This is a genomic window from Sciscionella sediminilitoris (assembly GCF_000737195.2).
Taxonomy (GTDB): Bacteria; Actinomycetota; Actinomycetes; order Mycobacteriales; family Pseudonocardiaceae; genus Sciscionella; species Sciscionella sediminilitoris.
Map to the genome: position 1 here is coordinate 171064 of NZ_JALM01000020.1, position 54609 is coordinate 225672.

The 54609-nt window shown below is 68.3% G+C and carries 59 protein-coding genes, 1 tRNA gene and 1 pseudogene (2 of these 61 cut by a window edge); 27 read left to right on the forward strand and 34 right to left on the reverse strand.

The window, feature by feature from the left end; all coding sequences use genetic code 11:
- The 3 genes in view from otnK to AD72_RS10765 are tightly spaced (each overlapping or abutting the next) and all read right to left on the reverse strand, a layout consistent with a single transcriptional unit that may run on beyond the window.
- Positions 1-253: the start of a 3-oxo-tetronate kinase gene (otnK, locus tag AD72_RS10755; protein WP_031466317.1), read on the reverse strand. The gene continues 980 nt to the left of window position 1, outside the view; the window shows 253 of its 1233 coding nt (coding positions 1-253); its start codon is at positions 251-253; the stop codon falls past the left edge of the window.
- A complete protein-coding gene (locus AD72_RS10760) occupies positions 250-912 on the reverse strand; it encodes an aspartate/glutamate racemase family protein (protein ID WP_031466318.1) in 663 nt (220 codons plus the stop codon). Before AD72_RS10760 ends, otnK begins: the two co-directional genes overlap by 4 nt.
- The gene (locus AD72_RS10765; protein ID WP_031466319.1) at positions 909-1703 is read right to left on the reverse strand and encodes a hydroxypyruvate isomerase family protein; all 795 of its coding nucleotides are present in this window, start codon (positions 1701-1703) and stop codon (positions 909-911) included. Before AD72_RS10765 ends, AD72_RS10760 begins: the two co-directional genes overlap by 4 nt.
- Before the next feature lie 77 nt (positions 1704-1780).
- On the opposite strand from AD72_RS10765, the gene AD72_RS10770 reads away from it, so the two are divergent.
- Positions 1781-2533, forward strand: a complete 753-nt coding sequence (locus tag AD72_RS10770) for a GntR family transcriptional regulator (protein ID WP_082468862.1) — start codon at positions 1781-1783, stop codon at positions 2531-2533.
- A gap of 2 nt (positions 2534-2535) precedes the next feature.
- On the opposite strand, the gene AD72_RS10775 is transcribed toward AD72_RS10770, so the two are convergent.
- Together AD72_RS10775 and AD72_RS10780 are read right to left on the reverse strand one after the other, a co-directional pair.
- Positions 2536-2970: a RidA family protein gene (locus AD72_RS10775; RefSeq protein ID WP_031466321.1), complete on the reverse strand. Its 435-nt coding sequence runs from the start codon at positions 2968-2970 to the stop codon at positions 2536-2538.
- The gene (locus tag AD72_RS10780) at positions 2967-4313 is read right to left on the reverse strand and encodes an MFS transporter (protein ID WP_051898480.1); all 1347 of its coding nucleotides are present in this window, start codon (positions 4311-4313) and stop codon (positions 2967-2969) included. Before AD72_RS10780 ends, AD72_RS10775 begins: the two co-directional genes overlap by 4 nt.
- Between AD72_RS10780 and AD72_RS10785 the strand changes: the two genes are divergently transcribed.
- Complete coding sequence (locus AD72_RS10785) at positions 4314-5318, forward strand: glutamate cyclase domain-containing protein (RefSeq protein WP_197284926.1); 1005 nt, start codon at positions 4314-4316, stop codon at positions 5316-5318.
- Positions 5319-5460: 142 nt separating this feature from the next.
- Here AD72_RS10785 and AD72_RS10790 read toward each other — a convergent pair whose 3' ends face one another.
- From AD72_RS10790 to AD72_RS10800, 3 genes are read right to left on the reverse strand one after another with little or no spacing between them, the layout of a single operon-like run.
- Positions 5461-6129: a molybdate ABC transporter substrate-binding protein gene (locus AD72_RS10790; RefSeq protein ID WP_037345338.1), complete on the reverse strand. Its 669-nt coding sequence runs from the start codon at positions 6127-6129 to the stop codon at positions 5461-5463.
- Positions 6126-6758, reverse strand: coding sequence for a class II aldolase/adducin family protein (locus AD72_RS10795; protein ID WP_031466325.1), 633 nt, complete (start codon positions 6756-6758; stop codon positions 6126-6128). The genes AD72_RS10790 and AD72_RS10795 overlap by 4 nt, the downstream gene beginning before the upstream one ends.
- Entirely contained in the window at positions 6755-7666 is a 912-nt protein-coding gene (locus AD72_RS10800) for an alpha/beta fold hydrolase (RefSeq protein ID WP_082468864.1), read from the reverse strand. The genes AD72_RS10795 and AD72_RS10800 overlap by 4 nt, the downstream gene beginning before the upstream one ends.
- 437 nt (positions 7667-8103) lie before the next feature.
- Here AD72_RS10800 and AD72_RS37555 point away from each other — a divergent pair.
- Positions 8104-8281, forward strand: a pseudogene (locus AD72_RS37555) (IS3-like element ISAar45 family transposase); the annotation flags it as partial.
- 655 nt (positions 8282-8936) lie between these two features.
- Here AD72_RS37555 and AD72_RS10805 read toward each other — a convergent pair.
- Both AD72_RS10805 and AD72_RS10810 read right to left on the reverse strand, forming a co-directional pair.
- Positions 8937-9009 (reverse strand) — tRNA-Lys (locus AD72_RS10805).
- Between the two features lie 62 nt (positions 9010-9071).
- The gene (locus tag AD72_RS10810) at positions 9072-9728 is read right to left on the reverse strand and encodes a TetR/AcrR family transcriptional regulator (protein ID WP_231644783.1); all 657 of its coding nucleotides are present in this window, start codon (positions 9726-9728) and stop codon (positions 9072-9074) included.
- Between the two features lie 61 nt (positions 9729-9789).
- Here AD72_RS10810 and AD72_RS10815 point away from each other — a divergent pair, with 61 nt between their 5' ends.
- Genes AD72_RS10815 through AD72_RS10825 form a run of 3 tightly spaced genes read left to right on the forward strand, consistent with a single transcriptional unit; the run spans position 9790 to position 11168 of the window.
- Positions 9790-10155, forward strand: coding sequence for a cupin domain-containing protein (locus AD72_RS10815; protein WP_031466328.1), 366 nt, complete (start codon positions 9790-9792; stop codon positions 10153-10155).
- Between the two features lie 32 nt (positions 10156-10187).
- Positions 10188-10739 carry a DUF6578 domain-containing protein gene (locus AD72_RS10820; protein ID WP_031466329.1) on the forward strand — a complete coding sequence of 184 codons (552 nt, stop codon included), beginning with the start codon at positions 10188-10190 and terminating at the stop codon, positions 10737-10739.
- A 27-nt stretch (positions 10740-10766) separates the two neighbouring features.
- The gene (locus tag AD72_RS10825; RefSeq protein ID WP_051898483.1) at positions 10767-11168 is read left to right on the forward strand and encodes a YbjQ family protein; all 402 of its coding nucleotides are present in this window, start codon (positions 10767-10769) and stop codon (positions 11166-11168) included.
- Between the two features lie 68 nt (positions 11169-11236).
- On the opposite strand, the gene AD72_RS10830 is transcribed toward AD72_RS10825, so the two are convergent.
- Both AD72_RS10830 and AD72_RS10835 read right to left on the reverse strand, forming a co-directional pair.
- Positions 11237-12739 (reverse strand): FAD-dependent oxidoreductase, encoded by a 1503-nt coding sequence (locus AD72_RS10830; protein WP_031466331.1) that lies wholly within the window; start codon positions 12737-12739, stop codon positions 11237-11239.
- A gap of 4 nt (positions 12740-12743) precedes the next feature.
- Complete coding sequence (locus AD72_RS10835) at positions 12744-13652, reverse strand: AurF N-oxygenase family protein (RefSeq protein ID WP_031466332.1); 909 nt, start codon at positions 13650-13652, stop codon at positions 12744-12746.
- Positions 13653-13797: 145 nt separating this feature from the next.
- On the opposite strand from AD72_RS10835, the gene AD72_RS10840 reads away from it, so the two are divergent.
- The 3 genes from AD72_RS10840 to AD72_RS10850 all read left to right on the forward strand — a co-directional run bounded on the left by AD72_RS10840 (position 13798) and on the right by AD72_RS10850 (position 15527).
- Positions 13798-14235 (forward strand): winged helix-turn-helix transcriptional regulator, encoded by a 438-nt coding sequence (locus AD72_RS10840; RefSeq protein ID WP_031466333.1) that lies wholly within the window; start codon positions 13798-13800, stop codon positions 14233-14235.
- Positions 14236-14413: 178 nt separating this feature from the next.
- The gene (locus AD72_RS10845; RefSeq protein ID WP_197284927.1) at positions 14414-15139 is read left to right on the forward strand and encodes an alpha/beta fold hydrolase; all 726 of its coding nucleotides are present in this window, start codon (positions 14414-14416) and stop codon (positions 15137-15139) included.
- A 103-nt stretch (positions 15140-15242) separates the two neighbouring features.
- Complete coding sequence (locus AD72_RS10850) at positions 15243-15527, forward strand: nuclear transport factor 2-like protein (RefSeq protein ID WP_197284928.1); 285 nt, start codon at positions 15243-15245, stop codon at positions 15525-15527.
- Here AD72_RS10850 and AD72_RS10855 read toward each other — a convergent pair.
- Positions 15524-15814, reverse strand: a complete 291-nt coding sequence (locus AD72_RS10855; RefSeq protein WP_031466334.1) for a YrhK family protein — start codon at positions 15812-15814, stop codon at positions 15524-15526. The genes AD72_RS10850 and AD72_RS10855 overlap by 4 nt on opposite strands.
- Before the next feature lie 25 nt (positions 15815-15839).
- Positions 15840-16730: a formylglycine-generating enzyme family protein gene (locus AD72_RS10860; protein WP_031466335.1), complete on the reverse strand. Its 891-nt coding sequence runs from the start codon at positions 16728-16730 to the stop codon at positions 15840-15842.
- A gap of 126 nt (positions 16731-16856) precedes the next feature.
- On the opposite strand from AD72_RS10860, the gene AD72_RS10865 reads away from it, so the two are divergent.
- Both AD72_RS10865 and glmS read left to right on the forward strand, forming a co-directional pair.
- A complete protein-coding gene (locus AD72_RS10865; RefSeq protein WP_031466336.1) occupies positions 16857-17126 on the forward strand; it encodes a hypothetical protein in 270 nt (89 codons plus the stop codon).
- Positions 17127-17151: 25 nt separating this feature from the next.
- Entirely contained in the window at positions 17152-18981 is a 1830-nt protein-coding gene (gene glmS, locus AD72_RS10870) for a glutamine--fructose-6-phosphate transaminase (isomerizing) (protein WP_031466337.1), read from the forward strand.
- Here the strand turns inward: glmS and AD72_RS10875 are convergent.
- From AD72_RS10875 to AD72_RS10885, 3 genes are read right to left on the reverse strand one after another with little or no spacing between them, the layout of a single operon-like run.
- Positions 18968-19915, reverse strand: a complete 948-nt coding sequence (locus tag AD72_RS10875) for an SDR family NAD(P)-dependent oxidoreductase (RefSeq protein WP_031466338.1) — start codon at positions 19913-19915, stop codon at positions 18968-18970. The two genes, glmS and AD72_RS10875, sit on opposite strands and share 14 nt — an antisense overlap.
- On the reverse strand, positions 19912-21141 hold the full coding sequence (locus AD72_RS10880; protein ID WP_051898484.1) for an MFS transporter: 1230 nt from the start codon (positions 21139-21141) through the stop codon (positions 19912-19914). Before AD72_RS10880 ends, AD72_RS10875 begins: the two co-directional genes overlap by 4 nt.
- A gap of 25 nt (positions 21142-21166) precedes the next feature.
- On the reverse strand, positions 21167-22591 hold the full coding sequence (locus AD72_RS10885) for a DNA-3-methyladenine glycosylase 2 family protein (protein WP_156365132.1): 1425 nt from the start codon (positions 22589-22591) through the stop codon (positions 21167-21169).
- Positions 22592-22696: 105 nt separating this feature from the next.
- On the opposite strand from AD72_RS10885, the gene AD72_RS10890 reads away from it, so the two are divergent.
- Together AD72_RS10890 and AD72_RS10895 are read left to right on the forward strand one after the other, a co-directional pair.
- Positions 22697-23737: an NAD(P)/FAD-dependent oxidoreductase gene (locus AD72_RS10890; protein ID WP_031466341.1), complete on the forward strand. Its 1041-nt coding sequence runs from the start codon at positions 22697-22699 to the stop codon at positions 23735-23737.
- A gap of 81 nt (positions 23738-23818) precedes the next feature.
- Entirely contained in the window at positions 23819-24760 is a 942-nt protein-coding gene (locus AD72_RS10895; RefSeq protein WP_031466342.1) for an NAD-dependent epimerase/dehydratase family protein, read from the forward strand.
- A gap of 16 nt (positions 24761-24776) precedes the next feature.
- Here AD72_RS10895 and AD72_RS10900 read toward each other — a convergent pair whose 3' ends face one another.
- Positions 24777-26738, reverse strand: coding sequence for an ArnT family glycosyltransferase (locus AD72_RS10900; RefSeq protein WP_231644784.1), 1962 nt, complete (start codon positions 26736-26738; stop codon positions 24777-24779).
- A gap of 102 nt (positions 26739-26840) precedes the next feature.
- Between AD72_RS10900 and AD72_RS10905 the strand changes: the two genes are divergently transcribed.
- Positions 26841-27521 carry a response regulator transcription factor gene (locus AD72_RS10905; protein WP_031466344.1) on the forward strand — a complete coding sequence of 227 codons (681 nt, stop codon included), beginning with the start codon at positions 26841-26843 and terminating at the stop codon, positions 27519-27521.
- Complete coding sequence (locus tag AD72_RS10910; RefSeq protein ID WP_031466345.1) at positions 27521-28909, forward strand: sensor histidine kinase; 1389 nt, start codon at positions 27521-27523, stop codon at positions 28907-28909. The genes AD72_RS10905 and AD72_RS10910 overlap by 1 nt, the downstream gene beginning before the upstream one ends.
- Here the strand turns inward: AD72_RS10910 and AD72_RS10915 are convergent.
- Both AD72_RS10915 and AD72_RS10920 read right to left on the reverse strand, forming a co-directional pair.
- A complete protein-coding gene (locus AD72_RS10915; RefSeq protein ID WP_231644785.1) occupies positions 28896-30191 on the reverse strand; it encodes an MFS transporter in 1296 nt (431 codons plus the stop codon). The genes AD72_RS10910 and AD72_RS10915 overlap by 14 nt on opposite strands.
- Before the next feature lie 4 nt (positions 30192-30195).
- Positions 30196-31059: a MurR/RpiR family transcriptional regulator gene (locus AD72_RS10920; RefSeq protein ID WP_031466347.1), complete on the reverse strand. Its 864-nt coding sequence runs from the start codon at positions 31057-31059 to the stop codon at positions 30196-30198.
- A 71-nt stretch (positions 31060-31130) separates the two neighbouring features.
- On the opposite strand from AD72_RS10920, the gene AD72_RS10925 reads away from it, so the two are divergent.
- The 3 genes from AD72_RS10925 (at position 31131) to AD72_RS10935 (ending at position 35758) form a co-directional block, all read left to right on the forward strand.
- The gene (locus tag AD72_RS10925; RefSeq protein WP_231644786.1) at positions 31131-32633 is read left to right on the forward strand and encodes an aromatic amino acid ammonia-lyase; all 1503 of its coding nucleotides are present in this window, start codon (positions 31131-31133) and stop codon (positions 32631-32633) included.
- A gap of 10 nt (positions 32634-32643) precedes the next feature.
- Positions 32644-34182 carry an HAL/PAL/TAL family ammonia-lyase gene (locus tag AD72_RS10930; RefSeq protein ID WP_031466349.1) on the forward strand — a complete coding sequence of 513 codons (1539 nt, stop codon included), beginning with the start codon at positions 32644-32646 and terminating at the stop codon, positions 34180-34182.
- Positions 34183-34429: 247 nt separating this feature from the next.
- Entirely contained in the window at positions 34430-35758 is a 1329-nt protein-coding gene (locus AD72_RS10935) for an HNH endonuclease signature motif containing protein (protein WP_082468867.1), read from the forward strand.
- Here the strand turns inward: AD72_RS10935 and AD72_RS10940 are convergent.
- Complete coding sequence (locus tag AD72_RS10940; protein ID WP_031466351.1) at positions 35649-36608, reverse strand: NAD(P)-dependent alcohol dehydrogenase; 960 nt, start codon at positions 36606-36608, stop codon at positions 35649-35651. The two genes, AD72_RS10935 and AD72_RS10940, sit on opposite strands and share 110 nt — an antisense overlap.
- An 85-nt stretch (positions 36609-36693) precedes the next feature.
- Here AD72_RS10940 and AD72_RS10945 point away from each other — a divergent pair, with 85 nt between their 5' ends.
- A complete protein-coding gene (locus tag AD72_RS10945; protein ID WP_082468868.1) occupies positions 36694-37374 on the forward strand; it encodes a TetR/AcrR family transcriptional regulator in 681 nt (226 codons plus the stop codon).
- Here the strand turns inward: AD72_RS10945 and AD72_RS10950 are convergent.
- Genes AD72_RS10950 through AD72_RS10960 form a run of 3 tightly spaced genes read right to left on the reverse strand, consistent with a single transcriptional unit; the run spans position 37371 to position 39638 of the window.
- On the reverse strand, positions 37371-38192 hold the full coding sequence (locus tag AD72_RS10950; protein ID WP_031466353.1) for an alpha/beta fold hydrolase: 822 nt from the start codon (positions 38190-38192) through the stop codon (positions 37371-37373). The two genes, AD72_RS10945 and AD72_RS10950, sit on opposite strands and share 4 nt — an antisense overlap.
- A 2-nt stretch (positions 38193-38194) precedes the next feature.
- Positions 38195-39340, reverse strand: a complete 1146-nt coding sequence (locus AD72_RS10955; RefSeq protein ID WP_031466354.1) for a glycosyltransferase — start codon at positions 39338-39340, stop codon at positions 38195-38197.
- A gap of 37 nt (positions 39341-39377) precedes the next feature.
- Positions 39378-39638: a hypothetical protein gene (locus AD72_RS10960; RefSeq protein WP_031466355.1), complete on the reverse strand. Its 261-nt coding sequence runs from the start codon at positions 39636-39638 to the stop codon at positions 39378-39380.
- A gap of 71 nt (positions 39639-39709) precedes the next feature.
- Here AD72_RS10960 and AD72_RS10965 point away from each other — a divergent pair, with 71 nt between their 5' ends.
- The gene (locus tag AD72_RS10965; protein ID WP_031466356.1) at positions 39710-40084 is read left to right on the forward strand and encodes a pyridoxamine 5'-phosphate oxidase family protein; all 375 of its coding nucleotides are present in this window, start codon (positions 39710-39712) and stop codon (positions 40082-40084) included.
- Here the strand turns inward: AD72_RS10965 and AD72_RS10970 are convergent.
- Positions 40035-40412: a hypothetical protein gene (locus AD72_RS10970; RefSeq protein WP_031466357.1), complete on the reverse strand. Its 378-nt coding sequence runs from the start codon at positions 40410-40412 to the stop codon at positions 40035-40037. The genes AD72_RS10965 and AD72_RS10970 overlap by 50 nt on opposite strands.
- Positions 40413-40538: 126 nt before the next feature.
- Between AD72_RS10970 and AD72_RS10975 the strand changes: the two genes are divergently transcribed.
- Positions 40539-41375, forward strand: coding sequence for a LysR family transcriptional regulator (locus AD72_RS10975; RefSeq protein ID WP_031466358.1), 837 nt, complete (start codon positions 40539-40541; stop codon positions 41373-41375).
- Here the strand turns inward: AD72_RS10975 and AD72_RS10980 are convergent.
- From AD72_RS10980 to AD72_RS11000, 5 genes are read right to left on the reverse strand one after another with little or no spacing between them, the layout of a single operon-like run.
- Entirely contained in the window at positions 41364-42275 is a 912-nt protein-coding gene (locus AD72_RS10980; protein ID WP_031466359.1) for an ROK family protein, read from the reverse strand. The two genes, AD72_RS10975 and AD72_RS10980, sit on opposite strands and share 12 nt — an antisense overlap.
- Complete coding sequence (locus AD72_RS10985; protein WP_031466360.1) at positions 42272-43894, reverse strand: dipeptide ABC transporter ATP-binding protein; 1623 nt, start codon at positions 43892-43894, stop codon at positions 42272-42274. Before AD72_RS10985 ends, AD72_RS10980 begins: the two co-directional genes overlap by 4 nt.
- Positions 43891-44760, reverse strand: coding sequence for an ABC transporter permease (locus AD72_RS10990; protein ID WP_031466361.1), 870 nt, complete (start codon positions 44758-44760; stop codon positions 43891-43893). Before AD72_RS10990 ends, AD72_RS10985 begins: the two co-directional genes overlap by 4 nt.
- On the reverse strand, positions 44757-45710 hold the full coding sequence (locus AD72_RS10995; protein WP_031466362.1) for an ABC transporter permease: 954 nt from the start codon (positions 45708-45710) through the stop codon (positions 44757-44759). The genes AD72_RS10990 and AD72_RS10995 overlap by 4 nt, the downstream gene beginning before the upstream one ends.
- 5 nt (positions 45711-45715) lie before the next feature.
- The gene (locus AD72_RS11000; protein ID WP_082468869.1) at positions 45716-47410 is read right to left on the reverse strand and encodes a peptide ABC transporter substrate-binding protein; all 1695 of its coding nucleotides are present in this window, start codon (positions 47408-47410) and stop codon (positions 45716-45718) included.
- 238 nt (positions 47411-47648) lie between these two features.
- On the opposite strand from AD72_RS11000, the gene AD72_RS11005 reads away from it, so the two are divergent.
- From AD72_RS11005 to AD72_RS11015, 3 genes are read left to right on the forward strand one after another with little or no spacing between them, the layout of a single operon-like run.
- The gene (locus AD72_RS11005) at positions 47649-48833 is read left to right on the forward strand and encodes an ROK family transcriptional regulator (protein ID WP_037345342.1); all 1185 of its coding nucleotides are present in this window, start codon (positions 47649-47651) and stop codon (positions 48831-48833) included.
- Positions 48830-50293 carry a M81 family metallopeptidase gene (locus AD72_RS11010; RefSeq protein ID WP_031466365.1) on the forward strand — a complete coding sequence of 488 codons (1464 nt, stop codon included), beginning with the start codon at positions 48830-48832 and terminating at the stop codon, positions 50291-50293. Before AD72_RS11005 ends, AD72_RS11010 begins: the two co-directional genes overlap by 4 nt.
- A complete protein-coding gene (locus AD72_RS11015; protein ID WP_031466366.1) occupies positions 50290-51021 on the forward strand; it encodes a copper homeostasis protein CutC in 732 nt (243 codons plus the stop codon). The genes AD72_RS11010 and AD72_RS11015 overlap by 4 nt, the downstream gene beginning before the upstream one ends.
- 6 nt (positions 51022-51027) lie before the next feature.
- Here the strand turns inward: AD72_RS11015 and AD72_RS11020 are convergent, their stop codons facing one another.
- On the reverse strand, positions 51028-51378 hold the full coding sequence (locus AD72_RS11020; RefSeq protein WP_031466367.1) for a hypothetical protein: 351 nt from the start codon (positions 51376-51378) through the stop codon (positions 51028-51030).
- A gap of 15 nt (positions 51379-51393) precedes the next feature.
- On the reverse strand, positions 51394-52152 hold the full coding sequence (locus AD72_RS11025; RefSeq protein ID WP_031466368.1) for an esterase/lipase family protein: 759 nt from the start codon (positions 52150-52152) through the stop codon (positions 51394-51396).
- Between the two features lie 243 nt (positions 52153-52395).
- Here AD72_RS11025 and AD72_RS11030 point away from each other — a divergent pair, with 243 nt between their 5' ends.
- On the forward strand, positions 52396-52767 hold the full coding sequence (locus AD72_RS11030) for an ArsC/Spx/MgsR family protein (protein WP_031466369.1): 372 nt from the start codon (positions 52396-52398) through the stop codon (positions 52765-52767).
- 8 nt (positions 52768-52775) lie between these two features.
- Here AD72_RS11030 and AD72_RS11035 read toward each other — a convergent pair whose 3' ends face one another.
- Both AD72_RS11035 and AD72_RS11040 read right to left on the reverse strand, forming a co-directional pair.
- Positions 52776-53318 carry a TetR/AcrR family transcriptional regulator gene (locus AD72_RS11035; protein ID WP_031466370.1) on the reverse strand — a complete coding sequence of 181 codons (543 nt, stop codon included), beginning with the start codon at positions 53316-53318 and terminating at the stop codon, positions 52776-52778.
- 48 nt (positions 53319-53366) lie between these two features.
- A complete protein-coding gene (locus tag AD72_RS11040; protein WP_037345344.1) occupies positions 53367-53657 on the reverse strand; it encodes a chorismate mutase in 291 nt (96 codons plus the stop codon).
- Positions 53658-53743: 86 nt separating this feature from the next.
- On the opposite strand from AD72_RS11040, the gene AD72_RS11045 reads away from it, so the two are divergent.
- Entirely contained in the window at positions 53744-54343 is a 600-nt protein-coding gene (locus AD72_RS11045) for a TetR/AcrR family transcriptional regulator (protein WP_031466372.1), read from the forward strand.
- A protein-coding gene (locus AD72_RS11050) for a cytochrome P450 (RefSeq protein ID WP_031466373.1) crosses the window boundary here: on the forward strand, positions 54340-54609 show its beginning. The gene runs 948 nt beyond the window's last position; only the first 270 of its 1218 coding nucleotides appear in the window; its start codon is at positions 54340-54342; its stop codon lies beyond the right edge, outside the window. Before AD72_RS11045 ends, AD72_RS11050 begins: the two co-directional genes overlap by 4 nt.

The following is a 54609-nucleotide window of genomic DNA, read 5'->3' on the forward strand; positions in this document are numbered from 1 at the left end:
AGTATTTGTAGTACAGCATCGACGCGCCGAGTTCGAGGAGCCACTTGCCGGCCTGAGTGGATCGCTTCACTGCTTCCGCTGACGGCGCCGTTCGTGTCTTGAGGCCGATGACAACAGCATCCGGTTGCGCACTGACTACGGTCTCAGGGGTGGGCGGACCGAAGTGGATGTCCACAGTGAGACCCGATTGGAACAGCGCCAGAGCGACATCGGTCGCCCCGGTGTGATCGTCGGCCACGACTCCGATCTTCATGACGCCCGTCCCAGAGCGGCCGCGAGCTGTTCCGCGGCACTGTGCGGACCACTGAGCACGGGTTTACCCAATGCCGCTGCGACGGCCTGCGCCGCCGGGGACAGCGAGTACTGCGCCAACATGACGGCGTCGAAATCGGGACCGTCCTGCACTGTGGCGGCAATGGAAGCAGCCAGTTCCTGCACTGTCCCGGATTCCGCGAGGCGCATTGCGTCCCGATCGGTCGCCGTCAGCACCCTCTGCTGAGTTCCGGCGGATCGGAGGCTGGCGCGGAGGCGGTCGGCCGAGTCCCGTGCGGCGGACTCCAGCGACCCGACCACCAGGACCCGGGGCGCAGCCAGCGCTGCGACGGCCTTGAAGACGGCGTCATCGGGAGCAAGCACGGGAATCTCCGCAGATGAGTATTCGGCGGTGATGAAGCCGTACAACGAGCAGGTGAGCAGAATCGCGTCGGCGCTACCTCCGAGTGCATGCTCGATGAGCCGCCGCATCCGCTGCTGCAATGGCGCGTCGACATCACCCTTTTCTTTCGCATCAGCGAGCAGGCGGTCATCGAGAATATTCCAGATTCTGGCGGCCGGGAGGATCTGGGTGATGGCGTCGGTGGCTGGCGGGACGGCGAGGGGCGTGGCGCTGATGATGGCGACCGTGAGCGTCATCGGATACCTCCGATCAGATCTACGTTGTTCCGCCAGCCGAGTCCTGCGACAGTTCCGGCAGCGGGCTGGTACTCGCAGCCGATCCACCGGTCGTAGCCGATTCGGTCGAGGCGTTCGAAGACAGCCTTCCAGCTGATCTCACCGGTACCGGGTTCGTGCCGGAGCGGACTGTCGGCCACCTGCACGTGCTTGATCTGCGGCGCGGCAGCGTGCAGCCGCTCGAGCAGGTTTCCCCCACTGCGCTGCGCATGGTAAACGTCGAACAGGATGCCGAGTCGATCGTCTTCGAAGAGTTCGACCGTTTCGATGGCGTGTTCGAGGTCATCCCAGGCCATCCGCGGCTGGTCCACACGGTTGATCGCCTCGACGGCCAGGGTGATCGACGGATCCGAGTGCGAGAGCGCCCATTCGATGTTGCGGGCGAGCGTGGCCGCGGCGGCACGGCGCGTTCGATCCACAGGGACGAGACCGGCCATCACGTGGATGAGGGAGGCTCCGAGCGTCACCGCATACTCGTGCGCCCGGCGGAAGCCGTCCCGGAAAGCTGCCTCTTCCCCAGGCACACCGGCGGCCCCGTTCGCGGTGGGACTGCCCGGCGCACCGGCCGGGGTGTTCACCAGCACCAGCACCAGCCGAGCCGAGGACAATGCCTTCCGGATGGTTTGCGGCTCGTAACCGTAGGGGTCGGCTATCTCGACGCCTCGGAAGCCATCCGCCGCGGCGGCGGCGAATCGGTCGAGGAACGGCAGCTCGGTATAGAGCCACTTGAGGTTCGCATCGAACTCGATCATGACACTCCTTCAATATACGTTAAGTATATGCATCGTGAGATCCTTGGGTGGCCAAGGGGTGAGATACTGGCGCGACCATGACGACTGACGCCCTCTCGCAAACCGATCAGGCTCTGGAGTTGATCCGGTCCAGCATCATCGACTTACGGCTCGCTCCATCCAGTCGCATCGATGAACCGTTGTTGCTGTCGCAGTTCGGTCTCGGACGTACGCCGGCCCGTGAAGCTTTGAACCGGTTGACCGCAGAAGGGTTCGTCCGTATCGCTCCGAATCGCGGAGGGGCATTCGTTCGCGGGCTCGACCTGCACGAGATGTTGGAAGTGATCACTGCGCAGCAGGTCGTCGAGCAGCTGCTCGGCCAGCTGATCAACCTCGACGATGAGTCACTGGTGGAGGACCTCGAAGCCCTCCAACGCGAGTACGCGGACGTCGTCACCAAGCGCGACTATCTCGCGATCACGGCGGTCAACGAAGCGTTCCACTTGCGCATGCACCGCTGTGTGGAGAACTCCTTCCTGTTCGATTTCGCACAATCGACTCATCGTCACGTCCGCCGTCTGAACGTCTACATCTACCGGCTGGAAGCGGCGAATCCCAGCGAACACAGGGATCTTCTGGCATCGAACTCGTCGGAGCACGACGAAATCATCGAGCACATCCGGGCTCGCGACCGCGACGCGCTGGCCGATCTGCTGCGGCGCCACAGTCAGACCTCCCACAAACGTCTGCTGAACGTGATGGATCAGATCCCGGCCCCGATCGGTGAGATCATGGTGACCACGGACGGCGAAACATCGCACCAGCCGCAGCAAGGATCTGACCTGTCCTGAGGTCACGCGTCGATGGTGGCGATCATCTCCACCTCGACCGAGGCTTCGTGCGGTAACTGAGCGACTCCGACAGCGGAACGCGCATGCCGGCCTCGCTCTGGCCCCAGACGATCGAGGATCGCCTCGGACGCGCCGTCGACGACCAGGCCAAGCGGGACCGGGTCGCCGGGCCGGGCAACGACGAAGCCAGTGATCTTCGCGACCGAGAACCGGCGCCCGGCGAGGTGCCGCTCGAGAACATCGAGACAGGCCGCCGCGCTGATACCGGCGGCCGCCCGGGCTTGGTCGACATCGACGGCGACACCAACGGCGCCGTGCGCGACGATGGTTCCGTCTCGCCGGGGAAGCTGCCCACTGACGAACAGAAAACCGTTGCGTTCCACCACTGGGGTCACCCAAGGGCTCGGCACACTGCTTGCTTGCGGGGTTGTACTCATCGAAGGGATCCTTTCAGCGTGAGGTTGGTGGCAAACGGGGCCCAGCGTGTCTCCGGCGAGCGCATCAGCAAGACGATGCCCAGTGCGTAGAGCACGAGAAGCAGCACGATCACACTCCACGGCGTACCGGTGAGCGCGAGCAGCCCCGCGGCGACGAACGGCGTGGGACCACCGGTGACGAGGTTGTTCAGCGTGTAGACGGCCGCATGACCCGAGTACCGCACGGATGCCGGGAAAAGCTCACCGAAGAACGAGGCGAGTACACCGACGGCGAGTAGTTGCGCGCCTTGGGTCAGCACCATCGAAAGCAGGATCGCCGGCCACGCCCGGGTATCCAGCAGCGGGAAAAACACACAGAACCCGAGAGCCGATGTCGACAGCGCGAGCATGATCACCCGCTTGCGCCCGAACCGGTCCGACAGCCATCCGCCGAGCGGAACAATCCCCAGCCCCGCCACGTTGAGCGTCAGCAGCAGACTGAACGTGGTCGTCGTACTCAGGCCGAGCGTGCCGGTCATGTACGACAGGGCATAAGTGGTAACGACGACGCCGCATGCCGTGTTCGGCGCCCAGATCGTTGCCGTGCGGACAATGTCACGCCACTGCGATCGGAACACGGCCACGAGCGGCGTGCGCTGCTCGCCACCGACCGCCTGTGCGGCCTGGAAAGCCGGCGACTCTTCGAGACTGCGCCGGATAATGTAGCCGAGAATCGCCATCAGGCCGCCGAAGAAAAAGGGGATCCGCCACCCCCACTGCTGCAGTTCCTGATCACCGAGCAGGGCGCCGGCAATAATGAGGAAGACCGACACGATGACCTGGCCTCCCGGGTTCCCCATGTTGATTGCCGCTCCCGCAAGGCCACGCCGGCGATCCGAGGCGTACTCCAAGGCGAGGATCATCGCGGCACTCCCCTCCCCGCCCAGCGCGAAGCCTTGAACGAAGCGAAGAGTCACCAGAGCGACAGGGGCCCAGACCCCGATCGTGGCGTACCCGGGTATGAGACCGATCGCGACCGACGCGATTCCCATGGTGGTCAGGGTGATCACCATGGTCGGCTTGCGCCCGACGCGATCGCTGATCCGCGCGAACCACGCGGCACCGAGTGGGCGTGCGATGAATCCCACGCCGTAAGTGGCGAACGATTGCAGCAGGGCCGCTGTCGGTGAAGCCGCCGGGAAGAACACGGCCGGGAACACGGTGCCCGCGAGCGCGCCGTAGAGAAGGAAATCGAACCACTCCATCGTGTTGCCCAGCGCGCCACCGAGAAGTACACGCCCGATGCCACTCGCACGGCGATGCGGGACGTGCGTCGCGACGTCCTGGTTGGGTGACTGACTCACGTGCCGCTCCTTTGCTCTTCACGTTCGAACGAGTCTAATATATGTAACGTATATTCGTCACCTCAATGTGGGAGAGGCACCGTGGGAACGGACATCGCAGTTCTGGAGAAGATCGTGGGCCGCACGATCCGCCGGGACATCAGTAACTTGGTCGCTTTCGCCGAGGGCGACCTGGAGAAGGCGGCTCGGTCGATCGCCGAGCACGAACAGCCACACATCGGCATCATCTGCGGCTTCTTCGTCCGGCACGCCGAACCGCCGTCACCGGAGACGGACGGCCTCAACGGCATGGCTCAGCTCGCTGCCGGATTCCTCGCGGCCGGCGCGAAGGTCACCGTCATCACCGACGCACCGAGCGCCAAAGCGGTGTGGGCCGCAACGAAGGTCGTTCCAGGGAAGGTCACGCTGGAGATCGTGGACGTCGACGCGGCCGCGGTCCGCGAGCTCCGCGGGCGGTTGGAGTCGCGAGCGGCACCGTTGACGCATCTGGTGGCGATCGAACGGTGTTCGCTGGCCGCGGACGGGATCCCGCACCGGGAGCACGGCTGGGATATTTCCGGAGACACCGCCCCGCTGGACTATCTGTTCGAAGACCAGGGCTGGACGGCTCCGTGGAAAACGATCGGAATCGGTGACGGTGGCAACGAGATCGGCATGGGCAATCTGCCGGTCGAGATCGTCGAACGCGATATCCCCAACGGTTCGAAGATCGCGGCGGCCACCGGCGCCGACTGGCTGCTCGTCGCCGGGGTCGCGAATTGGGGCGCCTATGCGCTTCTGGCCGCTGTCGCTGCGATACAGCCGGAGCACCGCGAGGCATTGTTGTCACATTTCGACGGCGAGTTCGAGGAAACCGTCCTCCGGGCCGCGGTCGAGGTCGGCCAGGCGATCGATGACTCCCGCGTCGACCGCGCCGGTCAGCTGCAGATGACGATCGACCGCCTGCCGCTGAAGGACCACATCGACATCATCAACGAACTCCGCGACGCCGTCCTGGCACCGTGAACGACGGTCGGGGGTGCGAGACATCGGCTCGCACCCCTCACCTTGTCGGCCCCCTTGGCCGACCGCACCCTGCCGAGATATCCACGGTGAATGCGGAAGCTGTGCACCTGTACCCCCGGGTCCGGGATCTGCCATACCGGAGTCAGAACAGGCCAGTGCTCCGATAACCGGCTCGGGCATCGGTGTTCGTGAGCCGATCGAGCGCGTCCATCGTCTGCCCGGTCGCGAGTTGTGCTCCGACGGCGAACGAGGTCGTGGACTGCAACTCTGCCGGCAGCGCACCGAGAACCTGGATGCCTGGAACATAATGCAGTTCGCTGACTTGCTGCACGGCGACATCGGCACGGCCGTCAAGGATCGCTTCCGCGGTGAAGCCCTTCTCCAGGATTGTCGCCTTCGACTCAACCTCTGCCCGAACGCCGAGTTCATCGAGAACGCGCAGGAAAGCCTTCCCGCTCGCCCCGGAACGCGACCACGCCACCGATCGGGCGCTGGTAACGAGCGCCCGGACGGCATCCGGGGAACCGACCGGTGCCACCGGCGCGTCGGGCGCGACGGCCACCCCGATCCCGACCGAGCCCACATGCCGAACGGTTTCCGGATCGAGCCGGCCATGCGCGGCCAGTTCCCGCACCCAGTCCTCGATCGCGAATACCAGATCGAACGGCTCACCGTCGGCGACTCGCTGCCGGAGCACGGCCGTCGGGTCGAACGTCACGTCGATCTCCCGGCCCTCGCGCGCCAACCGCGGCAACACATCCCGTTCCAGGGCAGCCGCCACCGCGAGCGTGCTGAACATCCGGAGCGTCATGACCGTCCCCGCAATGCATCGCGCTGCACAGGGTCGATGGTGCGGAAGGCCGATCCAGCCAACAGCAGCTGAATCGCGGCGGCTTCCTCGATCTCCTCGGCGAGATCGACCGCGGCGGTGACGGTGGGAGCCGAAACAACCGGCCCGTGGTTACGCAGCCAAACAGCATGATGCGTTTCGGCAGCACTCGCGATGACCGCGCCCAGTGATTCATCGCCCGGAACCGCGAAGGGGAGAATGGGCATCGAGCCGATCCGCATCGCGAAATACGCCGTCAGCGGCAACATCGGCTCGGCACCGTCCGGGACATCCAGGCAGGAGACCGCCGCCGCGTGACGGGAATGCGTGTGCACGACCGCAGCGTCCGAGGGCCGAGCACGAAGCATCGCCACGTGCAGGAAGGCCTCCTTGGACGGCTTCGGTCCCGCCAGATGCCGGCCAGCAAGGGACAGCACGGAGAGATCCATGACGTCGACGGTGCGCAACCGCCCGCGGGTCGGGGTGACGAGCACCGTGTCACCGGACCGGACCGATATATTTCCCGTTGAACCATGCGTCAGACCGCGCCGATCGATCTCCCGGGCTGCCTCCACCAACGCAACACCAGCTGGCGAGTGCTCGACATTCACCGGCGCACCTCGTCGATGAATCGCCGGATCGCTGCGATGAGAGCTTCGGGCTGCTCCTCGGGAATGTAATGCCCCGATTCGCTGATGATCTCGCCGCGCAGGTCGGGAATGAGCGGGCGCAGCTTCTCCGGCAGATCCGGAGCCGATCCACGGTCGCCCGCGACGGCGAGGACCGGCACCTTCGTCGGTTCTCGCACGAGCTCGGCATGCAATTCAGCGTCCCGGACGACGGCCCGGTAGTACCCGAGCATGCCGCGAAGCACTCCCGGAGTCTGGTACGTGCGCACGTATTCGTCGATGTCCGCCTCAGTGAACGTGTCCTTCCAGTGCTCGGCCTTGCCGGCGAAGAACCACTCGATCAGCACTCGCTCCCGGCCGGCCAACAGGGCCTCGGGAAGATCCGGCACCGCGTTGAACAGAAAGTGCCAACTGCGCCAGCTTTCCTGCCCGAGCGGGATCGAGGACGGCAGCGTCACACCGGCGATATTGGCGTCGATCAGCACGACACCTTCGAGGTCAGCGGTCTGCTGATGGGCGTATGCGAAGCCGACCCACGCGCCGACGTCATGCCCGACGTAGACGTGTTTGCCGACACCGAGATGCGTCAACAGCCCCCGCACCCGCGCTGCGCTGGTCCCGGTATCGAAACCATCTGCCGGCGCCGCCGAATACCCCTGCCCCGGCAGATCGATGGCGATCGTCCGGAACCGCTCCCCCAGGACCGGAAGGACATGGCGCCATGCATAGGCGCTCTGTGGATACCCGGCGATCAGCACCACCGTCAGATCGCTCTCGAGGTCTCCAGCCTCAACGTAGTGCCATCGCTGGCCATCCACGGTACGCGCGGTCCGGCGCCGTCCACCGTGGCTCCCACCGATCCCCGCGGATCGCCCGTTCGCTGCTGTCATGACTTCCGCCTCCGTCGTCGCGGTCGAGCACAGACAGGACCATCACTTGCGGGTCCAGACAGTAAATATACTACACGTATATTTACTGTTGGCCGGGATGGGTCTTGTCGAGATCACTACGACTGGTAACACCGATGAGGTCTCGCCGAAGGTTCTGCGTCAACGACGACAGCACACGAGCGCCGACCTGGGAGGTCGTGCAGCGTCGGTCGACAGCCGGTGGCTGTCTCCTCAACCCAAGATGGCCAATCAGATCCATAGTTAATCGGACAGGGCATTTTTGTTGAAGATATCTTTGAGAAACGGATCGGCTACTGCGCAGGCGCCAGTGACGTTCGTGGTGAGGTTGGCGAATTCACCAGTAGTGAGGCCGGCTCGTACCTCATCAGCGTCCGTTGCCTTGGCGGGATTCGACCCGTTTTCGAGTGCGAGCCGGTTTCGAAACAGTTTCGGCGCGTCACGACATGGTCGGATCCATGGGCCGTGTCGGCGCGGCCGAGGATAACGCCGCCATCGGGAGTTTCTTCAGCCTGCTCCAGAAAACGTCCTCAACGGTCGCATCTGGGCCATCCGCGAACGCCTCGGGCCGCCATCGTGCCCTGGATCGAAGGACGGTGCTGACGGTGCGGCGTTCTATGCCGAATTGTTCGCCGAGTTCGTAGACGGTGGCCCCGGTTTGGTAGCGGTGATGAGCTCCTGGGTCTGCTAGTCGGTGAGTTGGCGTGCCCGTTTCGGAGGCCGCTGCCGGGCGGGGTCTGGGGCGGGTGTATCGAGCGGGGCAGTTTCTTCCGAAGGTTTTCGAGGGCTATGAACTGGTCCTTCGGGCTGTAATGAGCTCCCCCCAAAGGTCCAGGTTGGCGACAGTCGCCTCAGCACGACACCCAGTGCCCTGTCGCGAGACCCCAGGCTCGCAGCAGCAACGTCATGACGAGCTCAATAGCAGCAACGCAACTTTGCTTTCCTGATCGCCACATCAACAGTCCCGCACACGAACTCGACAGGCCCACAATCCGAGGCCGCAAGCGTGACTCGCGAGGATACGAAAGTTCATACCGTCCGTAGCTTGCCCGACCAGACACCCCATATCGCGGGATCACTATCTGCAGCCAGGCCAGGCAGGCCGATCAACACCGCCGACCACTGTCCACTCCGGACCAGCACCAGCACAGCAGTGAAAATCGAGCACCCACGGAGCACCACGCGGCCGTTCCCACCAGCAAAGATGATCACGAAACCAGAGAAATACCAGGTCAAACCCGGTGCTAGCGAGTGGGCCGCCTGGGGCTCGAACCCAGAACCTACGGATTAAAAGTCCGCAGCTCTACCAATTGAGCTAACGGCCCGCAGCCGGGAGTCTATCGGGTGACGGTGAACCGTTCGGGGGCGGGTGCGTGCGGCGCGCGGGTCACTTGGTGAGCAGGCCTTCGACGAGGGCACGCAGCCCGTACGCGTAGGTGTCCTCGGCGCACAACGCGGGCCAGCGCCCGGCGATCGCGGACAGTCGCGGCAGCTCGGGCTTGTCGAGTCGCCGGAACACGGTGTCGCGATAGGCGGGCCGGTCGAGCTCGGCGCGCTTGCGGTCGGCGCTGGCGCGCACGAGGATTTCCCCGACGGTGTAGTACCAGACGCTGCGGTAGAGGTGCACCGCTTCGTCCGCCGGGCAGCCGTGTTCCATGGCGGCATCGACGATGGCCTCGACCATCCACAGTGCGGCGTCCCCGATGAGGTCGTCGGCGGTGAGTACTTCGACGAGCCATGGCCAGCCGGCGAGGGCGTCGTGCATCACGGTGGCGGCGGCGAGGATCCGCTCCACGGGTTCGCGCGGCAGTTCGCGGCGCGGGATCCGGTCGGCGTAGTCGTCGAGCAGTGCGGCGAGTAGTTCTTCGCGGTCCCGGACATGGTGGTAGAGCGTGGTCGGGGCGACTCCGGCGCGCGCGGCGAGCTTGCGCATGGTCAGCCGTTCCCAGCCCTCGTCGTCAATGAGCTCGCGCGCGGCGCTCAGGATCTGGGCGCGGGAGGTGCGCGGTGGACGGCCGGTACGGCCCCGTTCCGGTGCTGCCATGCCCTCCATCATCGCAGCAGCCCGCTCGACAATGGGGCACCCGCGATGCTAGTTTTCGAACATGTTCGAAAAGTCGATCGATCTCTTCGAGTCGGTGATCCAGCTGCACGGGGACGGGCTGCTCGCCGCGACCGACCGCCGCGCGGATCCGGGGATGTGGACGGTGGGCGCCTTTCACGCCGCGGACGACAAGGCAGTGCATGCCGACGTCTGGGAGCGGCATCCGGGCGCGTACGAACTGCTCTATGTCACCAAGGGCGCGGTCCGGGTGCACCTGCGCGAGGGCGGCGAACCGGTGACGGTCGGCGCGGGGAACTGTTATGTGGTACCGAAAAACACCTGGCACCGGCTCACCGTGGTGGAGCCGACCGACCTGCTCACCATCAGCCCGCGGGCCGAGACGCAGCACGAGCGCAGGACGGACTGACGGCGGCGCCCACGCGGGCGTACGGTCGGGCGATGACGATCTGGCCGATCATGGTGGAGGGCTGGCAGATCGAGTGCTGCCTGACGCCGCCCGCCGTCGGGGATGCGGTCGAGTGGCAGCTGTGCTGGCTGACCCCGGAAGCGCACGGTGAGCTCGCGGTCCAGGAGTGCGTGTACCCGGAGGAGACTCCGCTGACACCGGCCGATTCCGCGGAGCACGAACCGGGGATCCTGCTCCGTTCGGGAGGGCTCTCGGCCTGGTCACTGACACCGACCTTGCCGGTGCATCCGCGCGGATACCTGTCCGAAGATCACCATGGCTGGATTCCACCCGAAATGCCCGCCACCCAGGGCATCGTCCGGGAGATCAGTGTCGTGACCATCGAGTACGGACGGTCGGAACAAGGGCGGCTCACGGGAGCTGTCGCGGGAACCTCCAAGAGGCGCCCGGTCACCAGCAGCCCCAAGCAGTTCGACGCGGCGGAGCTGATGGACGCGAACATCGCGCACCCGCGCAACGAGATCGGCATTCTGGTCGATTTGGATGTCCGCGATCGGCCCGGTTCGCCCGTCGACGCGCGGTGACCGGCCCTACTCGGCTAGAGTCCCCGCATGGGTCAGCCGATGCAGTATCAGCAGCAGCAACAACAGCAGCAGTACCAGCAGCCGCAGTTCCCGATCCCTATCTCGACGATGAACGATATGCCCGGGTTCCGGGTGGTCCGGGTGTTCGGCGAGGTGTTCGGGCTGACGGTGCGCAGCCGGAACATGTTCTCCAACATGGGGTCGGGCTTCAAAGCAATGGCCGGTGGTGAGCTCAAGGGGCTTTCGAAGCTGCTCTCCGATTCGCGCTATGAGGCGCTGGGCCGGATGTGCCAGGAAGCGATGACCTACGGCGCGAACGCGGTGCTCGCGATGCGGTTCGACTGCAACGAGATCGGCGGGGCGGCCAGCGAGATCGCCGCCTACGGAACGGCGGTCTACCTGGTCGCGGACGGCTCCCAGCAGCAGTAGTCCAGCAGTAGCAGCAGCCCGGCGGCACGCGCGGAGACCGGAACCCGGTCTCCGCGCGGCGATCAGCGCTATCGGCGGCCGAGGCGCAGTTTCGGCAGCCACCGCCGGGTCTTGGGCAGCGCACCCGCCACGGCGTCCTCGAGCAGTGCGCCGACGGTTTCGTTCGCGCAGGCCCGGTTGGTGCCGATGCCGCCGGAAGGGCCGCGTTTGATCCAGCCGACGACGTAGCTGCCGGGCACCCCGTCGACGCGTCCTCGGGTGTTCGGCACGATGCCGCGGTTCTCCTCGAACGGCAGGCCGGGCAGCGCGGTCCCCCGGTAGCCGACGGCGCGGACGACCCGCCCGGCCGCGATCTCGGTTTCCGCATCCGCACCGGTGACCCGCAGCGCCCGAACCTGGGTGTCACCGAGGAATTCGACGGGCGCGGAGTGGAAGCGCAGCACGATGCGGCGCTTCTCGTACGGCGGCGGCGCGGACCAGTCGACGGTCTCCCGCCGCACTCCCTTGAGCAGTCCGGCTTTGTCGGTCTCCCCCGACTGCTCGATGATCCGGGACACCTCCGGGTCGTGTTCGTCCACGATCAGCTCGACGGCGTCCTGCTGGGCGAGCGCGCGCAGTTCGGGCATGGTGTACGCGGCGTCCTCGGGTCCGCGCCTGCCGAGCAGCACGACCTCGCGGACCTTGCTGGAGCGCAGCTGGGCAAGGGCGTGCGGCGCGATCGTCGTGTCCACAAGGGTTTCCGGATCGGCGGTGAGGATCCGGGCCACGTCGAGGGCGACGTTTCCGTTGCCGATCACCACGATCCGCTCGGCGGAGAGGTCGACGGCATCGGCGCGGACATCGGGATGGCCGTTGTACCAGGCGACCGCGGTGGTCGCGGCGAGGCTGCCGGGCAGTTCCTCACCGGGAAGGCCGGTGCTGCGCGCGGCCGAGGCCCCGACCGCGTAGATCACCGCGTCGTGGCGCGCGGACAGTTCCTCCGCGCTCACATCCACGCCCACCTCGCAGCCGAGCCGCAGGCGCAGGCGCGGATGGTTGTGGAACCGCGCGAAGGTGTGCTGGATCTTCTTGGTGGACGGATGATCGGGCGCGACGCCGTAGCGCACGAGCCCGCCGGTGTCCCGCAGCCGGTCCACGAGGGTGACCCGGGAATTGGTGTGCAGCAACAGATCCTCGACCGCGTACATTCCGGCCGGACCCGCGCCGACCACCACGACATCCAGCGCGGCGAAGTCGCTCGGCAGCACCCGGTCGAAGGTGGGCGGCCCCCACTCGTGGAAGTTCGGCTTCGGATCGGCCTTGGCGGCGACCGGTTCCCGCTCGGCGTAGTAGGCGGCGTTCACCTCGGCGTAGGGCCGCAGCGTCTCGCTGAGCTGGTCCACCGGGAAGATCGCGTCGACCGGGCAGGCATCGGCGCAGGCCCCGCAGTCGATGCAGGCCTGCGGATCCACGTACAGCATGTCCGTGCTGCCGAAGTCCGGCTCGTCCGGCGTGGGATGGATGCAGTTGACCGGGCAGACCGACACGCAGGAGGCGTCGTTGCAGCAGGTCTGGGTGATCGCGAACGGCATGGGCTCAGATGAGGTTGGCGCGCTTGTAGAACCAGGTCGAGGCCTTGGTGAGCAGCCCTGCGGAGTCCAGGAACTCCATCAGTCCCGCGCAGCTCGAGCGCAGCATCGACTTGTGCTGCTCGTTGGCCTTCGCCTCGCGGAGCGCCCGCTTGGTATCCAGTCCGGCGTTGGCGTACACCTTCTTGTTCACCATGCTGCCGACGATGCAGTAGGAGGCGATGGCCACCACGACAGCGTTGATCTGACGGCGCACCCAGCCCGCGCCCTCGAGGCGTTCCTTGGTTTCCTCGCGGGCGAACTTCATGTGCCGGGATTCCTCCACGACGTGGATGTTGTTGACCGTGCGCACGAACGGCACCACCCGCTCATCGCGCATCCAGTCCCGCTGCATGACGTCGAGGACTTCCTCGGCGACGAGGATCGCGGCGTAGGCGGCCTCCCCGAAGGCCACCGTCTTGAACGCCCTGCCGAGTTCGACCACGATCCGGCTCGGCCGGTAGGCGGGCGCGCGCAGTTTCGCCGCTCCCCTGGCGAACATGATCGAGTGCCGGCATTCGTCGGCGATCTCGGTGAGCGCCCACTGAAAGGCAGGATCGGTCGGGTCCTTGGCGTAGAAGTCACGCAGGATCATCTGCTGCAGGATCATCTCGAACCAGATGCCGGTGCTGGCCACCGAGGCCGCTTCCTGGCGGGTGAGCTCGCGCTTCTGGTCCTCGGTCATCTCGTTCCAGTACGCGGTGCCGTACAGGGTGCTCCATTCCGGACTCGCACCGTGGTAGTCGGTGTCCAGCGGCGTCTCCCAGTCGACCTCGGTGTTCGGGTCGAAGGAGAGCGCCTCGGAAGAGTCGAGCAAGCGGCGCGCGATCTCCTCCCGCTCGGCCGGCTCGGTCGCGGAGCTGGTGCTGCTGGTCATGAGCCCTCCTAGGAGAGGCGCTGGTAGGTCATGGTGTTACCAACGGTAACACATACCTCCGCAAGCACCGGAACGTGACGCCCGACACGCCGGAATTGTCAGTACTAACCTGGAACTAGTTGCGAATCACCACAGGGAGGCGCCGATGGCCGAACACGTCACGTTCCAGCACGGACAGGCATTTCTCGCCGCGATCGCGGAGCGCTGGAACTACCAGATCCTGCGCGAGGTGTTCTTCGGCGTGCACCGCTTCGGCGAACTCAAGCGCGCGCTCGGGATCTCGGCGAACATCCTCACCGCGCGGCTTTCCGACCTCACCGAGCTGGGCATGTTGGACAAACGCGCCTACCGGGAGGACAAGCCCTGGTACGAGTACCGGCTCACCGAGGCCGCCCGTGAGCTGGTGATCCCCGCCGTCGTCGCGGTGACCCGCTGGGCGGAGACCAGGGCGAACGGTCAGGATCCGAACAATCGGGCACTGCTGCACACCGGCTGCGGTAACCGCACCGAGCCCTACCTCGCCTGCGACAGCTGCCACGAACCCATCGAGGCGGCCACTCTCGTTCCACTAGTAGCAAATTGACACTAGTTGTGAGACGCTACCAGTAGGACGACGGAGGAGTACCGATGACCGACTGGTGTGCGGACATGACGACGGAACTGATCCCGACCTCGCTCGGGCTGATCAATGTGCGGCACGGCGGCCACGCGGACGGCCCGGCCATGGTGTGCTGGCCGAGCCTGATGATGGACGGGACGATGTGGCGCTATCAGTACGAGCACTTCGCCCCGACGCATCGCATGGTGCTCATCGACAGCCCGGGCCACGGCGAGTCCGAGGCGCTGCGCAAGCTCATCGACCTTTCATCGACCTCAAGGACTGTGCGGATGTGCTGGTGACCGTCCTGGACGCGCTGGGTATCGGAAAGTGCGTGCTGGTGGGCAACAGCTGGGGCGGCATGCTCGCGGGCGTGTTCCCCGCCTACTACCCGGAGCGGACCACGGCGGCGATCGGGATCAACTGCACCGCCTCGCTGCCGACGATGTTCGAGAGCGTGTGGGCGAGCGTGCTCGCCGGTTATCTCGCGCTGCACGCGCGAATGCCCCGGATCGCCGCGCGCGCCGCACGTGCCGCGTTCGGCGGCCCCACCGCGGAGGCGAGCAATCCGGAATTCCTGAGATTCACCCGGTTCGTGCTCCGCGATGATCCGAAATCCGTTTCCTGGGCGCTGCGCAGTGTCCTGATCGGGCGCAAGGACGAACACCGCAGGCTGGCGAGCATCCCCGCGGACATCCCGGTGCTCATCATCGCGGGCGAGGAGGACAGCCAGTTCCCGGTTCCCGCGGTCCGGAAAATGGCCGATGCCATTCCGAACGGCACCTTCCGCTTGCTCCCGCACACCGCGCACCTGGCCGCACGGGAGAACCCGCGCGCGGTGAACGCGGAGATCGACACCTTCCTGGCCGCTGTCGAAAAGGAGCACTGAGCATGCACGCCGCGGAGACCCCGGACTGGGTCCGGCAGTTCATGCACGAGACGACACCCTGGAATTCGGCGAAGGATTCGCGAACCTGACCGAGGAGACCGAGATGTTCTTCGGCACCGCGCACCTCGTGGGTGCCGAGGCCATCAAGGCATTCTTCGTGCAGATCGACGAACCACTCGATATCACCCACGAGGTGCTCGAATTCTGGACCACCGGGGAGGGCAGCTGCTTCCTGCGCGGCGAGGCCCGGATGGCCAAGAAGACCGAACCGGACACCATCGTGCGGGCCCCGTTCATGCACCTGTTCACCTTCACCGAAGGCGAATCCCGGCGCATCCGGACATTGCGGATCACCGCGGGCCCGCTGCGCACCGATGCCGTGCTCTAGAAATCGTGCGCGGCGGCGTGCTCCCGGTCCGGGGCGATGCGGCGCAGGTGCACCCTGCGGGTCAGCCGGATCAGCGGCCGGACGAGCATCTCGATGCTGCCGAGCACGAACAGCCAGGTGCCCGCATAGGTGGTGGTTCCGGAGAGGAACAGGAAACTGCCCACCAGGAACCAGATCCCGATCAGGATGTCGTTGACGATGCTCGCGACCTCGTAGCGCTGCCGGATCACCAGTTCGTCATGTCCGAAATGCACCACGATCGGCCGCTCGCCTGCGGATGAAGCCATGCCCCGGAAGTTATCGCGCGCCGGATCAGGCCACCGGATCGGCCGCACAGCGGAAACCGAGGTTGCCACTGGAACTGTCCGGGGTGTTCGCGGTGCGCGCCGCGACCCGGTATCGGTTGCAGTAGGACTCGTGGCACAGATAGGAACCACCGCGCATCGCGCGGGCGCCCTGGCTGCCGTCGAACCAGTCGGCGCACCATTCCCAGACGTTGCCGGAGGTGTTGTAGAGACCGAAACCGTTGGGGGAGAACGCATCCACTGGTGCGGTTCCGCGGTACCCGTCCTCGCCGGTGTCCCGGACCGGGAACTTGCCCTGCCAGATATTGCACCGGTGTTCCCCGCCCGGGGTCAGTTCCTCGCCCCAGGGATACCGGGCCTGGCTCAGCCCGCCGCGCGCCGCGTACTCCCATTCGGCCTCGGTGGGCAGCCGCCGGCCAGCCCAGGCGCAGTAGGCCTGCGCGTCCTGCCAGGAGATGTGCACCACCGGGTGGTCCCAGCGGCCGTCGAGTTCGCTGCCCGGGCCCTCCGGGTACCGCCAGTACGCCCCGGCGACCCCGCACCACCACGGTGTCTGCTCCGGCCGCGGGGATTCCTTGCGCAGCGCCCCTGGCAGGAACCGGGCGAACACATAGCTCCAGCCGAACCGTTCCGCCTCCGTCCGGTACCCGCTCGCGTCCACGAACTCGGCGAACCGCGCATTGGTCACGCAGTAGGGCTCGATCGCGAATGCCGCCACCGATACCTCGCGCACCGGTCCCTCGGCATCGTCGGGAAAGCCGTCGGTGTCCTCGGTGCCCATCAGGAAGGTGCCACCGGGCAGCGAGACCAGCTCTCCCCCGGAACCGCCGCCCGGGAACGCGGGGGTCTCCGCTTCCGCCGCTCCCGAGGCACGGGACGGCGGACAGCACTCCGACATGGCTTCGGCACCTCCTACGGCGATGGACCGGTTCCATCCTGCCATCCGGGCTCAGGTAACCAATCCTGCCCGATATCGGGCAGGAAACTTGTCCCGGCACCCGCATCGGTGTCAGGCTTCGCCGATGTGAGCAGCTGGACGTCCCCGGAGCTGGTTCGCCATCTCGTCGCCTCGACCGGGCTACCCGCATCCGTCGCGGAACGTGTCCTCGCGGATGTGATCGGTTACTTCGGTGAGACGGCCGAGGAGTACGTGCGGCGCAGGCATGCCGAACTCAAACGCCGCGGCAGGCGCAATCCGGAGATCTGGCGCAGCCTCGCGGCCGAGATGTCGGGACGCCCGTTCACCGCGCCCACGCTGAGCGAGCGCCAGCTGCGCCGGATCGTCTACGGCTGAACCTACTGATGGGAGCACCGGAACCATGTGCGGAATCGTCGGTTACATCGGGTTTCGCGAGGCCACTCCACTGCTGCTGGAGGGCCTGCGGCGGCTGGAATACCGCGGCTACGACTCGGCGGGCCTCGCGGTCTCCGGGCGCCGGGGCAAACCGCGGATCGCGAAGGTGGCCGGGCGGGTCGCGGATCTGCGCGATGCCGTGGACCCGGCCAGGACCGGCGGCACCGGGATCGCGCACACCCGGTGGGCGACCCACGGCGAGGCCACCGATGCGAACGCGCACCCGCACACCGATCCCGGCGGCCGGATCGCGGTGGTGCACAACGGCATCTTCGAGAACGCGGAATCCCTGCGCGCCCAGCTCACCGCCGAGGGCGCGGTGTTCGCCTCGGAGACCGACACCGAGGTGCTGACCCATCTGATCGCCGCGGCACTCGAGGCCGGGGCGAGCTCGCTCGAGGATGCGGTCCGCACGGCGCTGCGCCCGGTCGAGGGTGCCTACGGCATCGCGGTGCTCGACGGACAGCGCCCGGACGAGCTCGTGGTGGCCCGCCAGGGCAGCCCGCTGGTGCTCGGGGTCGGCGAGAAGGAGATGTTCATCGCCTCCGATGTGGCCGCGCTCGTCCGGCACACCCAGCGCGCGGTCTTCCTCGACGACGGGGAACTGGCCACCGTGAACGCCGAGGGCTACCGCACCTCGACCCTGGACGCGCGGCCCACGGACAAGCAACCGGTCACCGTCGGCGTCGTGGAGGAGGACTATCAGCTCGGCGAGTTCCCGGACTTCATGCGCAAGGAGATCGCCGAGCAGCCGGACGCGGTCACCCGGGCGCTGCGCGGTCGCCTCGACGAACGCTTCGCCACGGTGCGCCTGGACGGGACCGGCCTGGACGCGCGCGACCTGCGCTCGATCCGCCGGGTGAAGTTCCTCGGCTGCGGATCCGCCTACTACGCGGGCGAGCTCGGCGCCAACCTGGTCGAGGAACTGGCCAGGATTCCCGCGGACGCCGAACCCGCATCGGAATTCCGGTACCGCAATCCGGTCGTGGAGTCCGACACCCTCTACATCGCGGTGAGCCAGTCCGGGGAGACCCTGGACACGCTCGCCGCCGTGGAAGAGCTCAACCGCAAGGGCGGGCGGGTCATCGGCGCGGTCAACGGAGTCGGCAGCGCGATCGCACGGGCCTGCGGGGCGGGGCTGCTGCTGCACGCCGGTCCGGAGATCTCCGTCGCCTCCACCAAGGCGGTCACGAACATGTCGGTCTCGTTCGCCATGCTCGCGCTGCTACTCGGCAGGGTTCGTGATCTCTCCACCGCGAACGGCCAGCGCATCGTCACCGCGCTGCGCTCGCTTCCCGGGCAGATCGAGGAGATCCTGCGCGCCGAAGAACAGATCGCCGAGGCCGCACGGCGTTACGCGGACGCGCGGAACATGTTCTTCATCGGGCGCACCCGCTGCTGGCCGACCGCGCGCGAGGGAGCCCAGAAACTCAAGGAGATCTCCTATGTGCACGCCGAGGCCTACCACGCGGCCGAGCTCAAACACGGGCCGCTTGCGCTGATCGACGAGTCCATGCCCAGTGTCGTACTGGCCCCGGACGACGAACTTTTCGCCAAGAACATCAGCGCGATGGAACAGATCAAGGCCCGCGGCGGCCCGATCATCGCGGTCACCAACACCACGCTGCCGCACGGTCTCACCGATACCGTCATCCGGGTGCCGCACAACTCACCGGAACTCGACCCGATCCTGCTCAGTGTTCCGCTGCAGCTGTTCGCCTACCACTTCGCGTCCACTTTGGACCGGGATATCGACAAACCGAGAAATCTCGCGAAAAGCGTCACGGTCGAATGAGCCCGGCCGAGTACTCCTCCAGACGCTGCGCGGCGGCGGGATCGAGCGCATAGGAACGCACCCCGCGCAGCGTGCCGTCCTGCGGGGCGGGTTCGGCGATCTCGCAGTCCTCGCAGTACACCCCGCCGATTTCGCGCAGTCGCGGCGCGGTGGCCGCCCACACCTGCGTCGCCGCGCCCTGTTCCGGCGTCTTGAAATCCGGGTCCACCACGGTTCCCTCGGCGTCCACCCAGCCGCGCTCGATCATCTCGGCGCGGCTGAGATGGCGCTGCAGACCGGTCAGGATGGGGCCGGGATGTACGGCGAAGGCACGGATCCCGTGCTCGGCACCGATCGCGTCGAACCGCACCGCGCACAGGACGTTCGCGGTCTTGGCCTGTCCGTAGGCAAGCGTGCGGTCATAGCCGGTGGTGAACTGCGGATCCGCCCACCGGATGTCCGAGAAATGGTGTGCCAGCGAGGAAACCAGCACCACCCGCGCTCCCCCGCCCCTGGCCAGCGCGGGCCAGAGCAGGCCGAACAAAGCGAAATGACCGAGGTGGTTGACCGCGAACTGGGCCTCCCATCCCGGACCCACGCGGGTTTCCGGGCATTCCATCAGTCCCGCGCTGCCGATGGCGATGTCGATCCCGCGCCCCTGTGCCAGGAAACCTTCGGCGAACGCGCGGATATCGCGCTGCTCCGCCAGATCCAGCGCGGCGATCTCGACCCGGTCGAGCCCGGCCAGTGCCCGCCGCGCCTGTTCCGGGCGGCGCGCGGGAACCAGCACCGTGGCACCGGCCTCGTGCAGCGCGCGGCTCGTAGCGAGCCCGATACCCGAATAGCCGCCCGTGACGAGGGCGAGCCGACCGGAAAGATCCAGCCCGCGCAACACTTCCGCCGCGGTGCTCCGATAACCGAATCCCGAACCGATCGGCCGCTGTCTTTTCGTCATACCCGCACGCTAGGGGCTGGAGCACCCTCCAGGTCAACTGTCCGTGCGGCGCGCAGGATCCCGAGCACACCGAGCAGCGCGAGGCAGCCGATCACCACCGCGAACACCAGCACCGCGATGAACAGCGAGCTGAGGTCCGCCACGATCCCCACCCCGAGCACCGGCAGCGCGACCCCGAGATACAGGCAGATGTTGAACGCGGCGGCGAGCTCCGCGCGGTTGTTCCCCGCCGCGAGCCGGTTCAACCGCGCCTGAGCGCCGAGGAAACCGAGCCCGAGACCGGTCCCGTCCAAGACCGCGCTGGCGGACAACCACAGCACCGAGCGTTCCGGAAACGCGAGCACGAGCGCGGCCAGCCCGCACCCGAGCAGCAGCAACCCGCCCAGCTGGGCACGGTTCTCGTCGAGGGTGCGGCACAGATACTGGGTGAGCGCGGCGATCGCGAGCATCGCGAAGGGCACCGAACCGAGTACCGCGAGATCGGCCGTGCCCAGCAGCGCGGCGGCATAGCTCGGCACCACGGAGGTGTAGAGCGCGCCGACCGACCACACCGTGAAGACCACGAGCCCGGTTCGCGCGAAGGCCCGGCGCGCACCGACCGGGACGGCGGGGATCCGGATCCGGTAGCGCTGTGTCCCGCGCGGTGGCTCCGGCCAGTTCCGCACCAGCAGCAGCCCGGCGGCGATCCCGAGGAGTGCCACGGTTTCCACCGCATAGCTGAGCCAGTACGGTCCGGGAGCGTACTGCGCGAGCACCCCGGCGAGCAGTGGACCGCCCGCCCCGCCGCCCGCGACCGCGATCGTCGCCCATGCCGCGGCCCGGTGCGGTTTCCCGTGCGGTTCCGTTTCCACGAGCGCCGCGGTCGCCGCTCCGGTCGCGGTACCGACCGCGAGGCCCTGTACCGCGCGGCCCGCCAGCAGCCAGCCGAAATCCGGGGCCACCGCGAGCAGCAGCGATCCGGCCGCGGCCGCGAGGAGGCCGAGCATCAGGGTCCGCCTGCGCCCGAAGAGATCGGCGAACCGGCCGAACACGATCAGCGCGGGAATCAGGGCGACGGCGTAGGTGGCGAAGACCAGGGTGAGCAGCGTGGCGCTCAGCGCGAACCGGGAATGGTAGAGAACATACAGCGGGGTGGGTATCTCGGTGCCCGCGATGAGGGCGAACAAGGCCGCCGCGGTCAGCCGGAAACCGGCGCCGGACACACGTTTCCTCGAAAGGGTATACATTCGCTTTCCTCGAAAAGGAGTTGTTTCAGGCGATACAAGCGGACGGATCGCTGTCGGCGAGCGACCACAGGGACAACTGCGCATACGAGCGCCAGGGCCGCAGTCCTTCGGTGGATATCCGGTTCTTACCCAGCGCAGCCCTGGTAAACGGGTGCTCCGGCAGGAACACGTCGGGGTCCTTGGTTCCGGTCAACAGCACATAATCGGTATCCGCGGCAGCAAGATAGCGACCGGATCGCAATTCCTCGGCCCAGCGGTGCGGATTCACCGACGGATCCAGGGCACCGGAACGAATTCCCGCGCAGATCCGCCGGACGCGGTCCCGGAATTCCTCGGCGCCGGGCCAGGATCGCTCGCAGGCGCGCAGGATCGCGGCGGCTCCGGGGAAGGCGTGCGTGACCGTTCCGGGCGGCGCGCCGAGCACCGGCCCGGACTCGGCCAGCAAGCGCGCCGCCATCCGGGCGCTGCGCTCGGGATCGGTGGCCTCGCCGAGGGCCGCGCGCACCAGCAGCTCGGCCGGGTCGACGTGACACGGCACCCGGACTCCGGGGCGGGCGAGCGCGGCGATGAGCGGATTCCCGCGCAGCACCTCCCAGACGGCCACGGGATCGGCGTCCAGATCGAACAGTCGTCGGCACCGGCTGATCGCGGCGGTGAGGTCGCGCGGATCGTCCAGATACAGCCGCGCCGTGACCTGGTCCGCCGCGACGTCCAGCTCGGCGAGCGCGTACCCGTTCGGTAGGGTCAGCGCCCTGCGATACCGGTTCCCGGTGACCTCCTCGAGCCCCGGGATCGCCCGCGCGGCAAGGAAAGCGAGTACCCCGGCCCCGTCGAAGGGTGCGCGGGCCGCGAGTTTCACCGTGAGACAGCCCGCGTTGTCGCCCACGCGACCGGGCGCTTGCGAGCGGATCGCGGTCGGGGTGCGCGCGTAGACGTCCCTGATCGTCTCGTTGAACTGGCGCAGGGTGGAGAATCCCGCGGCCTCGGCGACCCCGGTGACCGGGATATCCGTGGTCTCGAGCAGGATCCGGGCGGTGTGCGCGCGTTGCGCCCTGGCCACCGCACGCGGCCCGACCCCGAGCTCGGCCACCATCTGCCGGTGCAGATGCCGCGCCGAATAGCCGAGACCGGCCGCGAGCCCGCCGACCCCGATCCGGTCCACCACGCCGTCGGCGATCAGCCGCATTGCCCGCCCGACCACATCGGTGCGGATGTCCCACTCCGGCGAGCCGGGGCTCGCGTCCGGACGGCAGCGTTTGCAGGCGCGGAACCCGGCCGCCTGGGCGGCAGCCGCACTGCGGTAGAAGGTCACGTTCTCCCGCCGTGGCGCACCGGGACAACTGGGACGGCAGTAGATGCCGGTGGTGCGCACCGCGGAGTAGAAGAGCCCGTCGAAGCGGGTATCGCGGCTCACCACCGCGCGCCAGCAACGTTCGAAGTCCAGGGGCACGCGTTCAGCCTGGCACCGCGGACCGCACCGTGACTAGCGGCTATCGGACGCGCACAACTTTGCGTTTTCAGCAACAGAACTTGCTCGTTCTCCACTCGCGTCCGCATGCTGGCCGTGGAGGTGGTCGAGGTGACCGGAGAGCTGAACAACAGCTATGACGTGGTGGTGATCGGCGGAGGGGCCGCGGGTCTGAACGGTGCCCTGATGCTGGCGCGAGCCCGGCGTTCGGTGCTGGTGATCGATGCGGGAACGCCGCGCAACGCACCGGCGGCCGGGGTGCACGGGCTGCTCGGCCTGGACGGGACCCCGCCCGCGGAACTGCTCGCCCGCGGCCGCGCGGAGGTGCGCGGCTACGGCGGCGAGGTGACAACCGGCGAGGTGTCCGCGGTGTCCACAACGGACAGCGGGTTCGCGGTGACGCTCACCGACGGCCGCCGGGTACGGGCACGGCGGCTGCTGGTCACCACCGGACTGGTGGACGAGCTCCCCGAGGTGACCGGGCTGCGGGACCGCTGGGGCCGGGATGTGCTGCACTGCCCGTACTGCCACGGATGGGAGGTACGCGACCGGGCAATCGGGATCCTCGGCGGGCCGATGGGCATGCATCAGGCGCTGTTGCTGCGCCAGTGGAGTTCCGAGGTCACCCTGTTCACCCACACCATGCCGGAGCCGGACGCGGAACAGGCCGAACGCCTTGCCGCGCGCGGGATCGCGGTGGTGCCCGGCCGGGTTCGCGCGCTCGAGGTGCACGAGGACCGGCTCACCGGGGTCCGCATCGAGGACGGCACGGTGATCGAGCGCGAGGCGCTGGTGGTCGGTCCGCGAATGGTGGCGCGCGCCGGATTCCTCGCCGGACTCGGACTGCACCCGGTGGAACACCCTTCGGGGGCGGGCGAGCACATCCGCACCGATGCGAGCGGGCGCACCGAGGTACCGGGCGTCTGGGCCGCGGGCAATGTCACCGAGCTGACGGCGCAGGTGGGCGCCGCCGCGACGGCCGGGGCCGGGGCGGGCGCGCAGATCAATGCCGACCTGATCACCGAGGACACCGAGCGCGAACTACGGGTCTACCGGGACCCGTTCTCCGCCGAGTCCGAAGCGCAGCTGTGCGCGCAGGTGATGGGCGACCGCAGGCACGGAATGTGAGGTAGAGCAAGTTTAGTGCGTACCTCCAATTGTAGTTATAAGCTCTAACTAGCGAGAGAGTCTATAACTATGGAGGACGGTATGACGAACGATGTGCACGTGGTACTCGGCGCGGGCCCCGCGGGGACGACACTGGCCACCGAACTCGCCGGACGCGGGCACCGGGTACGGCTCGGTGCCCGCACCCACCGGGGCGCGCCGATCGAGGGCGTGCAGCGGGTGACCGTGGACGTGTCCGATCGCGAGCAGTTGCGCGCGGCGGTGGCCGGGGCGGCGGTGCTGTATCACTGCGTGAACGTGCCCTATCAGGATCAGGTGGCGCTGATGCCCGGGATCCAGGAGGCGATCCTGGACGCGGCGGGCGAGGCCGGGGCGCGGCTGGTGGTGCTGGACACGCTCTACCCGTACGGGGACACGCAGGGCGCCCCGATGACCGAGCGGACCCCGATGACCGCCACCACCGCGAAGGGCCGGATGCGGGCCGAACTGGACCGCGTCTATCTCGCCGCGCACGAACAGGGGCGGGTTTCGGTAGCACTGGGCAGGGCCGCGGACTTCTTCGGTCCCGGGGTGCTCAACTCCACCCTCGGCGGCGGTGTGTTTCCCGGGGCGATCACCGGCGGCGAGATCGTCACGCTCGGGAACATCGAGCTGCCGCACAGCTACAGCTTCATCGAGGATGTGGCCGCGGGGCTGGCCACCCTCGGCGAGAATCCGCGCGGGGACGGACTGGTGTGGCATCTGCCCGCGGCGCCCGCCGTCTCGACCAGGGAGATTCTGGATCGCATCGGCACGCTGCTCGGCACCCGACTCGAGCCGGCCGTGCTCACCGAACCGCGCCCCGCGGGCCCGTTCGACGCGACCCTGATGTCCGAGTACGCCGAGCTCTTCTACCAGAACACGACGAGCCAGATCATGGTCACCGAGGCGTTCACCGAGGCCTTCGGCGTGACCGCGACCCCGCTCACCACGGCCCTGGACCGCACCATCGCGTGGTACCGCGCATTCCTCTCCGGGGCCTAGCGGAGTTCGGCTGGTTTCACCGGCCGCAGCGGTACAGCGTGTCCGGAGCGGGACCGGACACGCGTCGCTGTTTCCGTTCCGCAGCGCCGTAGGCGCGCGGATCGACCACGGTGCAGTGCCCGGTGATCCAGTCCTGGCGGCGTTGCTGGGCGGGGCTGCTCATCCCGCCGCGCGTCCGCTTCGGGGACTGGGCGAGCACATAGCGCAGCGCCCCGGTGCGCACCCAGTCCCGCAGCCGCGCCACGGACGGCACTTCATCGCTGCCCATGAATCCGCCCATGCCGATCACGGTGGCCCCGGTTCCGGTGATGAACTCCGCGGCCGGGACAGCTCCGCTGTTGATCGCGAGATCGATCGCCGCGCCCTCGCCGTGCCGCACCGCGTAGTCGAGCATCCGGCGCTGTACCGGGCTCAGTCCGCCGTCGCCGGGCCCCATTCCGCCGGTCACCACGATTCCGTTCCCGGTCTTGCTCACCTGCGGTGCGTTGCTGTTCGGCCCGGCCGCCGGAATGCCACCGCTCGTGGTGCCGATGGCCGCGGCCCCCGCCCAGCTCGCGGGGGCCAGCAGCATCGCGAGCAGGCCGAGCACCAGGGCGGGCCGGATGATCCGCCGCGGCCGTACCGTGCCGAACCGGGCACCCACCAGTCCGGTGACCGCGAGGGCACCCGCCGCGAGCACCACCCAGCGCACCCAGCCGTGCCAGTCCGGTTCCCGTGCGGCCACGGTGAACGCCCAGGCCGTGGTGAGCGCGACCGCCACCGGAAGCAGCGCCCAGGAACCGGTGTGCGCCCGGCGGTAGCGGCGCCACATCCAGGCGAGCCCGGCCGCGCTGATCGCGGCGACCGCGGGGGCGAGCATGGTCGTGTAGTAGGGATGGAAGATGCCCTGGGTGTAGCTGAACACCAGACAGCTCAGCAGCAGCCAGCTCGCCCACAGCAGCCAGCCGGACAGCGCCGCACGCGGGATGCGCCCGCGCACCGCGGCAACCGCGATCACCAGCAGCACGAACAGGCTCAGCGGGAGCAGCCAGGAGATCTGCCCGCCCACGGCCTCGTTGAACATCCGCAGCAGTCCCGGATCGTCGGAGGTCATGATGGCACCGGGCGGCACCGGCATCCCCGCTCCGCCCGGTCCCCCTGGTCCGGGCGCGCCACCCGGAACGGCACCACCCCCGCCACCGAAGAGCCTGCCGAAACCGTTGTAGCCGAACACCAGGTTCCACGCGCTGCCGTCGGTGCTGCCGCCCATATAGGGTTTGCGGCCCGGCCACCAGTCGTGCAGCGCGACCCACCATAACGAGGACACGAACAGCACCACGGCCGCACCGAGCAGGCCGAGCAACCGTCGCCGCATCGGCACCGGCGCCCCGAGCAGGTACACCAGCGCGAAGCCCGGAACGAGAATCCAGGCCTGCAGCATCTTGGCCAGGAACCCGCAGCCGAGCAGGAAAGCGCACAGCAGCAACCATTTCGTGCCCGCGCTCTCCGGCTCCAGCGCCCTGGTCAGCGCGTAGGCCGCGGCCACGAGCAACAGCACGAGCAGGGTGTCCGGGTTGTTGAATCCGTTGATCGCCACCGTGATCGGGGTGAGCGCGAGGATCACGGCAGCGAGCAGCGCGGCCCGTTCCCCCGCCCAGCGCCGCACGGTGCGGTGCAGCAGGAAGACCGTGGCCACCCCGGCGAGCAGCTGCGGCAGCATCAGCGCGAACCCGTGGAAACCGAACAGCCACACCGAAATCGCTTGCGGCCACAGGGAAAGCGGTGGTTTGTCCACGGTGACCAGGCCGTGCGGATCGAAGGTTCCGAAGAGGAAATCGGTGCAGCCGCGGGTCATCGATTTCGCCGCGGCGGCATAGTACGAGTTGCCGAGCCCTGCCCCACCGGCCCGCCAGCCGTACAACGCGGCGGCGAGCGCGCAGATCACCGCGATCGCCGGAATTCTCGGCATGCGCAACCGGTCCCCGATGGCTATAGTCACCCGGTCACCGTGCCGGGCGGCGGCTAAGAGAAGGCTTGCCGCACGCTGTGGAGATCGTGAGAGAACCCGGCTCGCCGCGGATCCGGTAGTAGCCTCGGGAGAATGCGGGTGCTCGTGGTTGACGATGATCCGGATGTGCGCGAAAGCCTGCGGCACAGCCTGGAATTCGAGGGGTACGAGGTGGAGACGGCCAGCGATGGCGCGCAGGCGCTCGATCGGCTCGCCGGGCTGGACGCACCGGTTCGCCCGGACATCGCGATCATCGACATCCTGATGCCGGGCACCGACGGGCTGGAGACCTGCCGCCGGATGCGCGCGAGCGGAGAACGGATGCCGGTGCTCATGCTCACCGCACGGGACGCGCTCGGCGATCGGATCACCGGACTGGACGCGGGTGCGGACGATTATCTGCCGAAGCCGTTCGCGCTCGAGGAGCTGCTGGCCCGGCTGCGCGCGCTGCTGCGGCAGAACCGCGGCCACCGGCAGCCCTCCGTGCTGCGGTTCGCCGATCTGGAACTGGTTCCCGGCACCCGCGAGGTGCACCGCGGCGGCCACCCGGTCTCGCTGACCCCGACCGAGTTCGACCTGTTGCGGTGTTTCCTGGAGACGCCGGGTCGAGTGCTCGGCCGCGCACACCTGCACCAGCGGGTGTGGGGCTATGACTACGGAACCAACAATCTCGACGTGTACATCGGCTATCTGCGGCGCAAGACCGAGGTGGACGGGGCGCAGCGGCTACTGCACACGGTGCGCGGCGTCGGCTTCATCCTGCGACTGCCCTGATGCGCGACCGGGAACGGAAACTGTTGCTGCGCAACAGGATCGCGATCACCGGTGCCTGTATCGTCGCGGTCGCGCTGATCGGGGTGAGCCTGACGACCTGGCTGGTCACCGAACACAACCTGCGCGATCAGCTGGACCGCACCCTGGTGGAGAAGACCACCCGGCAGCGCATGGTGCTCAGCGATGGCAGCGATTCACCCCCGCAACCGCGCGAAGCCCCGGAAACCGCCATGCTCTGCGGTACCACCCCGGTCGACAAATCGCTGCGCAACTTCATCGAGGACATCGAGCTGTTGCGCGCCGACGGACGCAGTTGCGGACCCGAGAAGTCCCGGATCCAGGAGCTGCCGGGCGATCGCGGCGTGGACCGGCTCACCCTGCGCGATGGCAGCACGCTGTCCGGCATCCCGGTGCGGCTGGCGCTGCGCCCGCTCGAGAACGGGGATGTGCTCGTCTACAGCCGTCCGCTCGCCGATATCGAGGACACCCTCGCCGGGCTGCGGGATGTGCTGATCGCGGTCTGTTTCCTCGGCATCGTCGGCGCCGCGGTCACCGGCCTGGTGCTGACCAGGCGCGCACTGTCCCCGATGCAGCGGCTGACCACCGCGGCCGAACACATCGCGCGCACCCAGGACCTGAACACCCCGATCGAGGTCTCCGGGCGGGACGAGACGGGCAGGCTGGCCACGGCGTTCGCCGCGATGACCGCGGCACTGCGCGATTCCCGGCAACGCCAGCGCAGGCTGGTCACCGATGCCGCGCACGAGCTGCGCACCCCACTGACCAGTCTGCGCACCAATATCGAACTGCTCGGGCGCAGCGCGCGCACCGGGAAGGCCATTCCCGCCGAGCGGCACACCGAGATCCTCGACCGGCTCACCGCGCAGGCCACCGAATTCGGCGAGCTGATCGGGGAACTCGTGGAGCTCGCCAGGGACGAGACCGAGCTCGCCAGGACGCCGGTGGCCATACACGAGGTCGTGGAGCGCGCGGTGCACCGGGCGACCATCCGCGCCCCCGAGCACGAGTTCGATGTGGACAGTGCGGAGTGGACGGTGCTCGGTGATGCGGCCGCACTGGAACGGGCCGTGCTGAACCTGTTGGACAACGCGGTGAAATTCGCCCCGCCCGGTTCGGTGATCACCGTCCGATCGGTGCCCGGCGAGATCACGGTCACCGATCAGGGACCGGGAATCGCCGCGGCACAACGGTCCAAGGTGTTCGAGCGGTTCTGGCGCGCCCCCGAGGCCCGCGCCCTTCCCGGATCCGGGCTGGGCCTGGCCATCGTGGCCACCGTCGCCGGCGCGCACGGTGGCAGCGCGGAGTTCGTGGAACCACCGCAGAGCCGCGGAGCCCGGGCGCGGATCAGCCTGCCTATTTCAGGTTGAGGTCCCTGGTCTCCGGTGCCATGGCGACCGTGGTGACGGTGCCGATCAGCAGGATCGCGGTCAGGCACAGCATCGAGGCACCGAAGCCGATCCCGGAGATCGCGATCGGCAGCAGGAAGGTCCCCGCGGCGGAACCGAGCCTGCTCGCGCCGTTGAGCAGGCCGACCCCGGAACCGCGCAGTTCGGTGGGGAACAGCTCGGGCGGGTAGACCTGGTCCAGGTTCGAGGAGGCGGACATGACGAAGGTGAAGATCAGGAACAGCCCGAAGATGAGTGGGATCGGCCCGTCCGGCCACAGCGAGATCACCCCGAGGCTGGCAGTCAGCACCACGAACGACCAGATGAGCAGCCTGCGCCTGGACAGTTTCGCGACCAGCCACAGCCCGCCGATCCCACCGGCCAGCAGGAAGAGGTTCAGCAGGGCGTTGCCGAAGAATTCGTCCTCCCCGAAGCCGACCTTCACCAGCATGATGGGCAGGAAGGTGTAGATCGCGAAGTACGGGATCACCTGGCAGTTGTAGAACACGATGCCGAACACGGTCTTCTTCAGATGCGCACGGCCGAACAGTTCCCGGTATCCGCCCGCGTTCTCGTTCGGTTCCGCGGCGATCGCCTCGATGTCCACGCCCTTGCCGATGTATTTGGCGATGATCGCGCGCGCCTCGTCGATGCGGCCCTTGCTGATCAGCCAGCGCGGGGATTCCGGGGTACCGATCCGCAGCACCAGTACGAGCACCGCGGGCACCGCCCCGGTCATGAGCAGCCAGCGCCACGCGTCCGGGCCCAGGTTCACCAGATAGTTCCCGAGGAAGTACGCGGCGACATAACCGACGGTCCACAGCACGGTCAGCGAGGCGAGCATGCCGCCGCGGTGTTTGCGTGGCACGAATTCCGCGACCAGTGTCGGCCCGAGCGCGTAGTCCGCACCGATCCCGATCCCGATGAGCAGCCGGAGCACGAACAGTTCCACCGGACCGGTCACGAAGAACTGCAGCACCGAGGCGATCGCGATCAGCAGGAAATCCAGCAGATAGAGCAATTGGCGCCCGATCCGGTCGCCGAGCCAGCCGAGCGCGATACTCCCGGCGAAGATCCCGATCAGCGCCGAGGCACCGAGCAGCCCCTGCCAGGCGGCACCGAGATGCATCTGCGGGGCGATGGCCGCGAGCGCGATCCCGATCGTGCCGAGGTGATAGCCGTCGGAGAAGTTCGCGCCGAAGGTCAGCGCGGTGATCTTGAGGTGGAACCGGTTCAGCGGTACATCGTCGAAACCGGTGCTCACCTGGCTATCGCTCGGTGAAGATTTCTTGCTCGGCAGCATAACGGTCGAAGCCTTCCAATCGTTGCCGTGCGCGCGGTCCCGCGGCGTCGGCGATGGTCTCCAGGAGCGCGACCGAGAGCGAGACGATCGCGGCATGCGAGTCGAACACGAGTTCCGAGCCGACCCCCACGTGCAGCACATCCCCGGCGTGCTCGGTGATCGCCGAGACCGGTTCGTCGGTTATCAGCACGACGCGCATGCCGAGTTCCCCGGCGAACCGCATCGCGGCCGCGGTTTCCCGCGGATAACGGGGCATCGCGAAGAACACCGCCTCGCTTGCCCCCGCCGCGCGCGCGTGCCCGAGCTGGTCGAGCAGCACGGTGCCGCCGTTGGTGAGCACGCGGACATCGGGATGGATCTTGGCGGCCAGATACCCGAACAGGCCCGCGACGTGCGCGGAGACCCGGAGTCCGGAAACCACGAGCGGGACCGAGGCGTACAGCCGCTCGGCGATCCCGGCAAGGCGTTCCTGCCCGGCGAGTTCGGCGTGCAGCGTCTCCAGCCGCGCGATGTCCTCGCGCACCCCGAGCTGCAGCTTGTTGCCCTCCTCGGCGGGTTCGGCGGCCTCCAGGAAGCCGCGCATCGCGCGCCGGAACTGCGGGAACCCGTCGAAGCCGAGCAGGGAGACGAACCTGGTCACCGAGGGCTGGCTGACCCCGGCCCGCTCGGCGAGCTCGCCACTGGTGAGTGCCGCCGCCTCGCCGATGTTCGCGAGCAGGTACTGCGCGATCCGCCGCTGCGCCGGGGTCAGCGTCCGGCCGGCGAGCAGCTCGTGCAGCGCCCGCGACGGTGTCGAGGCGCCCGTTCGCGGCTGCCGGGACACCGCCATGGTCATCACCCTTGATTCGTGCCGAAGAATGTGTTTCATTCAAAATGGTCAATGAATGGAAACTTGTCAAGATGGAGATCGCCGTGGATGAGGCGCAGGCAGGAACGGGCGCGGACGACTTCCCGACCTCGGCGACCCGGATCACCGTGAATGGGATCGGCCTGCGGTGCGCGGACGTGGTGCGCATCGCCCGCTCACAGGCCTCGGTCGAACTGGCCGAGGACGCGATCGAACGGGCCCGCGAGGCCAGCGAGATCGCCGAGCGGACCGGTGCCGAACGCGCGGTCTACGGGCGGACCACCGGTGTCGGGGCCAATCGCGACCACATCGTGGACAGCGGGTCCGCCGTCGAGCACGGGCTGCGCCTGCTGCGCAGTCACGCCGGGGGAACCGGGGAACCGCGCAGCCCCGAATCGGTGCGCGCCTGCATGGCGATCCGGCTCAACCAGCTGGCCGCGGGCGGCAGCGGGGTGCACCCCAGGGTGTTGCGTGCCCTGTCCAGCGCGCTCGGGGTCGGGGCGCTGCCCACGGTGCACACCCGCGGGGCCATCGGCACCGGGGACCTCACCGCGCTCGCCGAGGTCGGGCTGACCCTGGCGGGCGAGAATCCCTGGTCGATCGGGGGCATCCCGCCGATCGTGATCAATCCCGGCGACGCGCTCGCGTTCATCAGCAGCAACGCGGCCACCCTCGCCTCGGTCACCCTCGCCTGGCACGACCTGCGCAGGCTGCTGCGAGCCAGCCATGTGGTGACCGCGCTGTCCTTCCTCGCGCTCGGCGGTTCCCCGGAGGCCTACGCGGCCGAGGTGCACGCCGCGCGCCCGCATCCCGGTTCGGTGGAATGCGCGGCCGCCATGCGCCGGGTGCTCGGCCTCGAGGAGCACCCGGTCAGCGGGCGGCGGCTGCAGGATCCGTTCGGGCTGCGCGCCTTCCCGCAGGTGCAGGGGCCCGCGCTGGAGGCGATCGACGCACTGGAATCGGTGCTGGCCATCGACATCAACGCCGCGGCCGAGAACCCGCTCATCTCCAGGGAAACCGGGACCGTGTTCCACCACGGGCACTTCTCCACCGCGCACCTGGCCCTCGCGCTGGACCGGGTGCGCGCCGCGCTGCACCATGTCGCCGAACTGTCCGCGACCCGGCTCGGCGATCTGGTCGAACCCGAGCAGACCGGGTTGCCCGCCTTCCTGGCGAGCGGGCCATCGGGCAGTTCCGGGATCATGATCCTGGAATACGTCACCCATGACGCGCTCGCCGAACTGCGGCACGCCGCCGCCCCGGTCACGCTCGGCACCGCGGTGATCTCCCGTGGCCTCGAGGACCACGCCAGTTTCACCACCGAGGCCGCGCGCAGCACGGCGACCGCGATCGACGCCTATCGCACGATGCTCGCCTGCGAACTGCTCGCCGCGGTGCGCGCCCTGTGGCTGGCCGATGCCCAGTTGCCCGATGTCCCCGCGGGGCGCGCCTATGCGGCCGCCCGCGACACGATCGCCCTCACCGCGCCCGACCACCAGCTCACCGGCGAGATCGCGCGCGCGAGCACGGTCATCGACCGGCTCGCCGACTACTGAAAGGCAGGCAATGTTCGCGAACGAGATCTCCTCGGTGGCACTCGGGGAGAAACCGGTGACGATCACCGAATTCGTGGCAGTGGCCCGGTATCACGCCCGGGTCGAGTTCACCGAGTCCTATGTGGACAGGGTGCGCGCCTCCCGTGCGCTCATCGAGCGGTTCCTCGCGGAGAACCGGTTGATCTACGGGGTGACGACCGGATTCGGGGACAACTTCACCGAGGTGATCGCTCCCGAGGACGCTGCGGAACTGCAGGCGAACATCGTGCGCTCGCACGCGGTCTCGGTCGGCGAACCGCTGCCCGGGGAAGTGGTGCGGGCGATCTGGCTGATGGAACTGATCGGGCTCGGCAAGGGGTACTCCGGAACCGGGCCGGAAACCCTGGAGCTGATCCGCACCCTGCTCAACGCGGACGTGCTCCCGTACGTTCCCGGTGAAGGCTCGGTCGGCTATCTCGGTCCCGAGGCGCACATGGCGCTGCTGCTGATCGGTGAGGGAAGGGCATGGCTCGACGGGGAACTGCTGGACGGCGCCGAGGTGCTGCGCCGGGTGGGTGCGCGGCCGATCCGGTTCGGCTGCAAGGAAGGGCTGAGCCTGACCAACGGAACCCATTCGGTGACCGCGATCGGGGTGCTCGCCGCACACGACGCGAACCTCGCCGGGCAGACAGCGGACATCGCCGCCGGGCTGAGCCTGCAGGCGCTCAAGGGCACGGTGCGCGCGCTCGATCCCCGGCTGCACGCGGTGAAACGGCATCCGGAGCAGGCCGGTGTCGCGGCCAATCTGCGCCGGATCACCGAGAACAGCCCGCTCAGCGAGGAATTCCTGGACTACCGCCTGCAGGACACCTACAGCCTGCGCGGGATCCCGCAGATGCACGGCGGCGCGAAACGCGCGCTGCACCAGGCCTGGACCGTGGTCGAGGAGGAGCTGGACTCGGTCGGGGACAATCCGATCATCGTGCCCGAGGACGGGGACGGCATCGCGCTCATGGGCGCGAACTTCGACAGCACCTATGTCGGCATCCAGTCCGATGCCATGACGAACGCGCTGACCGTGCTCGCGAAGATCGCCGAACGCCGGACCGACCGGATGGTCAACAGCAACTTCAGCGAACTGCCCGCCTTCCTCGCCCCGGATCCCGGTCTGCACAACGGGTTCATGATCGCCCAGTACACCTCGGCGGCGCTGAGCATGGAACTGCAGGGAATGGCCAGTCCCGCCTCCGCGCGCACCGTGCCGACCTCGGCCAACCAGGAGGACCCGGTCAGCAACGCCTACTCAGCGGCGCTGTCCGCCTACCGCGCGGCCGGGAAACTCGGCTACATCCTCGCGATCGAGCTGCTGTGCGCGGCACAGGCTTTCGATCTACTCGCCCCGCGCAGGCCCTCCCCGGTCAGCGAGGCGGTCAAGGAACTGATCCGCTCCGCGGCCCCCGAGGTCACCGGGGACCGGGTCTTCCACGGGGACATCGAAGCCATCCGGGAATTCGTGCGCCACGGCGAGGTGTTGCGCACCGTGGAGGCGCGAACCGGCCCGCTGGAATAGGCCCGCGGCGGCGCACGGTTACCTCGCCCTGCCACCCGCTGGCCGGGCCGGGGTGCTCGTCATCCAGGGCGAGCTCCCCGGCTTCTCCCGCGCCCGCGTGCACGAACGCCCTCGAATTCCCGCACGGTGAACTCGGCTGAGCGAGCTGATTGGCGCGGCATGAGCCGGCGCTCGTTGTTCTAGTCCATTCCGGCGATACCCGATCGAGCCACTTAATTCTGATCGCTTTTCTGCTATTATTCATGGCATGAACACTGGGGATAGTTCGACGATGCCACCGATCGGAGCATCGTCGAACAGAGAAATGCTCACCGAACTCGGCGAACGGTTCACATTGTTACGTCGAACCGAAGCCGAGATCCTGAATCTTGTTGCACTGCTTGATAAACACGGTGCTCCGGTGGAGTTCGGCTATCGTGGTTCACCTGCGCGAATGGTCGAGGATGTGGCGCGGGTCGGTTTGGGCGAGGCGCGCCGGATTGCGGATCGCGCGCGAGCGCTTTTCGGAGCGCTGGGAATCAGCGGTGAGCCACTGTCGCCGGAGTTGCCGAATACCGCGGAAACCTATGCACGCGGGGAACTCGGCAGTGAGCATGTGGATCGGATCCGGAAGTTCGCCGCGGAGTTGCCCGCGGATGTGTTGACCGGAGAATCCTGGCCGGTCGCGGAAAACTGCCTGGCGCAGATCGCCGCTGAAACTGGTCCGCGTGAGTTGAGCCGCCCGATCCGGGAACTGCACGCCCGCCTCGATCCGGATGGTCACCCACCAAACGATCGGGACCCCTCGCGACCACGACGGGAGATCTGGCTGCGGCAGCACAACCACGATTGGCGCATCGAAGGCCACCTGGACCAGGAAAACGGCTTGAAACTACGCAGTGTCCTCGATGTGCTGAGCAAAACCCGCGGCCCGGAGCTTCGACGGCCGAGTGAACGGGATGCCGATGCGTTCGCCGACATCGTCCAGCTCGCTGCGAGCCCGGAGAATCTCCCCGAAAACGGAGGAGAACCGTTCACCGTCATGGTCACCATGACCGAAGAATCCCTGCGCGAAGGCATCGGCCACGGCACCACCATGGACGGCACTACCATCCCCGCCACCCGACTACGCCGCATCGCCTGCGACGCCGGAATCATCCCCACCGTCCTCGGTAGTGACGGCGAAGTACTCGACATGGGATGCCGGGACCGCACCGCACCACCGAAACTCCGACGCCGACTCATCGCAAGAGACCGCGGCTGCGCCCACCCCGACTGCGACAAGCCGCCCGCCCTCACCGAGGCACACCACATTCGGCATCACGCCAACGGCGGACTCACCACCGAGGACAACATGCTGCTGCTGTGCGCCTACCACCACACAGCGATCCACAACACCGAATGGGAAGTCCGCATCCGCAACGGCAAACCAGAGTTCGCTCCACCCAGCTACCGCCACGACACCGAACACTCCGCGCAGCACGCGGTCAGCCGATCTCGACGAGGATCTTTCCGCGCACCCCACCGGATTCCAGGTCCTGGTGCGCTTTCGCGATGTCGGCGAGCGGATGCACCCGGTCCACCACCGGGGCGATGAGGCCGTTCTCGGTGAGCCGGGTCAGTTCGGCCAGATCCGCCTGGTACGGGTTCCCGCTGAAGAACCGCACCCGCTGTTTGCCGAACACCGTGGAACCGAGGATGTAGCCGATCGAGGACACCGGCCGTTCCGTGTCGAACGCGATCGAGACCATCCGCCCGCCCGGTGCCAGGGCGGCCCGGGAACCGCGCAGATCGGTGCCGACGGTATCGAGGACCACGTCGAACCTGCCGAGCTCGGCCACCCCGGTCTTGCGGTAGTCGACGGCTTCCGCGGCACCCAGTTCCCGGACGAGGTCCAGGTTGCGCGTCCCGGCGAGCCCGGTCACCCGAGCGCCGAGTGCCGCGCCCAGCTGCACGGCGATGCTGCCGACCCCGCCGCTGGCCCCGCGCACCAGCAGCCGCTCCCCCGCGCGGAGTTTCGCCTTGTCCCGCAGCGCGGTCACCGCGGTCGTCCCGACGGGCAGCGCGGCCGCCTGCACCAGGTCCAGCTCCCGCGGGGCATGGGCGACACGATTCGCGGGCACGGCGAGGAATTCCGCAACGCTGCCCATCGCACGCCCGAGCACTCCCCATACCCGGTCCCCCGGCGCGAACCCGGAAACCCCCGGTCCCACCGCCGCGATCTCCCCGGTGAAGTCGATTCCGGTCCGCTTCGGGCCCTGTTCACCTCGAGCCCACAGTCCGGTGAGGAACCTTATCCGGCCCGACCGCGCGTGCAGCTCGCCGCCGTTCACACTCGTCGCGGCGACCCGCACCAGGACCTGACCCGGTCCGGCCTCGGGTTTCGGTACGTTCCCCACATAGAGCACATCCGGTGTTCCGTATTCGTCGTACAGTGCGGCGCGCATTGGCTTTCCCTTCCCATCGGTCGTTACGATCACGCTAACGCCGTAACCGGATGGCACCATCCACATAGCGCCGAGGTGAGAGACGATGCCCGCACAGCACTCTCAGATAACCCGTTCTCAGGTAGCTCAGGACTCTCCGCCGACCGAGAACGAGCTGCGGGCCGACGCGCAGCGCAACCGGGATCGCATCCTCGAGGCCGCGAGCGAGGCGTTCGCGGCGCGTGGGCTCGACGTACCGCTGGCCGCGATCGCGCGCCGGGCCGGGGTCGGCGCGGCCACCCTCTACCGGCGGTTTCCCACCCGCGAGGCACTGGTCACCGAGGTCCTCTGCGAACAGCTCGCCGAATGCCGCGCGGAGCTGGAGCGGGCACTCGCCGATCCCGATCCCTGGCGCGGATTCCGCCGGGCACTGGAGCAGGTGTGCGCGACCCAGGCCACCGATCGCGGATTCACCGCCGCCCTGCTGACCAGTTTCCCGGACGCGACCGAGTTCGAGGAGCAACGCGTGCGCGCCGAGCAGATACTGGACGAACTGATGCGCCGCGCCAAGGAATCCGGTCGGCTGCGCCCGGAGTTCACCCGATCCGACATCACCCTGTTGCTCATGGCCAACAGCGGCCTCGCCACCGAGGAACCCGAAGCGGCGATCGCGGCCTCGCACCGGCTCGTCGCCTATCTCATGCAGGCCTTCCAGACCGGTTCCGGGGAACCGCTACCGCCACCGGCCCCGCTGGGCCTCTACAGTTTCGTGCGCGAGGCCCGCTAGCCGGTGACCGAGCCGAGCCAGCGGTGCAGCGCGATCGCGAGCTCCACGGGGGCGTCGAGCTGGATCAGGTGCCCGGCCCCCTCGATGATCGTGGCCCTGGCCCCGGGAATGCATTCGGCGAGCCGGTGCGCCCGGTCCACCGGAATCCAGGAGTCCTGGGCACCCCAGATCACCGTGACCGGGATGGCGATTTCACCGTAGCGGTCCTGGATTTCGTTGGTGTAGCACTCGTCGGCTTCCTCGATCTGCCGGTAGAAGGCCGGTTTCCCTTCGTCGCCGCACCAGGGGCCGGTCAGCGCGTCCAGCTGCGTGGCGGTCAGCCCGCGATGACTCGCAGTCGCGATGTACGACTCGACCGCCGCCTTGTGGATATTGCCGGGCAGTTGCTCGAACACCTCCGCGTTCTCGGCCACCAGACGGAAGAACGCCGATCCCCACGGACGCAGTGCGACGACATCGACCAGGGCGAGCGAAGCGAATTCCTTGCCGTGCACCAGATGCGCGCGCAGCGAGACCGCGCCCCCGTAGTCGTGCGCGATCACGTGCGGGCGCTCGAGGCCCCAGTGTTCGAGCAGCTCGGCGAACAACTCGCCCTGCACACCGAGGTCGACGTCGTGCTCCGGGTCCTTCGAGGAGCTGCCGTATCCGGGCATGTCCCACAGAAAGACCTGGTATTCCTCGGCAAGCGCCGTGGCGAACGGTTCCCACAGCCATGCGGACCACGGCGTACCGTGACACAGCACGACCGGGGTTCCACTGCCGAACGTCTCCCAGGCGACCGTGCGGCCCCGCCAGGAGAATTGCCGGGTCAACTCCATGCTCACCCCTTCGAATAGGTGCGGCCCTTCCACCGCGCGCCCGCCCCAGAATAGTGCCGTCGCGCGGAATCCAGGGTCATCAGCGTGTACAGCACGGCGACGGCGGGCAGCAGCGGGCCGATCCACACCGGTTGCCGGTAGTACCGGAGCATGGGCGCGAAGGTGGCGGCCAGCAGCAGCCAGGCCGCGCCGCCGAGCAGGGCAGGAAGCGGCGCACCGAGCACCGCACCGGCGATCGTGGCCGCGGGCGGGCCGAGGAAGATCAGCGCCAGTCCGAGCACGGTTCCGGCGAGCAGCAGTGGCGAATAACGCAGCTGGGTGTAGGCGCTGCGGGCGATCATCTGCCACAGATCGGCCAGCCGCGGATAGGGCCGGACACTGCGCACCCGTTGGGCGAGGCCGAGCCAGATCCGCCCGCCGGCGCCCTTGATCAGCCGGGCGAGCGCCACATCGTCGATCACCGCGCCCCGGATCGCGGCCACCCCACCGGCCTCGGCGAGCGCCGCGCGGCGCACGAGCACGCAACCGCCCGCGCCCGCGGCCGCCCGCGAGGACATCCGGTTGACCCAGCGGAACGGGTAGAGCATCGCGAAGAAGTACACGAAGGCGGGCACGATCAGCCGTTCCCACCCGGTATCGGTGCGCAGCCGCGCCATCTGGGAGACGAGATCCCGCCCCTCGTGCGCCGCGGCGACCAGCCGGGCAAGCGAATCCGGTTCGTGTGCGATATCCGCATCGGTGAGCAGCAGGTAGTCCACCGCCCCGGCCGCGGTGATGCCGTGGTCGAGGGCCCACAGCTTGCCCGCCCAGCCGGGCGGTGGTTCGCCCGGTGTGCCGACCCGCAACGGCAGTCCACCGTGCTCGGCGGCCATCCGGCTCGCGAGCGCGCCGGTGCCGTCCGTGCTGCCGTCGTCGACCAGGATCACCTCGACCCGGCCCGGGTACCGTTGATCGAGCAGGCTCGGCAGGCTCTCCGGGAGTACGGCGGCCTCGTCCCTCGCGGGCACCACGATCGCCACCGATGGCCAGTGCCGTGGCTCGCCACCCCGCGGAAGCCGCTGGCCGGTACGCCAGAAGAACCCGCGGCACAACAGCAACCACAACCACGCGGCGAGGCTCACCCCGCCGATCACGAGCCAGGCGATCACCCGGCGAGCCTGTCACGGCGCATCATCGGCGGGACGCTCAGGTCTGGTCGCGCAGCCAGCGCTCCACTTCCTCGGCACCCGCTTTGCTCTGCCGTTCCTCGGCCCGCTCGGCACGGGCGGAACGGCGCAGCACGAAGAACAGCGTCGCGAGGATGCCCAGCACCGCGACCGCGATCAGGATCTGCCCGATCAACCGCGGCCCGTTCTCCACGAGCACGATCAGCTCGATCAGGACCAGCCCGCCGAGCCCGAGACCGAGCAGTTCACGGGAAAACCTCGGCGCACTTCGCGCAGCCATGTACAGCTCCCTTCGCAGACCGGCCCGAGAATAGTTGACCTCCACCGCGGTGGAGCTCGCAGGATCGGAGCATGGTGTTCACTCAGGCACAACTGCGCTATCTACGCGGCCAGGAGATCGGCAGGCTGGCCACGATCGGTCCCGGCGGCCCACAGAATCATCCGGTCTGGTTCCGGGTCACCCCGGTCGGCGTGGACATCGGCGGCACGCAGCTGAGCGACTCCCGCAAATACCGCAACGTGCTCGCCGATCCGCGGGTGTCCTTCGTGGTCGACGATGTCCTCGACGGGCACGGCCGTGGGGTGGAACTGCGCGGCTGCGCCACGATCCACCGGCTGGATTCGCCGCTGTTTCCCGGATTCGAGCTCGAGGTGCTGCGGATCAGGGCGCGCCGGGTCATAGCCTGGAGCATCGACGTTCCCGGGTACCACCGCCGGGACAGGTGATCAGCCCGCCCGCCGCGATGAGCGCGTTGTCCATCGGCCGCGCCGTACCGGCCGCGAGCAGGAAACCGGTGCGCCGCAACCACATCCGTGCGGTCTCCGCGGCCTCTCGCGCGTCCGGGGCGAACGGCCCGTCCACCGCGGCGAACCGTTCGGGGCGGTCCAGCCCTTCCGCGAGGCGGTCCACGACCGGGCCCAGCGCGGCGAGCACATCCCGCAGGGCACACAGGGTCTGGCACACATCCCGGTCCAGCACCGCATCCGGCGGTTTCCCGGCAAGCGCCACGAGTGCGGCGCGGGCCTGATCGAGCAGTTCTCGGCTGTCTTGCACCCTGTCACTATGACCGGGAGCCGGAGTTCAGTGTTAGTGAAATGATTTGAACTGGTATGTAGTCTGAGTGAATGACCGTGGATCCCCGGCGGCTGCTGATCCTGCGCGCGGTGCGCCGCGGCCCGGATGCTGCACCTGACCCCGTCCGGGGTTTCCCAGCAGCTGACCAAACTGGAGGCGGAGACCGGGATCGCGCTGATCGACCGGGGCAGCCGTGGCGGTGGGCGCGCGGCAGAGTTCACCAGGGCCGGTCACGCCCTCGCCGAGCACGCCGAGACGCTCGCGGACACGCTCGCCGCGGTGGATGCCACGGTCAGCGAATTCCGCGAACAACCCGTGGCCCAGGTGCGGATCGGCGGGTTCTCGGTGGTGCTCAGTGAACTGCTCGCCCCGGTGGTCCTGCGACTGGCCACCACGAATCCCGGCCTGAACGTGTGCATCTGGGAGACCACCGAGACCGAGGGCGTCGAAGCGCTGCGCGAAGGACGGCTCGATCTGCTGCTGAGCCAGCGGCCCGGGCCCGGGGAACCCGCCCGCGCGCCGGATCTGGTGGAGACCAGTCTGTTCGAGGACCCGCTCCGGGTGCTGGTGCCGCGCTCCTGGCCGGTCGGCGACGAACCCGCCGAACTGCTCGCCCGCCCGTGGTTCACCTCCTCGCTCGACCCGGCGAGCCAGCGCGAACTGCGCACGCTGAGCCGCGAGCACGGGATCACCCTCGACGAACGCGATATCGGTGCGGCCAACGCGCCGACGCTGCTCTCCCTCGTCGCGAACGGGCTCGGCGCCACGATCGTCCCCGAGCTCACCCTCGGCACCCGCCCGAACCCGAACATCCGGGTCAGTGAAGGAATTCTCACCCTCGGCTCGCGCACCCTCTCCGTGCTGCGCCTGCCCTCGGTGCACCATCCCGGCATCGAGGAACTGCTGCGCGAACTCCGCAGCGAGGGGCGCTCACGCCGCTGACCGCGCGTGCAGCGCGGCGCCGACCGCGATACCGAGCTCGCCGAGCCGCGCGGGCCGGACCTGCACCGGGCGACCGGTCAGCAGCGGACGTTCGGCGAGTGACCGCGTCATCGCGGGTTCGAGCAGCCGCCAGGCCCCGGCGACCCCGCCGCCGAGCACCGCGAGCTCGATTCCGAGCAGCCCGCACGCGTCCGCGATCGCCGCGCCCACATGGGTTCCCGCCTCGGCGAACACCCGGACGGCAACCGGATCCCCCGCCCCGGCGCGCACCGCGACCTCGGCCGCGTCCGCCTGTTCCCCGCTGCCCTCGGCATAGCGCCGCGCGATGGACCGGCCCGAGGCGTAGGACTCCAGGTGCCCGATCTGGCCGCAGGTGCACGGCGCATCGCCGAACCGGCCGATGTGCCCGATCTCGCCCGCGCCCGGCCCTCCGCCGTGCAACAGGGAGCCGTCCACCAGCAGCGCGCCGCCGACCCCGGTACCGAGCGCGACCGCGAGCGCGTGCCGCACCGGAGTGTCCCCGCCCGCGAAGATCTCCCCGAGCAGCAACATGTTCACATCGTTGTCGGTGGCCACGGGCAGCCCCTCGCACCGCGCGGAAAGCTCCGGGGTGATCTTGGTGCCCGTCCAGCCGGGAAACGACCCGCTCGCCGCGACCACGGTCCCGGCCTCGGGATCGATCACCCCGGCCGCGCCGACACCGATCCCCCGGCAGGTTCCGCCCGCGCGGGCGAGCACCACGCGCACCGCTTCGGCGGCGGCGTCCAGGATCGCCGCGGCACCGTGCGCCGCGGGGCTCGGGAACTGGGCGCGCGCGAGCACGTTCGCGTGCTCGTCCACACCCACCGCGAGGATCTTCGAGCCACCGATGTCCACCCCGGCCCAGATCTGCTCGGTCATTTCTCCCCTGTCCTCGCGCGCCTGCGTTCGGCCTGCGCGACCGGATCGGGCACCGGTGAAGCGAGCACGAGCCTGCGCGTGTAGTCCTCGCTCGGGTGCCCGAGCACCGCGGTGCGCTCGCCCTGCTCCACGACCCGGCCCCGGTTGAGCACCGCGACCCGGTCGCAGACATTGTCCACCACGGCGAGGTCATGGCTGATGAACAGGCAGCCGAAGGAGAGTTCCCGGTGCAGCCGCGCGAGCAGTTCGAGCACCGTGGCCTGCACCGAGACATCGAGCGCACTGGTCGGTTCGTCGGCGATGAGCAGATCCGGGCCGAGCACGAGCGCCCGCGCGAGGCTCACCCGCTGGCGCTGGCCACCGGAGAGTTCGTGCGGGAACCGGTCGGCCACGCCCGCGCCGAGTTCCACCGCGTCGAGCAGTTCGGCGATCCGCTTGGCACGCGCGGACTTCGTGCCCTCGCCGTGCACCTGCAGCGGTTCGGCGATGCACTGCCCGATGGTCATCCGCGGATCGAGCGAGGAGCCCGGATCCTGGAACACCACCCCGATCCTGCGGCGCAGCGCCAGTGCCTCACGGCGCTTGGCCCGGTGCGGATCGGTGCCGAACAGGCGCACCGCACCGGAATCCGGCCGGACAAGGCCGAGCGCGCAGCCACCGATCGTGGACTTCCCCGATCCGGATTCGCCGACCAGTCCGAGCAGTTCCCCGCGCCCGACGCGCAGCGAGACCTCGTCCACCGCCTTGACCCCGCCGCCGTAGCGCACGGTGACCCGTTCCAGTTCGAGCGCAGGGCCGTTGTCGTCCACAGTGGACGGTTCGGCACGCCCGCCGAGCAGTGGCACCGCCTCCAGCAGCTCGCGGGTGTACTCCTGCTCCGGGGCGGCGAACAGCTGCACGGAACTCGCCTGTTCCACCAGCTTTCCCGCACGCAGCACGAGAATCCGGTCGGCGATGTCGGCGACCACGCCCATGTTGTGCGTGATGAGCAGGATCGCGGTCCCGGATTCGTCCCGGATGCGGCGCAACAGGTCCAGGATTCCGGCCTGCACGGTCACATCGAGGGCCGTGGTGGGTTCATCGGCGATCAGCAGCCGCGGTTCACAGCCGATCGCCATCGCGATGAGCACCCGCTGGCGCTGCCCTCCGGAGAGCTGATGCGGGTACTGGCGCATCCTCCGGTCCGGATCGTCGATCTCCACCCGCTCGAGCAGTTCGCGCACCCGGTCCCGGTAGTGCGTGAGCCGCTTGGGTTCCGGATCGTGGTTGCGCAGCGCCTCGGCGATCTGCGCGCCGATACGCTGCAGCGGGTTCAGCGCGGTCATCGGCTCCTGGAAGATCATCGCGGCCCGCTTGCCCCGCACCCTGCGCAGTTGTTCACCGCGCAGCGCCAGCACATCCTCGCCGTCGAGCTCCACCGAACCGGAAACCGTGGCCGCGCCGCCGAGCAGCCGCAGCACCGACATGGCCATGGTGCTCTTGCCCGAGCCGGATTCCCCGACCACGGCCAGGATCTCCCGCTCGCCGAGACTGAAGCTCAGCCCGTCCAGCGCGGTGACCTCGCCCGCCTCGGTGTCGAACCGGACCCCGAGGTCGCGCACCCTGAGAACATCGTTCACTGTGCCGCTCGCTTCCTGACTTCGAAGGCGTCCCGCAGTCCATCGCCGATGAAGTTGAACGCGGCGACGACGAGGATGATCGCGATACCCGGCGGCACGATCAACCACCAGGCCCCGTCATAGGTGTAGGTTATGCCCTTGCTCAGCATGGCGCCCCAGTCGGTCTGCGGTGGCGCGACGCCGAGGCCGAGGAAGCTGACGTAGGCGACCAGCAGGATCGCGTCGGCGATCTGGAAGGTCACGTTCACCATCACCGTGCCGATCGCGTTCGGGATGATGTGCCGGAACACCGCGCGGGTCCGGCTGCCCCCGATCGCCCGCAGCGCCCGGATGTAATCGCGCTCGGCGATGGTCACCGTCTCGGCGCGCATCAGCCGCGCGGGCACCAGCCAGGACACCACGCCGATCAGCACGGCGAGGATGCCCACGCTCGGCGTGACCAGGGTCGCGGCCACCAGGAGCAGGAACAGCGCCGGGATCGCGACCCCGGTGTCCACGATGCGCATCAGCACCAGGTCCAGCCAGCCGCCGCTGTATCCGGCGACCGCGCCCCACACCGCGCCGATCGCGGTCCCGATCAGCCCGGCGATCACCCCGATGATCAGCGAGACCTGCCCGGCGACCATGAGCCGCCCGAGCACATCGTGGCCGAGCTCGTCGGTGCCGAGTGGATGCCCCGCCCCCGGGGGAAGCCGCACCGCGCCCAGATCGGTGTGCACCTGATCGGTGCCGTAGATCAGCGGACCGAGGAAGGAGAACAGCAGCATCAGCACCAGGATCACCAGGCCGACCAGTGCCAGCCGGTGCCGGATCAGCCTGCGCAGCACCCCGCTGCGGGTGCGTTCCGGAGTCTCTGTGGTGGTCATCGTTTCGCCGTCCTCACCCGTGGATCGATGAACAACTGCGCGAGATCGGCGAGCAGCGAGCCGACCACCGTCGCCACGGCGATCAGCAGCACCACGCCGAGCAGCACCGGATAGTCCTGCTCCTGGGCCGCGGACCAGAACAGCAGCCCGATGCCCGGATAGTTGAACATCGACTCGATCACCAGCGCACCGCCGAAGATGACCGGAATGTAGTAGCCGAGCATGGAGACCACGGAGGTGAGCGAGTTCCGGAACACGTGCCGAACGATGATCCGGCGCTCCGAGGTGCCCTTGGCCCGCGCGGTGCGTACGTAGTCCTGCGCCAGGTTGTCCAATGTGGACGATCGCATGTACCGGCTGAACGCGGCGACCACCGTGGCCGCGCCCGCCACGATGGGCAGCACGAGCGAGCCGGGATCGGCGAGCACCGAACCGAAACTCTCGTCCTGCGCGGCCTGCGCCGGGAACCACGGCAACACCTGGGAGAACAGGATGATCAGCAGCAGCGAGAGGAAGAACACCGGCGTCGCGTAGAGCAGGAAGCTCAGCGTGGTCAGGATGTGGTCGGCAGCGCGGTTGCGCCGCACCGCCTGCCAGATCCCGGCAGGCAGCGCGATGATGATCCCGATCAGCGTGTAGATCACGGTCAGCAGCAGGGTTTTCGGCAGCCGCTGCGCCAGCAGTGCGGACACCGGTTCGTTCTTGGTGTACGAGTCGCCGAGATCGCCGTGCAGCAGCCGGACGAGATAGTCCCAGTACTGGGTGTACAGCGGCTGGTCGAATCCCTTCTCCTGGTTGAACCGCGCGATCTGGTCCGGGGTCGCCTCCATACCCAGGATCCCGCGCGCCGGACCGCCGGGCAGCAGGTGCAGCAGCACGAAGGTCAGCACGGTGACCAGGAAGACCACGAGGATCGCGAACACGAGCCTTCGCGTGATATAGCGCAGCATCACCCTCACCTCGTCCAGTACCAGCGCTGCGGATACAGATCGGCGAGCGGATCCTGGGTGACCCCGTGCAGCGCCGAATCGATCGCCGAGACCTGATAGGCCGGGTTGGGCACCCAGATCACCGGAAGGTCCTCGGCGAGGAACGCGCTGTACTCGCGCATCGCAAACTGGTCATCGGACTCGTTCGTCTTGGCGATCAGCTCGTCCGCGTACGGATTCGAGTAGCTGCCCAGGTTCGAGGTCCCGTTCGTGCCGAACAGCCGCTCCCCGCTCGGATCGGCGTCGTAGTACCAGCTGCCCTGGGTACCGAAGAAGGACAGCTGCCAGCCGCAGGAGGGATCCGCGGGCTTGCACTGGGCGGTGGCGGCGAGCACCGAGTTCAGCGGGCGCTGGCTGATCTCCAGGTCCACCCCGATACGCGAGAGCGAGGACTTGAGCTCCTGGATCATCCCGGTGGTCTCGTCCGAACCCGATTCGGAGAGCACGGTCATCGAAAGCCTCGTGCCCTTCCCGATCCCGGGACCGCAGGCGTGCGCGTCCGCACAGTAGGCCACCCCATCGGATCCGGTACGCCAGCCGTGCTGTTCGAGCTGCCGCTTCGCCTTCGCCAGATCGAAGGGGTAGGGATTGTGCTGCTGTCGCGGGGAAAGATACTTCGAGGCGGTGCCCTGCGGGATCGGTCCGTAGGTCTTGGTCGCCGCCTTGCGCCAGATCACGTCCGCGATACCGTCCTGGTTCACCGAACGCTGGATCGCCTCGCGCACATAGCGTTGCTTGAACACCGCGCCGAGTGCCGGATTGTTGAAGTTGTAGGGGATGTAGCTGACCGCCCAGCCGTCCCATGGCGTGATCCGGTACCCGAGCCCTTCCAGTTTGGCGCGCTGGCCGAGATCGGAGGTCGGCACATAGCCGTAGTCGACCCCGCCCGCGAGCAGCACGTTGTACTCCGCCGCGGAACTGGTGAACGTCTGGAAGCGCACCATGTCCAGATGGGCCGGATCGGGCCCGGTGTAGTGCGGATTCCTGCGCAACGTGACCTGGCCGCGGGTGGAGAATTCCTGAATGGCGAACGGACCGTCGACCACCTTGAACAGCGGGTTGGTGCTGAATTTCCCGAGTTGCTTTCCCTGGTCGACCAGGTAGTCGAAGACCTTTTCCGCGGTTTTCGGGTTCCGGTCGAAATCACCGACCGGGCCGTTGTCGCTGGTTTTGTCCCATACCGCCTGCGGCATCGGGATGAGCCGGGAGAGCTGGTTCGCGGTGAACCAGTCCTGGTTGTACTTCTTGTCCAGGTGCAGCCGGAACGAGCGCTGCCCGGTGGTCTCGAATCCGGTGATGTTGTCCGGGATCCGCCCTTCCGAGTAGATCGACCACTGCTTCTTGCCCGCCTTGACGAGGTTGTAGAAGAACTCCACATCCCGCGCGGTGACGGGCTTCCCGTTGGACCAGGTCAGGTTCCGCAGGGTGACCGAGACGGTGCGCCCGTCCGGGGAGTAGACCGGTGGCTGCGCCGCGCTCGCCTTCTCGTCCATGCCGAGTGTGCCGTTCGGGGTCTTGTCGAACAGGTACAGCGGCGGATAGAGCGTGTTCCGGATCGCGCTGTTGTAGGTGGCTCCGTAGCCGGAGACCCCGATCGGCAGAATCCAGTTCGGGGTGGCCGAGGGCGGCAGCGCGAAACTCACCGATCCGCCATCGACCATGTGCTCACCGCCACCGCCGTGCTGGCGCGGGGAAACTCCGCACGCGCTCAGTACTACAAGGGCAACGGCGAGTAACACCGCCACCCGACGCCTTCGCCACATAGATAGATCCGCCATTCATCGGCTAAAGTCTGCGCTTGTTGAGACGGCGATGATTGAAGCACGCGAAAGCCATCAGAGATAGTCACGTGAAAATAACAACATAATTCCTACTTCAACCAAGATCGAAGGAAGTGGCGTGGTCGACAGCGAATCCCCCTCGGCGGCACGGGTGCTCCAGCTCGTCGCGAGCGGAGCGGCCAGTTCACGCACCGAACTCGCCACGGCACTCGGCGTCGCACAGTCCACGGTCTCGCTGCGGGTACAGGAACTGCTACGCGCCGGAGTGCTCACCGAGACCGGGCACGGGCGCTCCCAGGGCGGCAGGCGACCGCGCACCCTCGCCGTGGCCGCCGAGGCCGGATACGTGTGCATGGCCGATCTCGGCGGGGCGCACACCCGGATCGGGGTGCTGGACATCGGCGGGCGGTTGCTGCATTCCGAGGAGATCCCGCTCGGCGCCGGGGAGAGTCCACAAGCGACACTCGACGCGCTGCACGATGCGGTGCACACGATGCTGGACACCGTGCGCCCGAGCGGGGTCCTGCTCGGCGCCGGGATCGGATTGCCCGGACCGGTCCAGGACGGTGCGGTCACCCTGCCGTCCAGAATGCCCGGCTGGCGCGGATTCGACGCGGCACACGCGCTGCGGCGCACCTTCGACTGCCCGGTCGTGGTGGACAACGATGCGAACCTGATGGCGATCGGCGAGGCCCGGGTCACCAACCGCGGCAAGGAGAACCTCGTCGTGGTCAAGGCGGGAAGCGGAATCGGCTCCGGGGTGATCGTCGGTGGCGCGCTGTACCGGGGCAACGACAACGCCTCGGGCGATATCAGCCATATGCGCGTCGCCGCGGGCGCCGATCTGCCGTGCAGCTGCGGGATCCGGGGCTGTTTCGCCGCGGTGGCCAGCGGCGCTGCACTGGTGGAACAGTTGCGCGCCAAGGGAATGGCCGTCGAGTCCACCTCGGATGTGGTGCGCGCCGCGGAAAACGCCGAACCCGAGGTGATCACCACGGTCCGCGCGGCGGGCTCCCTGCTCGGCGAGGTGCTCGCCACCATCGTGAACTTCTTCAATCCGGACGCGGTGCTGCTCGGCGGCGCACTGTCCACTTCGGAGGCTTATGTGGCCGCGGTCCGCGCCGGGCTCTACGACCGCTGCCTTCCGTTGAGTACCCGGAACCTCGAGATTTCCCGGGTACGCACCGGGGCCGACGCCGGACTGTTCGGCGCCGGACTGCTCGTACTCGACACGGTGCTCGACGAACGGCTCGCGGCACTGGCCGACTCCCGAACCGAACCCGATGAGAAAGCAGGAGTATGACCACCGAACTGCCCAGGATCGCGATCGCCGGGATCGCGATCGAGTCGAGCACCTTCTCCCCGCACCGCGCCACGATGGACGATTTCCTGACCCAGCGCGGTGCCGAACTGCTGGACCGCTACCCCTTCCTCGGCGCGGAGGACGAGCTGCGCACCCGAGCCGAATGGGTGCCGATCCTGCGCGCTACCTCGCTGCCCGGTGGCGCGGTCACCCCGGAGACGTATGAGTCGCTCACCGAGGAGATCCTGAGCGGGCTGCGCGAAGCGGGCCCGCTCGACGGGTTGTTCTTCGACATCCACGGCGCGATGAGCGTGGTGGGCCGCACCGATGTGGAGGCCGATCTCATCGAGCGCATCCGCGCGGTGATCGGTTCCGATGTGCTGGTCTCCGCCTCGATGGACCTGCACGGCAACGTTTCCCGGCGGCTGGCGAGCGCGCTCGATCTGCTCACCGCCTACCGCAAGGCCCCGCACACCGATGCCTGGCAGACCCGCGAGCGCGCGGTGCGCAATCTGCTCGACCGGCTCGCCGACGGCGGTAAACCGCTGATGAGCTGGACCCAGGTTCCGGTGCTGCTGCCCGGGGAGAAGACCAGTACCCGCATCGAACCGGCCAAGAGCGTCTACGCGCGCATCGACGAGATCGAGCAGCTGCCGGGAGTTCTCGACGCGGCGCTGCTCGTCGGCTACGCCTGGGCGGACGAACCCCGCTGCCAGGCCTCGGTGATCGTGACCGGCGACGATGAGGCCGTGATCACCGAGCAGACCAGGCTGCTCGCCGAGGCCTACTGGCAGGCGCGCGCCGAATTCGCCTTCGTGGCCCCGGCCGAGGGCCTGGAACGCTGCCTGGAAACGGCCGCGGCATCCACCGCGCGGCCGTACTTCATCAGCGATTCCGGCGACAATCCGACCGCGGGCGGTGCCGGGGATGTCTCGGCGACCCTGGCCACCCTGCTGGCCACCCCGTCCGTTGTGGACAGTCCGAACGGGACGATCTACGCGGCGATCACCGATCCGGACGCGGTCGCCGCCGCCGTGGCCGCCGGAGTCGGCGAGACGGTCACCGTGGAGATCGGCGGCCGGATCGACACCATCCATCCCCCGGTGCGCATGACCGCGCGGGTGGCCGCGATCGACGCCGAGGATCCCGTCGCCGGGACCGCGGTGGTGTTCGCCGATCGCGGGCTGCGCGTGATCGTCACCGCCCGGCGTAAGCCGTACCACCTCGAATCCGATTTCACCGCGCTCGGCCTGGATCCGCGCTCGGCCGATCTGGTCGTGGTCAAGATCGGTTATCTGGAACCGGAGCTCTACGCGATGGCCGCCGACTGGATGCTCGCACTCACCAAGGGCGGAGTGGACCAGGACCTGCTCCGGCTCGGGCACCGCGCCATCGAGCGGCCGATGTTCCCCTTCGACGAGTCCATGCCCGAGCCCGCACTCGATCCGGAGCTGCTGTGATCCTCGAACTCTCGGTCGACTCGCTCCCCTGCGCACGCGTCGCCGACACGATCGGCGCCGACCGCGTCGAACTGTGCGCGGCGGGCAGTGAAGGCGGGCTCACCCCGAGCATCGGCACCGTCCGCGCGGCCGCCCGCGTCTGCCGGAGCGCGGGCGTACACGTGCTCGTCCGCCCGCGCGGCGGGGAATTCGTCTACACGGCGGCGGAAATCGACGCCATGGCCGAGGACATCGCCACCTGCGCGGAAGCCGGGGCGGACGGGATCGTCACCGGCGTGCTCCGCGCGGACGGCCGGCTCGACCGCGCCGCCCTCGCCGCACTGCACGCCGCCGCCCAGGGCCGGGAGTTCACCTTCCACCGGGCCATCGACGTCTGCGCCGAACCACACCGGGCTCTGGACAGCCTGGCCGAGCTCGGTGTCACCCGGGTACTCACCTCCGGTGGCGCCGACCGGGCCGAGGACGGTGCCGAACGGATCGCGGCCTTCGTCGCCCAGGCGGGAACCGCGGTGCAGATCCTCGCCTGCGGCGGGGTCCGCACGCACAACGCGCGCGCGATCGCCGAGCGCACCGGGGTCTCCCAGTTGCACGCCGCCCCGCGCAGGCCGCGCCCGCCCGCGATGGCCGATACCGGGACGCGGGTGAGTTTCGCGCTCGCCCCGGATGGCGCCGACCGCTACGAACTGGACGCCGACACGGCCGCCGAGCTGCGCGCCGTGCTGCGCTGACCGGGCCTATCGGGGCGCCATGCTGCGATAGGCCCGGTAGGCGGGGCGGAGCATGAGCCGGTTCTGTAGCGCGTGAATATCCTGCGGGAGCTCGGTCTCATCGCTGGGATGCAGGCGGGGCAGGGCGATCAGGGCGGCACCGGCCCGGTTGAGCAGTAACCAGGCGTCCGCCTCCTGCTCGGTGAACCCGGCGGCGAGCACCCGTTCCCGGTCCGCGCGCTCCTCGGGTGTCCAGTCGCCCTTCGGTGGTTCGGTGTTCTCCGGTGCCGCCGCGTTCGCCTGGCTCGCCGCCATGGGCACCGCGGCGCCCGCCATCGCGGTACCGCGCAGCATGGTGCGCCTGTTCAGCTCGTCCATCCCGGGTCCTCCTCGCTAGCCGACCTGCTTTCCGATTCCGCTACATCGTCCGTGCGCGGACAGTATGCGCAACACCAGTGCGCTGATACTCGGGGAACCGGGCTGCTGACCGTGCCCGATGCCGTGCGTGGTGATGTCGCAGTGCGGTCCGGGCATCGGCAGGGCCGTCGAGGGGAAATCGCCGGTATCGTGCACGGTCCAGTAGTCGACCTCGCGCGGCGGTGGCTCGGCGTTGAGCGCGCGGATGAACCTGCTGCCCGCGCACACGTCGATATCGGGGAACGGTTTGCAGTAGGCGAACGACGGGTCGTTCGGATCCGCGCCCTGCTGCGGGGTGCCGACCGAGATGTAGTTGCGTACCCGGTCCGCGCCGCCGAGCCGTTCGATGAAGTAGCGCGCCGACTGACCGCCCATGCTGTGCGCGACGATGTCCACCCGGCCACGGCCCTTGCCGACGATCTCGTCCACCTTCTTCTTGACCGTGCCGGCGTTGGCGGTGTTGCTCGCCCCGAGATTGCCCATCCCGAACCGGACCACCTGGCTCGGGATGCCGTGTTCGGACAGCCGCTTGCGCATCGGTTCGAAGGCGCCGTCCGGTTCGGCGAAACCGGGGACGAGCACCACCGGAGTCGCCCGGTGTTCCGGGGCGGTCGTGTCCGGTCCACCCGGGGATGGCTGGCCGGAGCGGTTGTTGCGGATGCCGATGATGATCAGGACCGCGACGACCAGTATCACGCCGAGCAACAGCCAGCCTCTGCCCCTGCGCCGCGCCATCGCCTCACCTCCTCGGCCACACTCATTGTGAGTGGGTGTGCTCGTTCAGGAAACGACCGAACAGCCGCTTCTGTCCGCCTGCACCGATCCCGAGGGTTGCAGAGCCGGTTTTGCAGAACTTTCTCTGCAAAGAGAGTTCTGCACAGAAACCTCCGCAGTGCCACCGGCATCCGGGGGCGCCGGAACCGGCGCGCCCTAGAATCGGTGCGCCCACCCGACCGCGCGAGACCCCAAGTGAGTGCCATGGAGATCTGGATCAACCCGGAATGCTCGAAGTGCGCCTCGGCGCTCGAACAGCTCGACGCGGCGGGCGCGGACTACACGGTGCGGCGCTATCTGGACTCCCCGCCGACGGCGGCCGAACTGGCCGCGGTACTCGACCGGCTCGGCCTCGAACCGTGGGACATCGCCCGCACCAAGGAAGCGGTCGCCGGTGAACTGCGGCTCGAGCAGTGGGACCGCACCCCGGCCGAGCGGGATCGCTGGCTCGAAGCGCTCGCCACGCATCCGATACTGATCCAGCGGCCGATCATCACCGCGGACGACGGCACGACGGTGCTCGGCAGGTCGACGGAGGCGGTGCAGCGCACCCTCGGCCAGGACGACCGGGACTGACCACACCCCTAGTCCGCGAGGATCGCGCGGAAGCCCGGCTCCGGATCGAACGGTTCGCCGGGAAAAGTGAGCCGGTGCAACACGATTCCGTCCAGATGACCGATCAGCCGCCGGTACCGCGCCCGCGGATCGGGAAGACCGAGACCGGCGAGCCAGGTTTCGCCCCAGTCGAGGATCGCGGCACGCCCCTCGCGCAGCAACCCGGCGAGCTCGGGATGTGTCGTCGCCTCGAGAAAGAGCGCGTACCGGGCCAGGGTGCGTTCCCCGCTCTCCCCGCTGAGCCGGTTCGCCAGCGCGGCAAGGGTGTCCGCCGCTTCGCCGAGGCTCGCCGGAGGTCGTCCGGTGAACCGTTCCCACTCGGCGCGATCCCGGTCGAGCTGGTGGGCGAGCACACCGTGCAGCAGCGCGGCCCGATTGCGGAACCAGTTGGACGTGGTCCCCGCGGGAACCCCGGCGCGCGCATCGATCGCCTGATAGGTGAGGCCACGGACCCCCGCCGTGCCGATCACGGCGAGCGCGGCATCGAGGACCTGGGCTCGCCTGCGGCTCATGGGATCACGGTAGTCATCGCCGTCCCGGTGCGGTTCCGGTCCCCGGGCTCAGCCTTCCCGTGTCCTGCGGTGCCCCACCACGACCTCGGACACGATGAGCCGGTACAGCGATTCCACGAGCTCCGGGCTGATTCCCTTGTCCCGTGCGCGATCCCGTAACCGCGCGAACATCTCCCGCTCCCGCTCGTGGTCCACGGCCGCCGCATCCGCGTCCCGTTTGAGCACGCCGACCCTGCCGGTGACCTCGAACCGCTTGGCGAGCAGATCGATGATCGACGTGTCCAGTTCATCCAGTTCTCGGCGTAATGCTTCGAGTTCGTCCAGATAACACGCCTGCATGACGACCGATATTACCGCGCAATATCGGTCATCGGCACTTGCATAGCAGCCGCTATTCGAATAGCGTTGACTATGTGAATCGCCGGATGAGCCGAGCCGAGGCCAAGATCCGCACCCGGGAGCTGCTGCTGGACGCGGCCGCGCTCACCTTCGCCCGCAAGGGATTCCACGGCGCCACGGTGGAGGAGATCGCCGAGGCGGCGGGGTTCACGATCGGCGCGCTGTACGCCAACTTCGGCGGCAAGGAACAACTGTTCCTCGAACTGCTCTCCACCCGGGCGAGCAGTCAGATCGCGGCCGCCGAGGAGATGGTGCGCGAGGGCGCGGTGACGGCGACCGATCCGTTGCGGGCGATCAGCCAATACCTGGTGGACCTCGCGGACAAGGACGCGGATTTCGCGCCGCTGCAGGCCGAGTTCTGGCTCTACGCGGTGCGCAATCCGCACGTGCTGGACACCATGGCCGAGCAGATGCGCGAACCGCACGCCGCGCTCGCCCGGCTGATCACCGAATCCGTGGACACTCACGGGGTCCCCCCGGACACCGTGGCCACGGTGGTCTTCGCGTTGTTCCAAGGGCTCGTGCGACGGCGCAGGGTGGATCCGGCGAGCACGCCACCCGAACTGTTCGCCAGCGCCCTGCAGTGGTTGTTCACCGGCATCGAGCACACGGAGGGCACAGCATGACCGCCACCCAGGACACGGCACTGCAGGCACTCTTCGATCCGGCCCGGCGCGCCGATCCCTACCCGGGATACCGGTCGCTGCGGGAGAATTCCCCGATCCTCGAGGCCGCGGACGCCCTGTTCGTACTCACCAGGCAAACCGACTGCGCCGCGGTGATGCGGGACAACAGGTTCGGGCACGCGGAACCGGATCAGGCGCTCGCACTGCGCCGAAGCCCCGACGAGCTCCCGGAATCCCTGCTCGACGAGCACGGCAGGCCGGTGCGC

Bases quoted from the DNA above. Each gene is read 5' to 3' on its own strand.
- AD72_RS10760 (WP_031466318.1), bottom strand. From the start codon at position 912: ATGACGCTCACGGTCGCCATCATCAGCGCCACGCCCCTCGCCGTCCCG.
- AD72_RS10765 (WP_031466319.1), bottom strand. From the start codon at position 1,703: ATGATCGAGTTCGATGCGAACCTCAAGTGGCTCTATACCGAGCTGCCG.
- AD72_RS10770 (WP_082468862.1), top strand. From the start codon at position 1,781: ATGACGACTGACGCCCTCTCGCAAACCGATCAGGCTCTGGAGTTGATC.
- AD72_RS10775 (WP_031466321.1), bottom strand. From the start codon at position 2,970: ATGAGTACAACCCCGCAAGCAAGCAGTGTGCCGAGCCCTTGGGTGACC.
- AD72_RS10790 (WP_037345338.1), bottom strand. From the start codon at position 6,129: ATGACGCTCCGGATGTTCAGCACGCTCGCGGTGGCGGCTGCCCTGGAA.
- AD72_RS10800 (WP_082468864.1), bottom strand. From the start codon at position 7,666: ATGACAGCAGCGAACGGGCGATCCGCGGGGATCGGTGGGAGCCACGGT.
- AD72_RS10810 (WP_231644783.1), bottom strand. From the start codon at position 9,728: ATGGCAGCACCGGAACGGGGCCGTACCGGCCGTCCACCGCGCACCTCC.
- AD72_RS10815 (WP_031466328.1), top strand. From the start codon at position 9,790: ATGTTCGAAAAGTCGATCGATCTCTTCGAGTCGGTGATCCAGCTGCAC.
- AD72_RS10820 (WP_031466329.1), top strand. From the start codon at position 10,188: ATGACGATCTGGCCGATCATGGTGGAGGGCTGGCAGATCGAGTGCTGC.
- AD72_RS10825 (WP_051898483.1), top strand. From the start codon at position 10,767: ATGGGTCAGCCGATGCAGTATCAGCAGCAGCAACAACAGCAGCAGTAC.
- AD72_RS10830 (WP_031466331.1), bottom strand. From the start codon at position 12,739: ATGCCGTTCGCGATCACCCAGACCTGCTGCAACGACGCCTCCTGCGTG.
- AD72_RS10835 (WP_031466332.1), bottom strand. From the start codon at position 13,652: ATGACCAGCAGCACCAGCTCCGCGACCGAGCCGGCCGAGCGGGAGGAG.
- AD72_RS10840 (WP_031466333.1), top strand. From the start codon at position 13,798: ATGGCCGAACACGTCACGTTCCAGCACGGACAGGCATTTCTCGCCGCG.
- AD72_RS10850 (WP_197284928.1), top strand. From the start codon at position 15,243: ATGTTCTTCGGCACCGCGCACCTCGTGGGTGCCGAGGCCATCAAGGCA.
- AD72_RS10855 (WP_031466334.1), bottom strand. From the start codon at position 15,814: ATGGCTTCATCCGCAGGCGAGCGGCCGATCGTGGTGCATTTCGGACAT.
- AD72_RS10860 (WP_031466335.1), bottom strand. From the start codon at position 16,730: ATGTCGGAGTGCTGTCCGCCGTCCCGTGCCTCGGGAGCGGCGGAAGCG.
- glmS (WP_031466337.1), top strand. From the start codon at position 17,152: ATGTGCGGAATCGTCGGTTACATCGGGTTTCGCGAGGCCACTCCACTG.
- AD72_RS10875 (WP_031466338.1), bottom strand. From the start codon at position 19,915: ATGACGAAAAGACAGCGGCCGATCGGTTCGGGATTCGGTTATCGGAGC.
- AD72_RS10880 (WP_051898484.1), bottom strand. From the start codon at position 21,141: ATGTATACCCTTTCGAGGAAACGTGTGTCCGGCGCCGGTTTCCGGCTG.
- AD72_RS10890 (WP_031466341.1), top strand. From the start codon at position 22,697: ATGCTGGCCGTGGAGGTGGTCGAGGTGACCGGAGAGCTGAACAACAGC.
- AD72_RS10895 (WP_031466342.1), top strand. From the start codon at position 23,819: ATGACGAACGATGTGCACGTGGTACTCGGCGCGGGCCCCGCGGGGACG.
- AD72_RS10905 (WP_031466344.1), top strand. From the start codon at position 26,841: ATGCGGGTGCTCGTGGTTGACGATGATCCGGATGTGCGCGAAAGCCTG.
- AD72_RS10910 (WP_031466345.1), top strand. From the start codon at position 27,521: ATGCGCGACCGGGAACGGAAACTGTTGCTGCGCAACAGGATCGCGATC.
- AD72_RS10920 (WP_031466347.1), bottom strand. From the start codon at position 31,059: ATGGCGGTGTCCCGGCAGCCGCGAACGGGCGCCTCGACACCGTCGCGG.
- AD72_RS10925 (WP_231644786.1), top strand. From the start codon at position 31,131: ATGGAGATCGCCGTGGATGAGGCGCAGGCAGGAACGGGCGCGGACGAC.
- AD72_RS10930 (WP_031466349.1), top strand. From the start codon at position 32,644: ATGTTCGCGAACGAGATCTCCTCGGTGGCACTCGGGGAGAAACCGGTG.
- AD72_RS10935 (WP_082468867.1), top strand. From the start codon at position 34,430: ATGAACACTGGGGATAGTTCGACGATGCCACCGATCGGAGCATCGTCG.
- AD72_RS10940 (WP_031466351.1), bottom strand. From the start codon at position 36,608: ATGCGCGCCGCACTGTACGACGAATACGGAACACCGGATGTGCTCTAT.
- AD72_RS10945 (WP_082468868.1), top strand. From the start codon at position 36,694: ATGCCCGCACAGCACTCTCAGATAACCCGTTCTCAGGTAGCTCAGGAC.
- AD72_RS10950 (WP_031466353.1), bottom strand. From the start codon at position 38,192: ATGGAGTTGACCCGGCAATTCTCCTGGCGGGGCCGCACGGTCGCCTGG.
- AD72_RS10960 (WP_031466355.1), bottom strand. From the start codon at position 39,638: ATGGCTGCGCGAAGTGCGCCGAGGTTTTCCCGTGAACTGCTCGGTCTC.
- AD72_RS10965 (WP_031466356.1), top strand. From the start codon at position 39,710: ATGGTGTTCACTCAGGCACAACTGCGCTATCTACGCGGCCAGGAGATC.
- AD72_RS10975 (WP_031466358.1), top strand. From the start codon at position 40,539: ATGCTGCACCTGACCCCGTCCGGGGTTTCCCAGCAGCTGACCAAACTG.
- AD72_RS10980 (WP_031466359.1), bottom strand. From the start codon at position 42,275: ATGACCGAGCAGATCTGGGCCGGGGTGGACATCGGTGGCTCGAAGATC.
- AD72_RS10990 (WP_031466361.1), bottom strand. From the start codon at position 44,760: ATGACCACCACAGAGACTCCGGAACGCACCCGCAGCGGGGTGCTGCGC.
- AD72_RS10995 (WP_031466362.1), bottom strand. From the start codon at position 45,710: ATGCTGCGCTATATCACGCGAAGGCTCGTGTTCGCGATCCTCGTGGTC.
- AD72_RS11000 (WP_082468869.1), bottom strand. From the start codon at position 47,410: ATGGTCGATGGCGGATCGGTGAGTTTCGCGCTGCCGCCCTCGGCCACC.
- AD72_RS11010 (WP_031466365.1), top strand. From the start codon at position 48,830: ATGACCACCGAACTGCCCAGGATCGCGATCGCCGGGATCGCGATCGAG.
- AD72_RS11020 (WP_031466367.1), bottom strand. From the start codon at position 51,378: ATGGACGAGCTGAACAGGCGCACCATGCTGCGCGGTACCGCGATGGCG.
- AD72_RS11025 (WP_031466368.1), bottom strand. From the start codon at position 52,152: ATGGCGCGGCGCAGGGGCAGAGGCTGGCTGTTGCTCGGCGTGATACTG.
- AD72_RS11030 (WP_031466369.1), top strand. From the start codon at position 52,396: ATGGAGATCTGGATCAACCCGGAATGCTCGAAGTGCGCCTCGGCGCTC.
- AD72_RS11035 (WP_031466370.1), bottom strand. From the start codon at position 53,318: ATGAGCCGCAGGCGAGCCCAGGTCCTCGATGCCGCGCTCGCCGTGATC.
- AD72_RS11040 (WP_037345344.1), bottom strand. From the start codon at position 53,657: ATGCAGGCGTGTTATCTGGACGAACTCGAAGCATTACGCCGAGAACTG.
- AD72_RS11045 (WP_031466372.1), top strand. From the start codon at position 53,744: ATGAGCCGAGCCGAGGCCAAGATCCGCACCCGGGAGCTGCTGCTGGAC.